Genomic DNA, 57,671 nt, shown 5'->3' with positions numbered 1-57,671 from the left:
ACGCACCAGGGCGATCAATCTCAGTTTATTGCCACCAATGTCGAAGACATGGAAGCGCCCGACCTTATCAACCGCCGGAAACAAGGCCCTCATATCGGCGAAACCCTCGGGCCTGGCGCCTTTGGCCTGGCGATACCAGACATCCAGGGCCCGAGCCGCTTGCGGCCATCGCTCCTTGGCCTCCCTGATGCGCTTTACGATGATGATGTGCATGCAATCTCCCTATCGCATATCGCTATGAAACCTAGCCCCGTCACAACCCCATAGCAAGGTGCTATAGGGCGGATCAGACGGGCGGTTTCAGCTATTTGAAAACCCGACTTGGAAGCCTAGATAGACAGCGGCACCCAGGCCCACGGAATATGTGAGGCGTTATGACCGCCGCAGGCTGCCGCGACACCGGGCACCATCCTGGAGATTGTTCATGCATTACCGGCAGCACCTCAGTTTCAACCAGTTGATCGACCTCTTGCGCCCCCAGCACAAGACCCTGGAGTTTTGCGTCTACATAGCGCCGGGCGATGCCGCCATCCGCTTGGACAGCCCTTGCGTGATCGAGTCGTTCCCGCTGATCGATGACGACGACCAGGAAATCTACCCGGATTACGTGCTCCAACAGGGCCTGGAGTTCTGCTTCAGCGACGCCTTGCTGGAAGACGTGATCATGAGCGCCCTGCTGCACAAGCCCACGGCGAGCAATGAAGAGTTGCTGGCCGCCATTGATTACTACGCCGAGCACGATTGCTTCATGAGTTTCGAGCGGCCCGCCAGCCACTGAACCGCGCCACGGACGAACCTGCCGCTACTTGATATTGGCGGCCGCTGCCATCATCTACTGCACCTCTACCGCACGCTTCGGAGCCCTGAGCATGACCGACCCACTGCTGATCCCCTGCCCCCATTGCAACGGCCTCAACCGCATTCCCGGAGAACGCCTGGGCGATCAGCCAAAGTGCGGGCGTTGCAAAGCCGAGGTCCTGCTGGGCAAGCCTTTCGAATTGAAACAGGGTGATTACGCCAGCCAGATCAAGGGCGACCTGCCATTGCTGGTGGACGTTTGGGCAGACTGGTGCGGGCCGTGCAAATCCTTTGCTCCCGTGTTCGAACAGGCGGCGGCGCAACTGGCCGGCAAGTGCCGCCTGGCCAAGCTCGACAGCGAGGCCAACCCGCAGCTCTCGGCCCAGTTGGGCATTCGCTCCATACCCAGCCTGATTCTGTTCAAGAACGGTCGGGAGGTCGCTCGCCAGAGCGGGGCCTTCCCGTTGCCGCAATTGCTGAGCTGGCTGCGCAGCCAGGGCATCTGAGGACGCCGCGTCAGGCGTTTTCCAGCAGGTTGTGCAGGTCGACGAACTGCTGGGTCAGCTTGTGCCGGGGGTCGAGATGGATCAGCGGCAGGTTGGCCTGGTGGGATTCACGCATGCGCACCGAACTGGCCAGGTACACCGGCAGCACCGGCAACCCTTCACTGATCAGCTCATCGAGCATCTGCTGCGGTAGGCTGGCCCGCGCCTGGAACTGATTGACCACGATGCCTTCGACTTGCAGGTCTTCGTTGTGGTCTTCCTTCAACTCTTCGATTTCTGCCAGCAGGCCATACAGGGCCTGGCGGGAGAAGCTGTCGCAGTCGAAAGGAATCAACACTCGATCGGCAGCAATCAACGCCGACACCGCATAAAAATTCAGCGCCGGCGGGGTGTCGAGGTAGATCCGGTCGTAATCCTCGGCCAACTCGTCCAGCAATTTGCGCAGCTTGTTGATCTTGTGTTTCGCCTCAAGCTTGGGCTGCAGGTCCGCCAGCTCTGCCGTCGCCGTGATCACATGCAAATTGTCGAAGGGGGTTTCGTAGATATCCACCTTATTCTTCTTCGAGAACGGCCCGGACGACAGGGTCTGCTTGAAGAAGTCGGCGATCCCCATGGGAATGTCCTCGCCGGTCAGGCCAGTGAGGTACTGGGTGGAGTTGGCCTGGGCATCGAGGTCCACCAACAAGGTGCGATAGCCCTCGCTGGCGCTGACCGCCGCCAGATTGCAGGCGATGCTGGATTTACCCACGCCACCTTTCTGATTGAACACCACACGCCGCATGACAAAACCTCCGTGTATCAAAGATGCCCGAGTGTAGTTGCCCTGCTCCTTCCTTCGCTACCTCGCAGGCAACGGACTTTGCCGCCAAGGCTCAAGCCATGGGGCATCGGCGACGCAATAGCGCTGGGAACACGCTGCAAAATCCAGCGCGAGGCAAAGTGCCTCTCCACCCTTCATCGGATTCGTCGTTTTTATTGATTGAAATGTAACCAGTATTTGCTACAAGTCAGCCGCACCCGGATAATGCGCGCCACTCAGGCCCAGCGCCTATATAGGGTCGGGCGCCAATCGGAGCGCCAAACCGCGTCAAGGAAGCCCGCAGGGGCGGGATGAAATCACGTGATCAACTTCAACATCGCTCAATGGCGCGCATGGGCCCCTGGGCTCGAAAGCGTGGACGATTGGCAAGCCTGGAGCCGGCAACCGACCGTGCTTGAGCGCAGCGATGCCGCCCCCGACGTGTCCTTCCTGCCGGCCATGCAGCGCCGCCGCCTCAGCCGCCTGGCGCGCATGGCCTTCAGCGTCGGCTGGCCCTTGGCCGAGGGCCGGGAACAGCTGCCGCTGGTGTTTGTCTCGCGCCACGGCGAAACCCCCAGGACCTTTGAAATCCTCTGCGACCTGGCCGCCGAGCAGCCGCTCTCGCCCACCCAATTCAGCCTCTCGGTGCACAACGCGGTGATCGGCCTGTGGTCGATCATGCGCGGTGAAACCAGCGAGATGAGCGCCCTGGCGGCGGCGGGCGACGGCCTCGAACATGGCCTGCTGGAAGCTGCCACCCTGCTCGGCGACGGCGCCCCGGCGGTGCTGCTGGTGATCACCGAAGAACAGCCGCCCCAGGCCTACGCCCGCTGGATCGACGATGTGCCCTTTCCCTATGCGCTCGGCCTGCTACTGACTCCTGGCAACGATTGGCAGCTGTCCCTGAGCGGCGCCGAAGGCCAGGCCCCCAAGGCCGAGTGGCCCCATGCCCTGAATCTGTTGCGTACCCTGCTGACCCAGCAGACCTCCTGCCAACATGCCTGGAAGAACCGTGTATGGACTTGGCAACGCCCGTCGTAAGGGCCAAAAATCGCGACGCCTACTATTGGCGCCTGCTCGCCACCGCGGCGAGCTTTGCCCTGTTCGGCCTGGGCGGCCTGTGCCTGCGCCTGGTGATCTTTCCGCTGCTCGGCTGCCTGCCGGGCAATGTCGAGGCCCATCGCCGCCGCGCGCGCAAAACCATCAGCCAGCTGTTCTGGCTGTTCATCCGTTTCATGGCCCGCACCGGCGTTCTCACCTACGACGTGCAAGGCGCGGAAAAACTCGGCCGCCCCGGGCAAATGATCATCGCCAATCACCCGTCGCTGATCGACGTGGTGTTTCTTATCGGCCTGGTGCGCAATGCCAACTGCGTGGTCAAGCAGAGCCTGTGGCAGAACCCCTTTACCCGCGGGCCGGTGCGCGAAGCCGGTTACGTCAGCAACGACGGCAGCATGGACATGCTCGATGCCGCCAGCCAGGCATTGAAGGACGGCCAGTCCCTGGTGATCTTTCCCGAGGGCACCCGCACCCAGCCGGGCCAGGCGCCGGCCTTTCATCGGGGCGGCGCGGCGATTGCCTTGCGCGGTGCGAGAATCATCACCCCGGTGGTGATCAAGGTCAGCCCCACCACCCTGACCAAGGCCGAGCCCTGGTATCGCATCCCGCGCTCGCGCGTGCACTTCAGTTTTCGCGTGGGGGCCGATATAGACCCACAGACCTTTGCTGCCCAAGGCCCTGCGCCTCAGGCCTCGCGCAAGCTCAACGATCATTTGCATCACTACTTTATTAAGGAGCTCGCCGAAGATGAGCGATCTGCACCCGGACTTAATTCTTGAAATCAAGCTGTTGATCATCGACGCCCTGGGCCTCGAAGACATCGGCGCCCAGGACATCGGCACCGACCAGACCCTGTTCGGCGATGGCCTGGGCCTGGATTCGGTGGACGCCCTGGAACTGGGCCTGGCGATTCAGAAAAAATACGGCATCAAGATCGATGCCGACGCCAAAGACACCCGTAACCACTTCAGTAACGTGGCGAGCCTTGCGGCATTCGTCACTGCAAAACAGGCAGCTTGAGACCGGACCATGCAAACTCGTGACGATATCTTCAACACCCTGCGCGATGCCTTGGTCGAACTCTTCGAGCTGGAACCTGCGCGCATCAGCCTCGACTCCAACCTGTACCAGGACCTGGAAATCGACAGCATCGACGCCGTCGACCTGATCGACCACATCAAGCGTCAGACCGGCAAGAAAATCGCCGCCGAAGAATTCAAATCGGTGCGCACGTGAATGACGTGGTCGAGGCGGTCTACCGTCTGGTCCAACCGGCCGCATGAGCCGGCTGATTGGCCTTGGCCTGCTGCTGGCAGGCTTGCTGTACCCCTTTGCGGTGTATTTCGGCATGGAGCACTTCGCTCCCTGGCAGTTCGGCCTGTTCCTGGGCGGCCTGTGGCTGGCTCGGGCGCTGACCGGCGAACGCCGCCCCGGCGACCTGTGGATGGCCGCCGTGGCGATCGCCTTTTGCCTGTTGCTGGCCTGGCTCGACAACCCGCTGTTGCTGCGCTGGTACCCGGTGCTGATCAGCGCCTTCATGCTGACGCTGTTCAGCCTGAGCCTGAAATACGGCCCGCCGGTGGCCGAACGCCTGGCCCGGCTGAGCGAGCCGGACCTGCCGGACAAGGCCATTCGCTATACCCGCCAGGTGACGATCGCCTGGAGTGTGTTTTTCCTCTGTAACGGTGTGCTCGCCGCGGCCCTGACCCTGTGGGCGCCGCTGAGTTGGTGGATGTTGTACAACGGCCTGATTGCCTACGGCTTGATGGGCTTGCTGTTTGCCATTGAATGGCTCTTACGACAAAGGGTACGAGGCCGCCCATGAACTGGATCAAACTTGAGCACCTGCTGCTCAAGACCCAAACGCAGCGCCCGGTGGCCGTACAACCGGCACTTGACCTGCAAACCTTTCAAACCCGGGCCCTGAGCCTGGCCGCCGGCCTGCAGGCCCAAGGCGTCAAACGCCTCGCCCTGCACCTGGAAGACGCCGCCGAACTGGCCATTGCCCTGCTCGGCGCCTGGCGCGCCGGGGTCAGTGTGCTGCTGCCCGCCGACCTGCAAGCCCAGACCCGCCAGCGCTGGTCGAGCGCGGTGGACCTGTGGCTCAGCGATCAGCCGGGCGATGCCCACCCGGACGACTTTCAACAACCGCCCCTGGACGCCGCCGCGCTCGACCCAGACCTGTGCCTGCTAAGCCTGTGCACTTCCGGCTCCAGTGGCGAGCCCAAGCGCATCGAAAAAACCCTGCGCCAACTGGCCAACGAGGTCCAGGCCCTGGAGCAGCTCTGGGGTGCGGACCTGGGCCCGGCCTGCATCATCGGCAGCGTGGCGGCCCAGCACATTTACGGTTTGCTGTTCCGGGTGCTGTGGCCGCTGTGCGCCGGGCGCCCATTTGTGCGCCGGCAACTGCCCTTCCCGGAGGACCTGCAACGGGCCAGTCGCGAGCACCCGGCCTTTGCCTGGGTCGCCAGCCCCGCGCTGCTCAAGCGCATGGGCGACAACCTCGACTGGCCGGCCCTGAGCCCGGTGCGCCGGGTGTTCTCCTCGGGCGGCGCGTTGCCCGCCGAGGCCGCACAGAGCCTGCACCAGCGCCTGCAACAATGGCCCACCGAGATCCTCGGCAGCTCGGAAACCGGCGGTATCGCCTGGCGCCAGGGCGACACCCTCTGGCAGCCGTTCGCTGACGTGCGCCTGAGCCTGGACGGCGACGGTGCCCTGCTGATCGCCTCGCCGTACCTGCCGCCGGGGCATGTCGAACACAGCGCCGACGCCGCGCGAATCCAGGCCGACGGACGCTTCGAACTGCTCGGGCGCCTGGACCGCATCGTCAAACTGGAAGAGAAACGCATCTCCCTGCCCATGCTGGAACAGGCCCTGGTCAGCCACGAATGGGTCGCCGAAGCGCGCCTGGGGGTGATCACCGAGAATCGCGCGTCACTTGGCGCCCTGCTGGTGCTCAGTGAACAAGGCCTCGGCGCCCTGTGCCAGCAAGGCCGTCGACGCCTGACCCAAACCTTGCGCCAGCACCTGGCCCAGCACTGCGAAGCCCTGGCCCTGCCACGGCGCTGGCGCCTGGTACGGCAACTGCCGCTGAACGCCCAGGGCAAACTGCCCCAGGCCGAGGTCGACGCCCTGCTGCTGGCACCACGCCCGCAAACCCCGGAAGTCCTGACCCAGGAACAGACTGACGGCGAGTGGCTCCTGCAACTGGCCATCCCCCCGGACCTGGCCTACTTCAGCGGGCACTTCCCAGAGGCACCAGTGCTGCCGGGAGTGGTGCAAGTGGATTGGGCCCTGGCCCTGGGCCAGCAACTGCTGCAGTTGCCCGGCCGGTTCGCCGGCATGGAAGTGCTGAAATTCCAACAATTGCTGCGCCCGGGCGACCAGGTTCAATTGCACCTGCGCTTCGATCAGGAACGCGGCAAGTTGTACTTTGCCTATCGCAACCAAAGCGCCGCCTGCTCCAGTGGCCGCATCGTGCTGGAGACGGCTTGTGGATAACTTTTCTCACCCGGCGCCACCGGCTCACCCGCCAGCCCGCCCCAGGAGCCTTGCCCATGCATAAGCCCTGCGCGGTGATCCCGGTCTACAACCATGAAGGCGCCGTACCGGCGGTGGTCGAGGCGCTGTTGGCCAGCCAACTGCCCTGCGTGCTGGTGGACGATGCCAGCAGCCCGGCCTGCGCTCGGGTGCTGGAACAGCTGGCGCAGCGCGACCAAGTGTTTCTGGTCAAGCTGGGCGTCAACCAGGGCAAGGGCGGCGCGGTCATGGCCGGCCTGCGCCACGCCTCGCGACTGGGCTTCAGCCATGCTCTGCAAGTGGACGCCGACGGCCAGCACGACCTGCGCGATGTGGATAACTTCGTGGCCAGTTCCAGGGCGCACCCCGAAGCGCTGATCTGCGGTTATCCACAGTACGACCGGAGCGTGCCCAAAGGCCGCTTGTACGCTCGCTACCTGACCCACGTGTGGGTCTGGATCAACAGCCTGTCGCTGCAGATCCCGGATTCCATGTGCGGCTTCCGGGTCTATCCGCTGCCGCCGACCCTGGCCCTGATCGACTCGGTCAAGCTAGGCAAGCGCATGGACTTCGACCCGGAAATTCTCGTGCGCCTGTCCTGGCGCAACCAGCCGATGCGCTGGCTACCGACCCACGTGCATTACCCCCAAGACGGCCTGTCGCACTTCCGCCTGTTCCACGACAACGCGCTGATCTCCAAGATGCACGCCAAGCTGTTCTTCGGCATGTTGCTGCGGGCGCCGAAGATTCTCTGGCGGCGGTGGCAGGCATGAGCCAGGAACAGGCACCACAGCACTGGGCCAAGCATGAGGAGCGCGGCAGCTTCTGGCTGATGAAGCTCACCGCCTTCGGCGTCCGGGTGCTGGGCCGCCGCGTGCTGAGCCCGGTGCTGCACGGCATCGTGCTGTACTTTTTCCTGTTCGGCCGCAGTGCCCGGCGCAGCGCCTGGCAGTATCAGGAACGGCTGGCGAGCTGGAGCGGCCGCGCCGAGTTGCGCCCCACTCACTGGCGAGTGTTTGGCCAGTTCATGGCGTTTGCCGACGCCCTGCTGGACAAGCTCGACGTATGGAACGGCAAGCTGCGCCTGGAGCAGATTGAAATCGTCGACCCGGCCCTGTTGCGCAACCAGTTGCGCGGCGAGCGCGGGCAAATGCTGGTGGGTGCGCACCTGGGCAACCTGGAGGTCTGCCGCGCCCTCGCCGAGCTGGGCGAACAAGTGACCATGAACGTGCTGGTGCACACCAAGCACGCCGAACGCTTCAACCGCCTGCTGGGCGAGGCTGGAGCCACCAACTTGCGGCTGATCCAGGTCAGCGAGCTGGACCCGGCAATCATGCTGCAGCTGAGCCAGCGCCTGGACCGTGGCGAGTGGCTGGCGATCGCCGGCGACCGCGTGCCGCTGCATGGCGGGCGTAACGTACGGGTGGACTTCCTTGGCCATCCGGCGGCCTTTCCCCAGGGTCCCTGGTTGCTCGCCGGGCTCTTGAAGTGCCCGGTCAACCTGCTGCTGTGCCTGAAAAACAACGGGCGCTACCGGGTGATCCTCGAACCCTTTACCCAGGCCGTGGTCTGGAAGCGCAGTGACCGCGAACAGGTGATTGCCCAGTGGACTGCGCGCTACGCCGAACGCCTGGCCCAGTACTGCCTGGAAGCACCGCAACAATGGTTCAACTTTTACCCATTCTGGAAGACCGATGACGACCCATCCGTTTGAGCCGGTAACCTTCGGCGAACGCCCGCTGCGCATTGAAGACGTCCGTGCCCTGGCCAACCGCCAGGCCCCGACACAACTGCAGGACGACCCCCAGTTCCGCCAGCGCATCGCCAAGGGCGCGCAGTTCCTCGACTCCCTGCTGGACAAGGAAGGGGTGATCTACGGCGTGACCACCGGTTACGGCGACTCCTGCGTGGTGGCAGTGCCCCTGCAGCACGTCGAGGCGCTGCCTCGTCATCTGTACACCTTCCACGGTTGCGGCCTGGGCAAGCTGCTGGACGCCCAAGCCACCCGTGCTGTGCTGGCGGCCCGTTTGCAGTCCTTGTGCCACGGTGTGTCCGGGGTCCGTGTGGAGCTGTTGGAGCGCCTGCAGGCCTTCCTCCACCACGACATCCTGCCGCTGATCCCGGAAGAGGGCTCGGTCGGCGCCAGCGGTGACCTGACGCCGCTGTCCTACGTGGCCGCAACCTTGTCCGGCGAGCGTGAAGTGATGTTCCGCGGTGAGCGCCGCCAGGCGGCCGACGTGCACCGTGAGCTGGGCTGGGAGCCGCTGGTATTGCGCCCGAAAGAAGCCCTGGCGCTGATGAACGGCACGGCAGTGATGACTGGCCTGGCGTGCCTGGCCTTTGCCCGCGCCGATTACCTGCTGCAACTGGCCACCCGCATCACCGCGCTGAACGTGGTAGCCCTGCAAGGCAACCCCGAGCACTTCGACGAGCGCCTGTTCGCCGCCAAGCCGCACCCGGGGCAGATGCAAGTGGCCGCCTGGCTGCGCCAGGACCTGGCGATCGACGCACCGACCGCGCCCCTGCACCGCCTGCAGGACCGCTATTCCCTGCGCTGCGCGCCCCATGTGCTGGGGGTGCTGGCGGACAGCCTGAACTGGCTGCGCTCGTTTATCGAGACCGAACTCAACAGCGCCAACGACAACCCGATCATCGACGCCGAAGCCGAGCGCGTGCTGCACGGCGGGCACTTCTACGGCGGGCATATCGCGTTCGCCATGGACAGCCTGAAGACCCTGGTGGCCAACGTCGCCGACCTGCTGGACCGGCAATTGGCCCTGCTGGTGGACGTGCGTTACAACCACGGCCTGCCGAGCAACCTGTCGGGCGCCAGCGCTGAACGCGCCATGCTCAACCACGGCTTCAAGGCGGTGCAGATCGGCACCAGCGCCTGGACCGCCGAGGCCCTGAAAAACACCATGCCGGCTAGCGTGTTCTCGCGCTCCACCGAGTGCCACAACCAGGACAAGGTGAGCATGGGCACCATCGCCGCCCGCGATGCGATCCGCGTGCTGGAGCTGACCGAACAGGTCGCCGCCGCCACCCTGCTGGCCGCCCATCAAGGTGTGTGGCTGCGAGCCCAGGCCGAGGATGCCCGACCCTTGCCACCGGCCCTGGCCGCCATGCATGTCGAGCTGGCCAAGGACTTCCCGCCGGTCATCGAAGACCGCGCCCTGGAAAGCGAACTGCGCCTGTGCCTGCAACGCATCGCCGAGCAACACTGGAGGCTGCATGCGTAGCAAAGGCTTTCTGCACGCCGACACCGAGATCCTGGTGCCGTTTTTCGACGTCGACACCATGCACGTCGTCTGGCACGGGCACTACGTCAAATACCTGGAAGTGGCGCGCTGCGCCCTGCTCGACAAGATCGGCCACAACTACACGGCCATGGTCGAGTCGGGCTACGCCTGGCCGGTGATCGACCTGCAACTGCGCTACGTGCGCGGCGCGGTGTTCGGCCAGACGCTGAACGTGCGCGCCAGCCTGGTGGAGTGGGAAAACCGGCTGAAGATCAACTACCTGATCACCGACCTGGCCAGCGGCGAACGCCTGACCCGCGCCAGCTCGGTGCAGGTGGCGGTGGACATGGCCAGCCGCGAGATGCAGCTGGCGTCACCCAAAATCTTCACCGACGCTGTCGAAAGGGCCCTGCCATGACCGACACGGTAGGAACCGGCTGGCCGGCAAAGAGTGTCAACGTTAACCCGGCCCGCCTGATACGCCGCCGCGTCCTCCGGTTTTTCGCGAGCACCCTCGCACCTGCCGTGTTCGCGCTGTGGGCGCTACCGAACCTGGCCCAGGCGTTCGACTTGCAGCAGCTCAGCGACCAGTTGGCCAAGCCTGACGTCATCCACGGCCACTTCATCCAGGAAAAACACCTGCGCGCCCTGCCGCAACCGCTAACCAGCAAGGGCACCTTTGTCCTGGCGAAAAACCACGGCCTGCTCTGGCTGCTGAAAACCCCGTTGCAGCAGGACTACCGCATCAACGGCCAAGGCATCGCCCGCCGCGATCCCAGCGGCTGGCAACTGCTGCCGAACAAAAGCGCCGGCGCCGAACAGAACCGCCTGTTCCTCGCCGTGCTGCAAGGCGACAGCAGCGGCCTGCAGCGCGACTTCGAACTGGCCCTGAAAGGCCAGGCCAACGACTGGCAACTGACCCTGACGCCCCGCTCGTTACTGCTCAAACAGATCTTCACCGAGATCCGCATCGACGGCGGCGAGCTGGTGCAACGCATCGAACTGCTGGAAACCCAGGGCGACAGCACCTTGCTGACCCTGCACGACAGCAGCAGCGCGCAACCTTTGAGCCCGGCGGAGCAACATGACTTTGCTCAATGAACGCTGGCTGCCACGGCTGTTCCTGATCCTGCTGGTGGCCGTGCTGGCCCTGGCCGGCTGGCAATGGCGCCACGGCGCCCCGTTGTCGGCCAACCTCATGGAATTGGTGCCCGGCACCGCGCCCGACGCTCTGGAGCTCAAGGCCGAACAGCGCATGCAGGAACCGCTGAACCGCGAAATGCTGGTGCTGGTGGGCCACGCCGAGCGCCAGCAAGCGATTGCAATGGCCCAGCAATTGAGCGCGAACTTTGTCGCCAGCGGCCTGTTCGAGAAGGTCCAGTGGAACCTCCAGGCCGACCTTCCGGCCTTGCGTCAGCAGTTGCTCCAGGGCCGCCTGGCGATGCTCTCGCCCGCTGATCGCCAGCAACTGACAGAACAGCCCGCGGCGTTTATCCAGCAGCGGGTACAGGCCCTGTTCGACCCGTTCAGCGGCTTCAGCCTGGTGCCCAGCCAGGACGATTGGCTGGGCTTGACCGGACGCATCCAGAACAGCCAGCCACAACGCGGCGCGGTGCAACTGGACATCGGCAGCGGCGCGCTGGTGGCCGATGCCGACGGCAAAAGCTGGGTGCTGCTGCGGGCTCGCACCACCGGCGACGCCTTCGACATGCACCTGCCATTGAAGGTCGCCGAGCTACTGCAACAGAGCCGTGCCCAGGCCGCCCAAGCCGATGTGCAACTGCTCGCCGCCAGCGGCCTGCTGTATGCCGCCAATGGCCAGCAACAAGCCACCCGGGAAATCACCTGGGTCGGCGGCGGCGCCACCGTGGGCATTCTGTTGCTGCTGTTGCTGGCGTTCCGACGCTGGCGAGTCTTGCTGGCGTTCGTTCCGGTGCTGGTGGGCATGCTGTTCGGTGCCGTGGCCTGTGTCGCCCTGTTCGGCCACATGCACGTAATGACCCTGGTGCTGGGGTCGAGCCTGATCGGCGTCGCCGTGGATTACCCCCTGCATTACTTGTCGAAAAGCTGGAGCCTGAAACCCTGGCACAGCTGGCCGGCCCTGCGCCTGACCCTGCCCGGGCTGAGCCTGAGCCTGGCCACCAGTTGCATCGGCTACCTGGCCCTGGCCTGGACACCCTTCCCGGCGCTGACCCAGATCGCCGTGTTCTCCGCGGCCGGGCTGCTGGGCGCCTACCTGTCGGCGGTGTGCCTGCTGCCGGCGCTGCTCAAGGGTGCCGACCTGCGCCCGGCCCAATGGCCGCTGCGCCTGGCGGCGGCTTTGCTCACGCTGCGCGAGACGTTGCTCAAGCGCCTGCCAAGCCCGGTGCTGCTGGTCCTGCTGCTGGCCTTTTGTGCCGGCGGCTTGTGGCAGCTCAGCACCAAGAACGACATCCGCCAATGGGTCGGTGCGCCGCCGCAATTGCAGAGCGAGGCCCAGGCCATTGCACGGATCACCGGCTACCAGCCCACCAGTCAGTTCTTCCTCGTGCGCGCCGCCGACCAACAGCAACTGCTGGAGCGCCAAGCCGCCCTGAGCGAACGCCTGCAAGCCCTGGTCAACCTGGGCAAGCTCCAGGGCTACCTGGCCCTGAACCAGTTGCTCAGCCTGCCGAGCGAGCAACAGCAAGTGCGCGATGCCCTTGGGCAACTGCCGCGCTTCTGGCAACCACTGCTGGACTTGGGCGTGCCGCCTACGGCCCTGCGAAGCGAGCTGACGCAGTTGCAAAACCTGCCGACCCAGGACATTGACGCGGCCCTCAGCGGCCCGTTGGCCGAGCCGTATCGCCCCTTGTGGCTGGGGTCCAGTGCCGAGGGCGTGGCCGCCATGGTCAGCCTGCAGGGCTTGAATGACGCCGCCCTGCTGCGGGTCCAGGCAGCGGACCTGCCCGGGGTGCAACTGGTGGATCGCCTGGGTGAGCTGAACCGGGTGTTTGCCGCCACGCAGATCAGCGCCGCCGAACTCAAGCTGGCGTCTTGCGTCTTGATCGTGCTGCTGTTGATCCTGCCCTTCGGCCTCGGCGGTGCCCTGCGCATCGTTGCCCTGCCACTGCTGGCGGCCCTGTGCAGCCTGGCCAGCCTGGGCTGGCTGGGCCAACCCCTGACCCTCTTCAGCCTGTTCGGCCTGTTGCTGGTGACGGCCATCAGCGTCGATTACGCGATCCTCATGCGCGAGCAGATCGGCGGTGCCGCGGTGAGCCTGCTGGGCACCTTGCTGGCGGCGCTGACCACGTGGCTGTCCTTCGGCTTGCTGGCAATCTCCAGCACCCCGGCGGTGAGCAACTTCGGCCTGTCGGTGAGCCTGGGGCTGGCCTTCAGCTTTATCCTCGCGCCTTGGGCCGGGCAGCAGAAACATGCCGCCGCCGTGGAGAGCAACCCATGCTGACCCTGCTGTTCTGGCTTATGGCCCTGGCCCTGTTCGCCCTGGCCACTCTGCTTGGGCGCCGCTTCGGGCTGATCCCCATCGTCAGCCAGTTGCTCCTGGCGACCTTTGGCCTGCCGCTGCTGATGCTGCTGTGGGTCGAGCCCCATTGGCAGCTGAGCGGCGCCCTGCTGGTGTCGCCGACCTGGCTGAAAAATCTCTACAGCCTGAGCTTCGCCCTGTTGCTGGGGCACATCCTCAGTGACGTGATCGACCTGCGCCTGGATCGCCAGAGCCTGAAAATTGCCCTGCCAAGCTTTTGCATTCCCTTCGCCTGTGGCCTGGCGGCGGCGTTCTGGCTGCTGCCACCCCAGCCCTGGATCAGCTCCCTGGCGGTGGGCCTGTTGTTCGCCATCACCGCGATCCCGGTGCTCTACCTGTACCTGCGCCACATCCAGTACCCGCCCGCCGCCACCCGGCGCCTGGTGCAGACCGCGATCCTCATCGACCTGACCTGCTGGAGCCTGTTCGCCCTGGCCCAGGGCAGCCTGCACCTGAGCAGCCTGCTGCTGCCCCTGGCCGGTGCCTGCCTGCCACTGCTGCTGCGTTGCCTGGGCTTGCGCCAGCCGCTGCTACACAGCCTGGGGTTCTTCGGCCTGCTGGTGGTGGCCGAGCACTACAAGCTCAATGCGCTGATTTTCGGCATCGGCTACCTGCTGTGCATGGCCGCCCTCAAGCGGCCCCTGGTGCTGCCGTTAAAGGCAGCCTGGATGAACGCCTTGCAGACCTTTGTCGCGATCCCGCTGATCCTCACGTTCGGTATCGTGCAGATCGATGTGCACAGCGCCGTCAGCAGCCTGGGTGCGGTGCAATGGGCGGCGCTGCTGCTGTTGCCCATCGCCAGCAAACTGCTGGGCAACTGGCTGGGCCTGGGTTGGGCCGGCGCCTCGTTCGCCGGCGCCAGCCGCTGGCGCGAAAGCCTGCTGCTGAATATCCGCGGGTTGAGCGAGATCGTGTTTCTCAACCTGCTGCTGCAACAACAGCTGATCAGCCCGGCGCTGTACTTCGCGCTGATGCTCATGGGCCTGATCGCCACCCTGATGCCGGCCCTGGCCGGCCTGCATCGCCCCCCTTTGAACCTGAACATCGCCGACCCGGCAAGGAGCCCCAGTGCCAACAGTTGAAATGCAACGTCGCCAAGTCGTGGTGATCGGCGCCGGCCCTTCAGGCGCTATCGCAGCCGCGCTGCTCAAGCGCAAAGGCCACGATGTGCTGATCATCGAGCGCCAGCATTTCCCACGCTTCTCCATCGGTGAAAGCCTGCTGTCCCACTGCCTGGATTTCGTCGAAGAAGCGGGCATGCTCGACGCAGTGAATGCCGCCGGTTTTCAAGTCAAGAATGGCGCCGCCTTTGCCTGGGGCGAGCAGTACAGCGCCTTCGATTTCGGCGACACCTTCAGCCACGGCAAACCCACCACCTTCCAGGTGCAGCGCGCCGACTTCGACCAGTTGCTGGCCGAGCAAGCAGCACTGCAAGGGGTTGAAGTACGCTACGGCGAGGAGATCGTCAGCGTCGATTTCAGCGGCCCGCAACCGCAGTTGCTGGCCCGTCGCGAAGACGGCAGCGAGTACCGCGTGAGCGCGGACTTCGTCCTCGACGCCAGCGGTTATGGCCGGGTCCTGCCACGCTTGCTGGAGCTGGAAGCGCCTTCCAACTTCCCGGTGCGCCAGGCGGTGTTCACCCACGTCGAGGATCACATCGACCACCCGCGCTTCGAGCGCGAAAAAATCCTCATCACCACCCACCCGATCCATCGTGATGTCTGGTTCTGGACCATCCCTTTCAGCAACGGCCGCTGCTCGGTGGGCGTGGTCGCGGCCAAGGAGCACTTCGACGGTCGTGGCGCCGACCTGGATGCCCTGCTGCAGGGTTTTATCGCCGAAACCCCGAGCCTGGCCAAAGTCCTGGAGAACGCCGTCTGGGATACCCCGGCGCGGACCATCGGCGGCTACTCGGCCAACGTCAGCACTTTGCACGGCCCAGGCTTTGCCTTGCTGGGCAACGCGGCGGAGTTCCTCGACCCGGTGTTCTCCTCCGGGGTGACCATCGCCATGCGCTCGGCCAGCATGGCCGCCGGGGTCCTGCATCGGCAGTTGCAGGGTGAAACCGTGGACTGGAACAGCGAGTTCGCCGTGCCCCTGAAACGCGGCGTCGACACCTTCCGCTGCTACGTCGAAGGCTGGTACGCCGGCACCTTCCAGGATGTGATCTTTCACCCGGGCAGTTCGCCGGAAATCCGCCGCATGATCAGTTCGATCCTAGCCGGCTACGCCTGGGACGAGCGCAACCCGTTCGTCAGCGAAGCTCGCCGCCGTCTGCGCATGCTCTCGGAAATCTGCGCACGGGAGCCGGTATGAACAGTTCCTCATCGCCTTACCTGAGCAGCAGTTACGTCGAGGAAACCCGCTTCGGCTTCTGGTTCCTGCGCAGCCACACCTGGCAGCATCACGTGTTGCGGGTGGCAATCAATGACCTGCGCTCGCTATTCGACACACCGCTGCCCGAGAACCCGGTGCTGCTGGACGCCGGTTGCGGCCAGGGCAAGTCGTTCCAGTACCTGCGACAGGTGTTCGCCCCGCAGCGCCTGATCGGCCTGGATGCCGACCCTCACAGCCTGACTCTCAGCGGCGAGGAAGCCGCCCGGCACAACCTGCCGGTGGAACTGATCGGCAGCGACTGCGCAACCCTGCAAGTGGCGGACGCCAGCGTCGACCTGCTGTTCTGCCACCAGACGTTCCACCACCTGGTGGAGCAGGAAAAAGCCCTGGCCGAGTTCTACCGCGTGCTCAAGCCCGGGGGCTATCTGCTGTTCGCCGAATCCACCGAAGCCTACATCGACACCTGGGTGATTCGCTGGCTGTTCCGCCACCCGATGCACGTGCAGAAAAGCGCCGCCCAGTACCTGGACATGATTCGCCAACAAGGTTTTGAATTCGGCCCGCAGAACGTGTCTTATCCGTACTTGTGGTGGAGCCGCGCCAAGGATTTCGGCCTGCTGGAGCGTCTGCGCCTGCGCCAACCGCCGCCCGTGGGCCAGCGTGAAGAGACCCTGGTCAACGTGGTCGCACGCAAACCCCTGCCGAGTATTTCCGAGGAAGGTACCGCGCCATGATTCGCGTCTTGCTGGCCGCTTGTGTCCTGCTGCTGAGCGCTTGCGTCAGTCAGGCACCGCTGCCCGCCAGCACCCCGTCCCTGGCCTTGCCCCTGCAGTTGCTTATCCAGCGCCAGCAGGCCGAACAGCGTCAAGACTGGCTGCTGGTGGTCCAAGCCGAGGGCCCGGGCCTGCGTTGGTCGCTGATGGACCCGCTGGGCATCCCCCTGGCGCGCCAGAAACTGCTCGACGGACAGTGGCAGGCCGATGGCTTGCTGCCGCCCAACCCGGAAGCCCGCGAGCTGTTCGCCGCCCTGTTGTTTGCCCTCACGCCTGAGGCTCAGGTGCCCGGCAACTACCCCCAGGCGCACCAGCAAGGCAGCCAGCGTGACCTCGGCCAACGCTGGCGGGTCCACTATCAACAACCTTTGGATTTCCAGTTGAACCTGCCCCAAGGCTTGCGTTACCACATCACCGCGCTCAGCGCTGGAAGCACCCCATGACGGCTTACCTGAATGCCCTCGGGGTGATCTGTGCCCTGGGTCGAAACCCGCAGGAAGTAGCCCGTAGCCTGTTTGCCGGCGACTGCTCCGGCCTGCGCGAAGAAGCCGGCTGGGTGCCCGAACGGCGACTGCCGGTGGCCGCCGTGCGCGGCCCCCTGGCCAGCCTGCCGTCCCACCTTTCACCGCAGAACAGCCGCAACAACCAGCTGTTGCTGGAGGCCGCGCTGCAGATTCGCGGCGACATCGAGCAAGCGATCCAGCGCCATGGCCGTGGGCGCGTCGGCATCGTCCTGGGCACCAGCACGTCGGGGATCGATGAAGCCAGCCGAGGCATCGCCCACTACCTGCGTGACCAGCACTTCCCGGCGGGCTACGACTACCAGCAGCAGGAGCTGAGCGCGCCGGCGAACTTCCTCGCCGACTGGCTGCAACTGAGCGGCCCGGCCTATGTAATTTCCACCGCCTGCACCTCCAGCGCCCGCGCCCTGTTGAGCGCCCGGCGCCTGCTGGACCTGGGCCTGTGTGACGCGGTGCTGTGCGGCGGCGTGGACAGCCTGTGCAAGCTGACCCTCAATGGTTTCTCGGCCCTGGAAGCGGTGTCCGAACAACGCTGCAACCCGTTCTCGGCCAACCGCAATGGCATCAACATTGGCGAGGCAGCGGTGCTGTTCCTGATGACCCGCGAGTGCCACGAGCAACCGGCCATCGCCCTGCTTGGCGGCGGCGCAAGCTCCGACGCCCACCATATTTCTGCCCCGGAACCCAGTGGCCGCGGCGCCCTGCAAGCGATGCGCAAAGCCCTGGCCAACGCTGGCCTGCAACCGGCGCAGATCGACTACCTGAACCTGCACGGCACCGCCACGCAGCACAACGACGCCATGGAGAGCCTGGCGGTGGCTGAGCTGTTCCCGGACGGCGTGGCCTGTTCGTCGACCAAGCCCATGAGCGGCCATACCCTGGGCGCTGCTGGGGCCCTGGAAGCAGCCTTCTGCTGGCTGAGCCTGGGCCACGAAAACCCCGGGCGGCGCCTGCCGCCCCACGTCTGGGATGGGCAAGCAGATACCCAGTTGCCAGCCTTGCGCTGGGTAACCCCGGCCGACCAGCTGGCCCCCGGCACACCGCGCCGCCTGATGAGCAACTCGTTTGCCTTCGGCGGCAACAACGTCAGCCTGATTATCGGAGACGCGCCATGATTGACTGGCCTCTCGCCGAACTGCTGCCCCACGCCGGCGACATGATCCTGATCGACCAGGTCTTGTCGTTTGACGAAGAGCAGATCCACACCCGTCTGCAGGTACGCCCCGGCGGCCTGTTCAACCGCGCCGACGGCAGCCTGCCGGCCTGGGTCGGCGTCGAGTTGATGGCCCAGAGCGTGGCCGCCTACGCCGGTTGCCGGGCCCGCCAGTTGGGCGAACCCGTGGCCCTGGGCTTCCTCCTGGGCACACGCAAGTTCGACTGCAATGTGGAGCATTTCCCGGCGGGCAGCGAATTGCTGATCCACGCCCAGCGCTCCCTGGAAGACGAAAACGGCATGGGCGTCTTCGAATGCCACATCACCGGCCCCGGCATTCAGGTGTCGGCCCGCTTGAACGTCTTCCGTCCGCCCCAGGCGGCCCAATACCTTGAGCAATCACCCGCTTCTTCTACAGGAACCCCGTCATGACTGAATCCGTACTGGTCACCGGCTCCAGCCGCGGCATCGGTCGCGCCATCGCCCTGCGCCTGGCCCAGGCCGGCTATGACCTGGTGCTGCATTGCCGCAGTGGCCGCAGCGACGCCGAAGCAGTCAAGGTCGAAGTCGAGGCCTTGGGCCGCACGGCGCGCATCCTGCAATTCGACGTGGCTGAACGGGCTGCCTGCAAGGCCATTCTCGAAGCCGATGTGGAAACCCACGGCGCCTACTACGGCGTGGTACTCAATGCCGGCCTGACCCGCGATGGCGCCTTTCCCGCGCTGAGCGAAAACGATTGGGATGAAGTGCTGCGCACCAACCTCGACGGTTTCTACAACGTGCTGCACCCGGTGATGATGCCCATGATTCGCCGTCGCGCGGCCGGGCGAATCATCTGCATCACCTCGGTCTCGGGGCTGATCGGCAACCGTGGCCAGGTCAACTACAGCGCGTCCAAGGCCGGCCTGATCGGCGCCGCCAAGGCCCTGGCCATCGAGCTGGGCAAGCGCAAGATCACCGTCAACTGCGTGGCTCCAGGGTTGATCGACACAGCGATGCTCGACGAGAACGTACCGGTGGAAGAACTGATGAAAATGATCCCGGCGCAGCGCATGGGCACCCCGGAAGAAGTCGCCGGCGCGGTGAACTTCCTGATGTCCGCCGAAGCCGCCTACATCACCCGCCAGGTGCTGGCAGTGAACGGAGGCCTGTGCTGATGAAGCGTGTCGTAGTCACCGGCATGGCCGGCATGACGTCCCTGGGCGGCGATTGGGACGCCATCTCGGCGAACTTTCGCGCCAACCGCAGCGGCATTCGGCGCATGGACGAGTGGGACCGCTTCACTGAATTGAACACGCGCCTGGCCGGGCCTATCGACGACTTCGTCGTGCCGGGCCACTGGACGCGCAAGCAACTGCGCAGCATGGGCCGCGTGTCGCGCCTGGCCGTGTGGGCGGCGGAGCAGGCATTGCAGGACGCGGGCCTGCTGGGTGACGAATCGATCAAGGACGGGCGCATGGGCGTTGCCTGTGGTTCATCCACCGGCAGCACCGACGAGATCAAGGCATTCGGCAATATGCTGCTGAACTCGGTGGCCGAGGGGCTCAACGCCAACTCCTACGTGCGCATGATGCCCCACACCACGGCGGCGAATATCAGCATCTTCTTTGGCCTGACCGGGCGCCTGATCCCCACGTCCAGCGCCTGCACCAGCGGGAGCCAGGGCATTGGTTATGCGTATGAGGCGATCAAGTTCGGCCGCCTGCCGTTGATGCTCGCCGGGGGCGCCGAAGAGCTGTGCCCCACCGAAGCCATGGTGTTCGACGCGCTGTACGCCACCAGCCTGAAAAACGATGCGCCACAGACCAGCCCGCGCCCCTACGACAGCGGCCGCGATGGCCTGGTGATCGGTGAAGGCGGCGGCATGCTGGTGCTGGAAGAGCTGGAACACGCCCTGGCCCGGGGTGCACATATCCACGCGGAGCTGGTCGGTTTCGGCAGCAACGCCGACGGCCAGCACACCACGCGCCCGGAACAGAAAACCATGCGCCGAGCGATGGAGCTGGCCCTCGAAGACGCCGGCCTCGCGCCCTCGGCCATCGGCTACGTGAACGGCCACGGCACCGCCACCGAACAGGGCGACATCGCCGAAACCCTGGCCACCAGCAGCCTGTTCGGCAGCCAGATGCCCATCAGTTCGCAGAAGAGTTTCCTTGGCCACACCCTGGGTGCCTGCGGGGCCCTGGAGTCCTGGTTCAGCATCGAGATGCTCAACCGTGACCTGTACGTGCACACGTTCAACCTCGATCAGGTCGACCCGCGCTGCGGCGAACTGGACTACCTGCGCAACGAGTTTCGGCGGATGAGCAACGAGTACGTGATGAACAACAACTTTGCCTTTGGCGGTGTCAACACCTCGCTGATCTTCCGCCGCTGGTCCTGATACGCACGAACCCACTGGAGAAAATGGAATGTCTTCCCTGCTGCGCGCAACCCTGATGGTCCTGGCCCTGTTGAGCACTGTGGCCTGCACCAGCAAACCGCTGTACACCCCGAACCGGGTCATCCCGGCGAGCATTCACGCCGACCAGGAACAGGTGAAACAGTCGATCCTGAAAAACCTGGTGGCGCGCAAGTGGACGGTGCAGCGCATCAGCCCGAACCTGATCCAGGCCGAGATCACCGTGCGCGAGACATTCCACGTCGAGATCGACATCGACTACAGCGCCACGGACTACAAGATCGTCTACCGCGACAGCCGCGGGATGGACTACAAGGACGGCAAGATCCACAAAAACTACATTCGCTGGGTGCGCCTGCTGGACAAGGGCATCCTGCGGGATCTGCGTGACAAGCAGAACGAGCGGACCGCCCAGCAGCTGTCCGATGCGGCCCAAGCCAGCCCCGCGCCCAACTGATCGCTCGCCGTTGCCCCGGGCTGGTCACGGCCCGGGGCAGCGGCGATAGATACGTGCTTCGCCCCCTCTACCACGTCAAGGACATCACCATGCAATTCAAGACTCTGGCAGCTGCCGCCACCCTCCTGCTCTGCACCCTGCCCGGCGTCAGCCAGGCCCGTGATACGGCGCTGTACCTGCCATTCGACAAGGTTGTCGCTGAAGCCATCAGCACCGGCAAGATCGATGGCAGCGTGAAGTTCTACCTGGCCGGCAACAAGCCCGCCGGCAAAGTCAGCGTGATCAGCCCTGGCGCCGTGACCAACAAAAAGACCAACGCCTTCAACAAGTCCGACCAAGTGGCTTGCGAATGGGCCCTGCAGTCGGCGTTGATCACCCTGCACCAGGCGGCGAAAAAAGTCGGCGCCAATGCCGTGACCGACATCGCCAGCTTCTACAAGAGCAACGAGCGTAAAGACGCCAATACCTACGAATGCCACGCCGGCGCGGTCATCGCCGGTGTTGCCCTGCGCGGCGACCTGTCCAAGGTGCAGTAAGACGGTTTGAGTCCACGGCTTGCCGCAACGACCCGGTGCTGATCGCCGGGCCGATTGCCGGCAAGACGCCGCCGGGCGAAGGTGCCCTAGGCGCTGATTTCAGTCTTGCGCGTGAGCAACTCGACAAACGCCTTGGCCATGGGCGAGATCTGATCCGTGCGCTGCACCAGCCACACCGCCGACATGGCCGCGGGGTCCAGCAACTTGCGATAGACCACGCCGTCGATGCGCATGCGCTGGTAGGACGCCGGCAACACTGACACCCCCAACCCGGCTGCTACCAGGCCGATGATGGTCATGGCTTCACCCGCTTCCTGGGCAAAATGCGGGGTAAACCCAGCCGCCCGAGCCAGGCTCAACAACTGCGCGTACAGGCCGCTGCCGTAGCTGCGCGGGAAGAAGACAAAGGGCTCGTGGGCCAACGCCGAGAGCTGCAAACCGTCTTCGCTGCCGACCACCAGCGGGTGCTTGGAACTGAGCACCGCCACCAGTGGCTCGCGGAGCAACTCCACCACACTCAAGGAATCGGGCAACGGCAAGGGCCGCATGATGCCGACCTGGATCGACTGGTCCACCAGGGCGTCCGCCACCTGGGTGCTGCTCATTTCCTGCAGGTTCAGGTGCACCGCCGGAAAGCGCTGGCGGAAGGAAAAGATCGCCTGGGGAATGGTGGAATTGAACGGCGCCGACGAAGTGAAGCCAATCTTCAGCTCGCCCAACTCGCCCAATTGCGCCCGCCGCGCCACGTCCGCCGCCTTGTCGACCTGAGCCAGGACCAAACGCGCCTCCTCCAGGAACAGCCGCCCGGCCTCGCTGAGCTCGACCCGACGATTGGTACGCTCGAACAGGCGCGCCCCCACCTCTTGCTCCAAGGCCTGGATCTGCTGGCTCAAAGGCGGCTGGGAGATGCCCAGCGCCTGGGCCGCACGGCCGAAATGCAACTCTTCGGCGACGGCGATGAAGTAGCGCAGGTGACGCAATTCCATAAGAACCTCAATCAGTCGTAAAACCTATCAAACAGGTCGAACAATATATTGGAAAGAATCATTAGCCAGCTATATGCTTTTTTCCATTGCCTGACCGGCTGCGTCTCCCCGAGGTCCCCCGTGAAAACCGCTGTCGCCCCCCTGCCCCACGAAATTCCCCACACGCCCCTGGACGAGCCGGCCGCGCCACTCAAGGAAAGCTACATCGAGAAAGGCACGCCGATGTTCATGCGCACGGTGCTGGCGCTGTTCTCCGGCGGTTTTGCCACCTTCGCCCTGCTCTACTGCGTGCAGCCGATGATGCCGCTGCTGTCCAAGGACTTCGCGATCAACGCAGCGCAAAGCAGCCTGATTCTTTCAGTGGCCACCGGCATGTTGGCCATCGGCCTGCTGATTACCGGGCCCATCTCCGATCGCATCGGCCGCAAGCCCGTGATGGTTGCCGCGCTGTTCGCCGCAGCGCTGTGCACCCTGGCCAGCGCCATGATGCCGAGCTGGCACGGGGTGCTGTTGATGCGCGCGCTGGTGGGCCTGTCACTGAGCGGCCTCGCGGCCGTGGCCATGACCTACCTGAGCGAGGAAATCCACCCGCAGCACATCGGCCTGGCCATGGGTTTGTACATTGGCGGCAACGCCATCGGCGGCATGTGCGGACGCCTGATCACCGGGGTCTTGATCGACTTCGTCAGCTGGCACACCGCGATGCTGGTGATCGGCGGGCTGGCGCTGATCGCCGCGGCCGTGTTCTGGAAAATCCTCCCCGAATCTCGCAACTTCCGCGCCCGTTCGCTGCACCCGCGCAGCCTGCTGGAAGGCTTCACCCTGCACTTTCGCGATGCCGGGTTGCCGCTGCTGTTCCTTGAAGCCTTTGTGCTGATGGGCGCCTTCGTGACCTTGTTCAACTACATCGGCTATCGCCTGCTGGCCGAGCCGTATCACATGGACCAAGCCTTCGTCGGCCTGCTGTCGGTGGTGTATCTGTCGGGCATCTACAGCTCGGCGAAAATCGGTGCCCTGGCGGACCAACTCGGACGCCGCAAAGTGCTCTGGGCAACCATTGCCCTGATGCTCGCCGGCCTGGCCGTGACTCTGGTCACGCCGTTGCCACTGGTGATCATCGGCATGCTGATCTTCACCTTCGGCTTCTTCGGCGCCCATTCGGTGGCCAGCAGCTGGATCGGCCGCCGCGCCATCCAAGCGAAGGGCCAGGCGTCGTCGCTGTACCTGTTCAGCTACTACGCCGGCTCCAGCATCGCCGGCACCGCGGGCGGGGTGTTCTGGCACATGGCGGGCTGGAATGGCATCGGCCTGTTTATCGGCGCCCTGCTGCTGGTGGCGCTGCTGGTCGCGTTGAAACTGGCCAAGTTGCCGCCTTTGTAAGACCCGGCCTGTACAGGGGCTGGCGTGCCAGCAACGGCGTCCGCCAGGTAGATACACGTCTCAAAGGCCCATTCGCCGGCAAGCCGGCGCCGACAAAAGTGACCGCCAATGAAAACGCCCGGCATGAGCCGGGCGTTTTTTATTGGGTAGCGCTTATACGTGGTATTGCGCCGACAACTCGTGAACCGCCTCCAGGAAGGCGCCGGCATGCTCCGGTTTCACTTCCGGGGTAATGCCGTGGCCCAAGTTGAATACGTGGCCGCTGCCTTGGCCGTAGCTGGCGAGGATGCGTGCCACTTCGGTACGGATGGCTTGCGGGTTCGCGTAGAGCACGGTGGGGTCCATGTTGCCTTGCAGGGAGACTTTGCTACCGACGCGGCGACGGGCCTCTCCGAGGTCGCAGGTCCAGTCCAGGCCCAGGGCGTCGGCACCGGCATCGGCGATGTTTTCCAGCCACAGGCCGCCGCCTTTGGTGAACAGGATCACCGGCACTTTGCGCCCGTCGTGCTCGCGGATCAGGCCGTTGACGATCTTGCGCATGTAGGCCAGGGAGAACTCCTGGTAGGCCGCCGCCGAGAGGCTGCCGCCCCAGCTGTCGAAGATCTGCACCGCCTGCGCGCCGGCCATGATCTGGCCATTGAGGTAGCTGGTGACCGATTGCGCCAACTTGTCCAGCAGCAGGTGCATGGCTTGCGGGTTGTCGTAGAGCATGGCCTTGGATTTACGGAAATCCTTCGACGAGCCGCCTTCGACCATGTAGGTGGCCAGGGTCCAGGGGCTGCCGGCGAAACCGATCAGGGGCACACGACCATTGAGTTCGCGACGAATGGTGCTGACCGCGTCCATCACATAACCCAGGTCCTTGTGCGGATCGGGGATCGGCAGGGCTTCGATGTCGGCCAGGGTGCTGACCACTTTCTTGAAGCGCGGACCTTCGCCGGTTTCAAAGTACAGGCCTTGGCCCATGGCGTCGGGAATGGTCAGGATGTCGGAGAAGAGGATCGCCGCATCCAGCTGTGGATAGCGGTCCAGAGGCTGCAGAGTGACTTCACAGGCGAACTCCGGGTTCATGCACAGGCTCATGAAGTCACCGGCGTTGGCACGGCTGGCGCGGTACTCGGGCAGGTAACGCCCGGCCTGACGCATCATCCACACCGGGGTGACGTCTACGGGTTGCTTGAGCAGGGCACGAAGGAAACGGTCGTTCTTCAGGGCAGTCATGTCGGCATCCGGAAAAAAAGTGGGGGCATTTTCTCAGAGCGCGACACAAAAGGCACGGCAAGAGCCGTTTCTTTATGTCTATGGGGGCAATTTGTCACGGGGACGGGAACACATCCCTAGGAGCAGCTTGCTGGCGAAGCAGACGACGCGGTGCATCCAGTTGCACCGCGTGGTGGTTTTTCGCCGGCAAGCCGGCTCCTACAGGTTGGATCAGACGCCCAGGTAGTCGAGGATGCCTTCGGCGGCGTTGCGGCCTTCGAAGATCGCCGTCACCACCAAGTCGGAACCGCGCACCATGTCGCCACCGGCGAAGATTTTCGGGTTGCTGGTCTGGTGCTTGTACTGACCTTGTTCCGGGGCTACAACGCGGCCCTGGCTGTCGGTCTGGATTTCAAACTGCTCGAACCACGGTGCCGGGCTTGGGCGGAAGCCGAAGGCGATGACCACGGCGTCGGCCGGGATGATCTCTTCAGAACCGGGGATCGGCTCAGGGCTGCGACGACCACGGGCGTCCGGCTCGCCGAGACGGGTCTCGACCACCTTCACGCCTTCGACGCGGTCTTCACCAACAATGGCGATCGGCTGGCGGTTGTAGAGGAATTTCACGCCTTCTTCCTTGGCGTTCTTCACCTCTTTGCGCGAGCCGGGCATGTTCGCTTCGTCACGACGATAGGCGCAGGTCACCGACTTGGCGCCCTGACGGATCGAGGTGCGGTTGCAGTCCATCGCGGTGTCGCCACCGCCCAGTACCACGACCTTCTTGCCCTTCATGTCGACGAAGTCTTCCGGCGACTTTTCAAAGCCCAGGTTGCGGTTGACGTTGGCGATCAGGAAGTCCAGCGCGTCGTAGACGCCCGGCAGGTCCTCACCGGCAAAGCCGCCCTTCATGTAGGTGTAGGTGCCCATGCCCATGAACACGGCATCGTATTCGGCGAGCAGTTGCTCCATGGTCACGTCTTTGCCGATTTCGGTGTTCAGGCGGAACTCGATGCCCATGCCGGTGAACACTTCACGACGGTTACTCAGTACGGTTTTTTCCAGCTTGAACTCGGGGATGCCGAAGGTCAGCAGGCCGCCGATTTCCGGGTTCTTGTCGAACACCACCGGAGTCACACCGCCACGCACCAGCACGTCGGCACAGCCCAGGCCGGCCGGGCCCGCGCCAATGATGGCCACGCGCTTGCCGGTCGGCTTGACCTTGGACATGTCCGGGCGCCAGCCCATGGCGAAGGCGGTGTCGGTGATGTACTTCTCCACCGAACCAATGGTCACCGCGCCGAAACCGTCGTTCAGGGTGCAGGCACCCTCGCACAGACGGTCCTGCGGGCAGACCCGGCCGCAGACTTCCGGCAGGGTGTTGGTCTGGTGCGACAGCTCGGCGGCGGCGAGGATGTTGCCCTCGGCCACCAATTTGAGCCAGTTGGGAATGAAGTTGTGCACTGGGCACTTCCATTCGCAATACGGGTTGCCGCAACCCAGGCAGCGGTGGGCCTGATCGGCCGAATGCTGGGGTTTGAAGGGTTCGTAGATTTCCACGAACTCTTTCTTGCGTTGACGCAACAGTTTCTTCTTCGGGTCTTTACGTCCGACCTCGATGAACTGGAAGTCGTTATTGAGACGTTCGGCCATGTTCAGGAACCTCTTTACGACAGCCTCAAGCGACAAGCTTCAAGCTGCAAGACAATCACATTAAGTCGGCACACCGCGCACGAGCTTCAAGCTTGTCGCTTGAGGCTCGTAGCCTGCAGCTGCGTTACTGCGGATTCGCACGAGTACTAGAGAGCAGGGACTTCAAGCTCGCCGCCTTGGGCTTGACGAGCCAGAAGCGCCGCAAGTAGTCGTCGAGGTTCTCGGCCAGGTTACGGCCCCACTCGCTGTTGGTTTCCTCGACATACTCGTCCAGCACGCGCTGCAGGTGGCTGCGATAGGCTTCCATCGCTTCGCCGCTGATCCGTTGGATTTCCACCAGTTCGTGGTTGACCCGGTCAACGAAGGTGTTGTCCTGGTCGAGCACGTAGGCGAAACCGCCGGTCATGCCTGAGCCGAAGTTGTAACCGGTCTTGCCCAGTACGGCGACGAAACCACCCGTCATGTACTCGCAGCAGTGATCGCCGGTGCCTTCCACCACGGTGTGGGCACCGGAGTTACGCACGGCGAAACGCTCACCTGCGGTGCCGGCGGCGAACAGCTTGCCGCCCGTGGCGCCGTAGAGGCAGGTGTTGCCGATAATGGCGCTGTCCTGAGTCTTGTAGACGCTGCCGGCAGGCGGAACGATCACCAGCTTGCCGCCGGTCATGCCCTTGCCCACGTAGTCGTTGGCGTCGCCTTCCAGGTACATGTTCAAGCCACCGGCGTTCCACACACCAAAGCTCTGACCGGCAGTGCCCTTGAAGCGGAACGTGATCGGCGCCTTGGCCATGCCTTGGTTGCCATGGCGCTTGGCGATTTCGCCGGAGATCCGCGCGCCGATGGAACGGTCGCAGTTGCAGATGTCCAGGGCAAAATCAGCGCCGCTCAGGTCGTTGATCGCCGGCAGGGCCATGCTGACCATTTTCTCGGCCAGCAAGCCTTTGTCGAACGGCGGGTTGCGGTCCACTTGGCAGAACTGAGGCTTGTCCGCCGGGATGTGGTCGCTGCCCAGCAACGGGGTCAGGTCCAGGTGGTTCTGCTTGGCGGTCTGGCCTTCGAGGATGTCCAACAGGTCGGTACGACCGATCAGCTCTTCGAGGGAGCGCACGCCCAGCTTGGCCAGCCACTCTCGGGTTTCTTCGGCGACGTAGGTGAAGAAGTTCACCACCATGTCGACGGTGCCGATGTAGTGGTCCTTGCGCAGCTTCTCGTTCTGCGTCGCAACGCCAGTGGCGCAGTTGTTCAGGTGGCAGATGCGCAGGTATTTGCAGCCCAGGGCGATCATCGGCGCGGTACCGAAGCCGAAGCTTTCGGCGCCGAGGATGGCCGCCTTGATCACGTCGAGGCCGGTTTTCAGGCCGCCGTCGGTCTGTACCCGAACCTTGCCGCGCAGGTCGTTGCCGCGCAGGGTCTGGTGGGTTTCAGCCAGGCCCAGTTCCCACGGCGCGCCAGCGTACTTGATCGAAGTCAGCGGCGAAGCGCCGGTGCCGCCGTCGTAGCCGGAGATGGTGATCAGGTCGGCATAGGCCTTGGCCACACCGGCGGCGATGGTGCCCACGCCGGCTTCTGCTACCAGTTTCACCGAGACCAGCGCCTGCGGATTGACCTGTTTCAGGTCAAAAATCAGCTGCGACAAGTCTTCGATGGAGTAGATGTCGTGGTGCGGCGGAGGCGAGATCAGGGTCACGCCCGGTACCGCATAACGCAGCTTGGCGATCAGGCCGTTTACCTTGCCGCCAGGCAGCTGGCCACCTTCACCGGGCTTGGCGCCCTGGGCCACTTTGATCTGCAGCACTTCGGCGTTGACCAGGTATTCCGGGGTCACACCAAAACGGCCAGTGGCCACTTGCTTGATCTTCGAGCTCTTGATGGTGCCGTAGCGCGCCGGGTCTTCACCGCCTTCACCGGAGTTGGAACGCGCACCCAGGCGGTTCATGGCTTCGGCCAGGGCTTCGTGGGCTTCCGGCGACAGTGCGCCCAGGGAAATACCCGCGGAGTCGAAACGCTTGAGGATCGATTCCAGCGGTTCGATTTCGCTGATTGCCAGCGGCGTGTCCAGGGTTTTCACCTGGAACAGGTCACGGATCATCGACACCGGACGGTTGTCCACCAGCGCGGTGTATTCCTTGAACTTGGCGTAGTCGCCCTGCTGTACGGCGGCTTGCAGGGTGTTGACCACGTCCGGGTTGTAAGCATGGTACTCGCCACCGTGGACGAACTTCAGCAGGCCGCCTTGCTGGATCGGCTTGCGCGCGCTCCAGGCTTCGGTGGCCAGGGCTTTCTGCTCGGCTTCGATGTCGACGAAACGCGCCCCCTTGATGCGGCTCGGCACGCCACGGAAGCTCAACTCACAGACTTCCTCGGACAGGCCGATGGCCTCGAACAGCTGCGCACCGCGGTAGGACGCGATGGTGGAGATGCCCATCTTCGACAGGATCTTCAGCAGGCCCTTGGTGATGCCTTTACGGTAGTTCTTGAACACCTCATAGAGGTCGCCCAGCACTTCACCGGTACGGATAAGGTCGCCCAGCACTTCGTAAGCCAGGAACGGATAGACCGCCGAAGCACCAAAACCGATCAGCACGGCAAAGTGATGGGGATCGCGAGCGGTGGCGGTCTCTACCAGGATGTTGGAGTCGCAACGCAGGCCCTTCTCGGTCAGGCGGTGGTGTACCGCGCCGGTGGCCAGGGATGCGTGGATCGGCAACTTGCCCGGAGCGATATGACGGTCGCTGAGGACGATCTGGGTGCGACCGGCACGGACGGCTTCTTCCGCCTGGTCGGCAACATTGCGGATCGCCGCTTCCAGGCCAAAGCTTTCGTCGTAGTTCAGGTCGATGACCTGACGCTCGAAGCCCGGGCGGTCGAGGTTCATCAGCGAACGCCACTTGGCCGGGGAGATCACTGGCGAACTGAGGATCACCCGCGAGGCGTGCTCAGGCGATTCCTGGAAGATGTTGCGCTCGGCACCGAGGCAGATTTCCAGGGACATGACGATGGCTTCGCGCAGCGGGTCGATCGGCGGGTTGGTGACCTGCGCGAACTGCTGACGGAAGTAGTCGTAGGGCGTGCGCACGCGCTGGGACAGCACGGCCATCGGCGTATCGTCGCCCATGGAACCCACGGCTTCGTAGCCTTGTTCGCCAAGCGGACGCAGCACCTGGTCACGCTCTTCGAAGGTGACCTGGTACATCTTCATGTACTGCTTGAGCTGGTCGACGTCGTAAAAGGCCGAACCGTGGTCGTTGTCTTCCATGGTCGCCTGGATGCGCAGGGCGTTCTTGCGCAGCCATTGCTTGTACGGATGACGGGACTTCAAGCGGTTGTCGATGGCGTCGGTGTCGAGGATCTGCCCGGTTTCGGTGTCCACGGCAAAGATCTGACCCGGGCCGACACGGCCCTTGGCGATGACGTCTTCAGGCTGGTAGTTCCAGACACCGATTTCCGACGCCAGGGTGATGAAACCGTTCTTGGTGGTGACCCAGCGCGCCGGGCGCAGGCCGTTACGGTCGAGCAGGCAGACGGCATAGCGGCCGTCGGTCATGACCACGCCCGCCGGGCCGTCCCACGGTTCCATGTGCATCGAGTTGTATTCGTAGAACGCACGCAGATCCGGGTCCATGGTTTCGACGTTCTGCCACGCTGGCGGAATGATCATCCGCACGCCACGGAACAGGTCGATGCCACCGGTGACCATCAGCTCCAGCATGTTGTCCATGCTGGAGGAGTCGGAACCCACCCGGTTGACCAGCGGGCCGAGTTCTTCCAGATCCATCAGATCGTTGGTGAACTTGGTGCGACGGGCCTGGGCCCAGTTGCGGTTGCCGGTGATGGTGTTGATCTCGCCGTTGTGGGCGAGGAAGCGGAATGGCTGGGCCAGCGGCCATTTCGGCAGGGTGTTGGTGGAGAAGCGCTGGTGGAACACGCAGATCGCGGTTTGCAGGCGCGGGTCACCGAGGTCCGGATAGAAGGCGGCCAGGTCGGCCGGCATCATCAGGCCTTTATAGATGATGGTCTTGTGGGAAAAGCTGCAGATGTAGTGGTCGGTGTCGGCGGCGTTGGCCACCGAAGAGCGACGACGGGAGCTGAACAGCTTGATGGCGAAATCCTGATCGCTCAGGGCGTCACCACCGATGAACACTTGCTCGATCTGCGGCAGGCGCTCCAGGGCAAGACGCCCGAGCACGCTGGTGTCGATCGGCACTTTGCGCCAGCCCACCAGTTGCAGGCCGGCAGCCAGGATCTCGCGGTTCATGTTCTCGCGAGCGGCTTCGGCCTTCACCGGATCCTGGTTGAAGAACACCATGCCCACAGCGTATTGCTTGGGCAGGTCGTGGCCGAAGTGTTCCTTGGCAATGGCGCGCAGAAACAGATCGGGCTTTTGCATCAGCAGACCGCAACCGTCACCGGTCTTGCCGTCTGCGTTGATCCCACCGCGGTGGGTCATGCAGGTCAGGGCCTCAATGGCCGTTTGCAACAGGGTATGACTGGGTTCGCCCTGCATATGGGCTATCAGGCCGAAACCGCAGTTATCCTTGAATTCATCTGGTTGGTACAGACCTGCTTTCATAGACACTTTCTCACCAGGCTGCCCCTTATCGAGGCAAATTTCTTTTCAATTCAACCGGTTACCTTCCACGCCGAACGTACGCCAGCTTTGCGGGGGCAAAAGGGAGGTCATTGTACACACGGACACAAACACCCACAAATTTAGCGACGAAATGTCGTAAATTTATGTCGCATATATGAACGTTTTAAAGCGATACGCTGTGCTAGTCAAAAAAGTTTTGATTTTGACTGCTACGACTCAAAAACTACTGTGACGCAGACACCACAAGGCACGCGGCCTGGAGGGCAGCATGCCTTTGCGGAAATTTTGAGGTTGCCGGGAGGGGCGGCCCGGGTAAGGCCGCCGGATCTTCAGCGAGTTGTTGCCAGTTCTTGTTGAACGCTAGCGACAGTGCGAGGCCAAGGTTTACCAGCCTGAACCTTCGCTGGCAAGGATTTGATGGCATTTACCGCTGCATCGCGGTTGGAGAAGTTACCGTAAGTGATCACATACAGCGGCTTGCCGTTGAGGACTTTCTTGAAGTAACGGTACTCGCCGCCCTGCTCCTTGACGAAATTCTGGGCTGTGGTTTCCGAGCTGGTGCCGAGGATCTGCACCACGTAGTTACCCGGTGCCTGGCCGGCGTACCAGCTGCCACCGGCGGCCTTGGCCACGGTGACCGGTTTCTCGGCAGGAGCAGGCTTGGCGGCCGCAGCCGGTTTCTCAACAGGCTTGGCGACAGGCGCCGGCTTGGCAGTGGCGACCTGAGTCGGTGCCGGCGTTGGACGTGCAGCCGGAGTCGGTGCCGGACCTGCTGCCACGCCCGCGGGTGGCGCAGTGCTGGTCACGGTCGGCGGTACAGCGCTGGAGCCTTCCACCGGTACGCCGTCGTCACCCTCAGTGATGCCACCCGCTTCTTCCGCCAGCGGCCCACGCATCACCGGTTGCGACTGCCCTACCAGCGGCAGCGGCATCGGTTGCGAAGAGCCGGCGAACTCGACTGCAGGGTTGCCACCGCTGTTTGGCGTCGGCGTCTGCCCCAGGGGCAACTGCGCCTGCTCGGTGGCGGGAGTACCGCTGGTCGGTGCTTTGCTGCGGCCCGGCATCAACCAGGCGGCGGCCACCGCGACCACCACAACAGCGGAGATGGCCAATACGTGTTTCTTCGGCATGTTGAACCCCATACTTGGACGCTTGACCGCGGAGCGGCTGGCAATCATGGCTTCGATCATTGCATCCCGAGCGACCTGATTGATGGTTCCAGGCCAGCCATCGGAGCTTTCGTGAATATCACTGATCTGATCCGCGGAGAAAAGTTCGATACCCTGGCCGGCACCTTCAAGACGCTGGGCCAGGTATTCGCGGGTTTCTTCTTCGCTGTAGGGCTGTAATTCGATGACGTGGAAGCGCTCTTCCTCGGCACTCAACTGGTCCAGGACGGCGATCAGCGACGACTCACCGAACAGGAACACATGGGGGCGCCCTTCCGGTGCGCCCGCCGCCAACGCCAGCAACGTCTCGAGGGCCGACTCGTCCAACTGCTCGGCATCATCCACCAGCAGATAGACTTCCTGGCCGGTCAGCGCCAACTGCACCACCTGGGCCAGAATCGCACCGATCTCGGCCTGGGCGACGTTCAGCGCCTGGGCCACTTGACGCAGCACACCCGCAGCGTCACCGGCACCACGGGCGGACACCACCACGCTCTGCACCGACTGCTTGTTGGTGCTGGCGACCAGCGCCTGGCGCAGCAGGGTCTTGCCGCTGCCTTGCGGGCCAGTGACCACCAGCAACAACTGGCTGTAACGCGCCAGGTGATGCAATTGACCCAGCACCGGCTTGCGTTGCGCAGGAAAGAATTTGAAACCCGGGACCCGTGGAGCGAAAGGGTCGTGGCTCAACTGGTAATGGCCGAGGAAAGCCTCGTCGGCGTGCAAACTAGTCATCGTGATCTTATTAACCTTTAAGCTGAGCCAGGGCGCGGTAGTCCGCTCCCAGCGTGGCCTGTAAAACCTCTTTCGGATAATCGTCGGTCACTACGGCTTCGCCCATGCGGCGCAACAGCACCAGACGCAAACGACCGTCGATCACTTTCTTGTCAATTGCCATGTGTTCGAGAAAATCTGCCTCAGTCATCTCCTCAGGCGGGATGACCGGCAGGCCCGCACGCTGGAACAGGCGAATACCGCGATCGCGCTCCTGGCTGGAGATCCAGCCTAGGCGCGCGGACATTTCCAGGGCCATGACGGTGCCGGCAGCCACCGCTTCACCATGCAGCCACACGCCATACCCCATGTGGGTTTCGATGGCGTGGCCAAAGGTGTGGCCCAGGTTCAAGGTGGCGCGCACCCCGGACTCACGCTCATCAGCCCCAACCACCGCCGCCTTGGCCGCGCAAGAGCGCTGGATGGCATAGGTCAGCGCAGGCTGGTCGAGTGCCCGCAAGCGGTCGACGTTTTCTTCCAGCCAAGTGAGAAACGGCTCATCACAGATCAGGCCGTACTTGATGACTTCCGCCAGGCCCGCGGAAAGCTCGCGAGCTGGCAAGGTATTGAGGCTGGCGGTGTCGATCAGCACCACATTGGGCTGATAGAAGGCACCGACCATGTTTTTGCCCAGGGGATGGTTGATCCCGGTCTTGCCGCCCACCGACGAGTCCACCTGGGACAACAGGGTGGTGGGGATCTGGATAAAGTCCACGCCGCGCTGATAGCAAGCAGCGGCAAAACCGGCCATGTCGCCGATCACACCGCCGCCCAGGGCGATGATGGTGGTACGACGGTCGTGCCGGGCAGTGAGCAGGCCATCGAAAATCAGTTGCAGGGTTTCCCAGTTCTTGAAGGCTTCGCCATCGGGCAACACCACCGAGATCACCGAGAATTGCCCAAGGCTGCGGGTCAGACGCTCAAGGTACAGCGGCGCGACGGTTTCATTGGAAATGATCGCCACTTGCCGCCCGGCGATATGTGGCACCAGCCACTCGGGCTGATCCAACAAACCTTCGCCAATATGAATCGGGTAGCTGCGCTCGCCGAGATCGACCTTAAGTGTCTGCATGTGTCCCCACAATGAAGATGGAAGCAGGCGCCCTGCCCCACATTAAACGACGGGCAGTGCCTGGTTTTCTGACGCTGCCTGATAGCCTTGCGCCACATCCCAGAGGGCTTGCGACGCGTCGGCGAGGATAGCGCATTTCGCCCGCGGCATTAACGGGGAGGAAGCTGCTGCAAGCGCTCCAGTATGTCCAGCACCACCATTCGCGGCGGCCGCTCATCGGTTTCCACCACCAGATCAGCGATTTCCCGATACAGCGGATCGCGAATGGCCAGCAGGTCACGCAGGGTCTTGGCCGGATCGGCGGTGCGCAACAGGGGACGATTGCGGTCCCGTGCCGTGCGCCCTACCTGCTGCTCGACGGAGGCATGCAGATAAACCACTCGACCGCCCTCGTGCAGGGCTCGGCGATTGGCATCACGCATCACTGCGCCGCCGCCCGTGGCCAGGACCACACCGTCGGATGCGCACAGCTCGGCGATCATCGCCTCTTCGCGATCACGAAAGCCGGGTTCGCCTTCCTTATCGAAGATCCACGGGATATTGGCGCCCGTGCGCAGTTCAATTTCCTTATCGGAATCTTTGAATGGCAGGCGCAGCTCTTTGGCCAGCAAGCGACCAATGGTGCTTTTGCCAGCCCCCATTGGCCCAACAAGAATCAAATTTCGCACAGAATCAACGACTCACAGCAATCGCCTGGTTGTTCATGATACGTGGAGTGAGAAATACCAGCAGCTCGGATTTTTTCTCCGACACCACGTCACGCCGGAAAAGGCGGCCAAGATACGGCACATCGCCAAGAAATGGCACTTTATCTACAACCTTACTTTGGGTATTTGAAAAAACCCCACCGATGACAATGGTCGAGCCATCGTTGACCAGGACCTTGGCATTGACCTCGTTCTTCTTGATAGGCGGCACCTCCTGGACCTTGTTCAGGTAATCCGGCTCATCCTTGGTCACCTTGACCTCCATGATCACCCGGTTGTCCGGGGTGATCTGCGGCGTGACCTCCAGGGACAGCGATGCCTCCCGGAAGGACACCGAGGTAGCCCCGCTGGAGCTGGCTTCCTGATAGGGAATTTCGGTGCCTTTGAGAATTCTCGCGGTCTCCTTGTCGGCCGTTACCACCTTGGGCTGGGAGACGATCTCGCCATTGCCGCTTTTTTCCATGGCGCTCAGCTCCAGGTCCAGCAGGACGTTGTCAGTGATATAGGCCACGCCGATACCCGAGGTACTGGCCACCACGCCCAAGTCGACGAACGGGGCGTTATCCAGACCGCCGCCCGGCGTGCCAACGCTCGAACCACCCGCACCGCCCTGGCTTCCGGACAAATTCCAGCCGTCCTTGCCTCGCCACGAACCACCCCAGCGCACCCCCAGGCTTTTGTCGAAGTCGACGTTGGCCTCGACAATCCGCGCCTCGATCATCACTTGGCGCACCGGGATGTCCAGTTGGGCAAGAATGCGGCGCAACTCATCGAGACGGTCCTGGGTCTGCAGGGCAATGATGTTGTTGGTCCGCTCATCGACGGCTATCGAACCCCGCTCATCGGGCGCTTCCCCTCCACGGGTCACGGACTGGAATAACTGGGCAATGTCTGAGGCGTTGGCGTAGTTGACCTGTAACAACTCACGACGCAAGGGCGCCAAGTCTTCAAGCTGCCGGTGCAATTGCAGCTCCTGACGCTCGCGGGCGATGATCTCGTCCACGGGCGCCACCAGCAATACGTTGCCGACCATGCGCTGATCGAGCCCCTTGCTCTTGAGCACCAGATCCAGGGCCTGATCCCAAGGCACATCGCGTAAACGCAACGTAATGCCGCCTTGCACCGTGTCGCTGGCCACCAGGTTGAGCCCGGTGAAGTCAGCGATCAGTTGCAGCACCGCCCGCACCTCAATGCCTTGAAAGTTCAGCGACAGCTTGTCCCCGCTGTACGCCTTGTGCTCCATCGTGCGCGATGCCCCAGCCACCACACTCACCTCTGGCACTTGGGGAGTAGCAGTTGCACTCGGCGACACCAGCATTGCTGTCCATAGCGCTGCGCCAAGAGCGAAAAGAAACCTGTTCATAAAGAAGTCCCACTAAACGTGCTCTTTCAAGGAAATGACCCGTGATCGCTCCAGCCAGGCACCCGCTCCATCGGGAACCCTCTCGATCACCTCCACCTGAACTTCACTGATTGCGACGACCTGCCCGTGATTGCGTCCCAAGTAGTCACCGACCATCAACCGATGCACCCCACCCGCACCGCGCAGCAGGGCAAACACCCCCGCCGCATTGGCAAGGGTGCCGACCATTTCGAACTGCTCAATATCGAAACCCTCGAGATAGGCCTTGCGGCGCGCCGGGTCGGACCCAAAGCGGTTCACGCCCTGATGAGCCACGACGGACGCCCTGGACTGAAAGGGGCTACGCAGCCCACCAGCGGCATAAACAAAAGAGGGGGACGTGCGGATTGACGGTGCGGCCTCGATCTCACCCGGCGCCTGCATGCGCATCCGCTGCATCTCAGCATCAAGATCACTGAAGTCATTGGCACCACAACCAAGCAAACCAGCGCACAGCCATCCGGCAATCAAGACGCGAGCGAACTTCATGACGACTCGCCTCGATCGCTGTAACGGTAAGTCCTGGCCTGGATGCTCATGCGCAAGCGCGAGCCGTTACCGGGCTCCAGCGGCTCTATCTCGAAGTCATGCAAGGTGATGATCCGCGGCAGACTGGCCACGCCACTGACGAAGGCGGCCAGATCATGATAAGCACCGCTGAGGGTGATCCGGATCGGCAGCTCCAGGTAAAACGGCCGAGGCACCTCGGGCTGCACCTTGAAGGCCTCGAACACCAGACCATTGCCCAAGCCGACACGAGTGATGTCTTCCAGCACGCCCGGTATTTCGCTGTCACTGGGCAATTGCCCCACCAACACCGCGAAGTCAGTCGCCATGACCTGCAACTGCTCTTGGTAGCGCTCAAGGTTGGCGCCCTGCAGCGCCTTGGCGGCGAACTGCTGCTTGAGCGCCACCTCCTCGGCCCGACGCTGATCGAGCTGCACCAAAGGAACCGCCAGGAACACTCCGTAACCAACCGCTAACACCAGCAGCGCCAGCAACAGCCCGACAGCGGCCTTGCCCATGGCCGGCAGCGCGCCGATGTTTTCTCTGTCCAGGCTAACCACTCCCAACCATGCCCACACGCTCATGGCGTCGCCCCCGTGAAAGGCGCCAAGACTTGGTGCACCGTCAGTTGAAACCCATAGGCCGACTCAGACGGGGAAGCCTCTGCGGCTTGAACCTCCGACAGGCTGGGGGCAGCGAACCAGGCGGAGGCCTGCAGATTACGCAGCAACGCCGACACCCGATGACTGGACTCGGCCACACCCCTGATGACCAGGGTTTGATCCACCAGGCTGACGCGCCTGAAATGCACCCCATCAGGCAGGGTGCGAACCAACTGATCGAAGATTCGGGCGCTGATCAGGCGGTTGTCCTTGAGCCCTTCGATCACCTGCATCCGCTCCAGCAACTGCTGACGCTGCGCCTTGACTTCATCGAGCCTGAGCAGCCGCTCATCGAGCCGGGTATGCTCCCGGGCCAGGTACTGGTTACGCGCCACTTGCCGCTCAATGGCGCTACCGATAAAACGCTCGGCAAGCAGGATGCTTCCGGCCGCCACCAACAGCAGCATGAGTAACGCCCTATAGAACTGCCGGCGGCGCTGCTCACGTCGCTCATCGCGCCAAGGCAGCAGGTTGATCAGAGCCATCAGTCAAAGCCTCTCAAGGCCAGCCCACAGGCGATCAACAACCCCGAAGCATCACGCTGTAACGCCTCGGCGTCGACCCGACCGCCCATGGACATCCCAACAAACGGGTCGGCAACCCTGACCTGCACGCCCAACTGCACCTCAACCAGAGGCGCCAAGCCCTGGAGCACCGCACTGTCACCCGCCAGCAGCAGGCAATCCAGCGGATGCGACTCAAGGGACTCGGCAAACAACTGCAACGCACGCGAGGCTTGTTGCAACAGCTCAGCCTCGTAGGGTTGCAACACGGCCTGGGAACAATCACCCGGAAAGCTTGCGAGAAGCGGGCCCTGAGGCACTACCTCCAGAGCGGACTGCGTCCGCTGAAACCCGCCAGTTACTTGCTCACGGCTATAGATGACGCGCCCATGGCGCAGCACGCTGAGGGTCGTGGTACTGGCGCAGATGTCCAGCACCCCCAGCGTCCGCAGCTCCGCTGCACCCGGCAGAGACTGGAGCAACAGATGACAGCTGCGCTCCAGCGCCAACGTCTCGATATCCACCAGACGAGCCGTCAGCCCAGCCAAACCCAACACCGCCTCACGGGCCTCGACATGCTCGATGCGGCAAGCCGCCAGCAGCACCTCGACCCGCTGAGGGTTGCCCGGAAAGGGGCCCTGGACCGCGAAGTCCAAGGCCACGTCTTCCAAGGGATAGGGAACGTATTGAGCCGCTTCGACCCTGACCTGGCTTTCCAGGGCGTCATCATCCAGGTCGGCGGGCATCTCAATCCGTTTGCTGATGACGGCAGACCCGGCCACCGCCGCTGCCGCGCGTCTCTGGGTGGAAGTACTTTTAAGCAGGGCCCGGGTCAGGGCGGCACCTACGACCTCAAGCTCGACAATGCGCTGTTCGATTACCGCGCCGGACGGCAACGCCTCCACTGCGTAGGCCTCGACCCGAAAGCCCTGGCCGCTGCGGCTCAGTTCAAGCAGCTTGACCGAGGCGGAACCAATATCGACTCCCAGCAGGGAACTCGACTTTTTACCGATGAGTCCAAGCACCACTATTTCCCCATGTCTATCCGTGACTTACGGGTAACTCAATGCCCATTGCACCTAGCGTTGCGCCTTGAGACCCGGGCAACTGACGCCTTCGGCGGAAAAATGCTTATAATGCCCAGCGTTTTTTTCCGCTTTTACCTGCTGCGTGGGTCGATCCCTGATTACCGTGAATCCCCTGACGCCTAATTCATTCCCTGCCCTGGAAATCCAAAAGCCTTGATTCGTCTGCTGAAGTTTTTCGGATGGTCCATCGTCGCTGTGTTCTGCGGGCTGCTCCTCGCTCTGAGCGGCGCGTATCTCTATCTTAGTCCTGGCCTTCCTTCGGTAGAGGCCCTTAGAAGTATCCAGTTGCAGATCCCCCTGCGGGTCTACAGCAGCGACAACAAGTTGATCGCAGAATTTGGTGAAATGCGCCGAAATCCCATACTTTTCGCGGACATTCCCCCCAACTTCATTAATGCGTTACTAAGTGCTGAAGACGATAACTTCGCCAACCATTACGGCGTCGATCCCAGCAGCCTGATGCGTGCCGCGACCCAATTGGTCAAGAGCGGGCACATTCAATCCGGCGGCAGTACCATCACCATGCAGGTTGCGAAGAACTTCTTCCTGACCAGCGAGCGCAGCTTCTCGCGCAAGGCCACCGAAATCCTCCTGGCGCTGCAGATTGAACGGCAGCTGACCAAGGACGAAATCCTCGAGCTCTACGTCAACAAGATCTACCTGGGTAACCGCGCCTACGGCATTGAGGCGGCGTCCCAGGTGTATTACGGCAAGTCGATTCGCGAGGCCAGCCTGGCCCAGATGGCAATGATTGCCGGCCTGCCCAAGGCCCCGTCGCGCTTCAACCCCCTGGCTAACCCTGCACGCAGCAAGGAGCGTCGCGACTGGATCCTCGGGCGCATGTACAAGCTCGGCAAGATCGACGAAGCGGCCTACACCACCGCAATCAATGAACCGCTCAACGCCAGCTATCACGTACCGACCCCGGAAGTGAACGCGCCGTACATCGCTGAAATGGCACGGGCAGAAATGGTCGGCCGTTATGGCAGCGATGCCTATACCGAAGGTTTCCGGGTCACCACCACGGTGCCGAGCGACCTCCAGGAAATGGCCAACACCGCCGTCCACGGCGGCTTGATGACCTATGACCAGCGCCACGGCTACCGCGGGCCGGAATCGCGCTTGCCGGGCAAGACCCAGGCCGCCTGGACCCAGGAGCTGACCAAGCAACGCAGCATCAGCGGCCTTGATCCGGCCATCGTCACCCAGGTGGACAAAAACGGCCTGCAGGTGCTGACCCGCACCGGCGAGGAACACGTGGCCTGGGACAGCATGAAATGGGCCCGGCCGTTCCTTAACACCAACAGCATGGGCGCCGCGCCACGACAGCCATCCGACGTCGCCCAGGTCGGCGATCTGATTCGCGTGCAACGCCAGGCAGACAACTCCCTGAAGTTCAGCCAGATCCCACAGGCCCAGGGCGCATTGGTGTCCCTGGACCCACAGAACGGTGCCATCCGCGCCCTGGTCGGCGCTTCGCCTTCGAGCAAAGCAACTACAACCGCGCCGTGCAGGCCAAGCGCCAGCCCGGTTCCAGCTTCAAGCCGTTTATCTACAGCGCCGCCCTGGACAACGGCTACACGCCAGCCAGCTTGGTGAACGATGCGCCGATCGTGTTCGTCGACGAATACCTGGACAAGGTCTGGCGTCCGAAGAACGACACCAACACCTTCCTCGGCCCAATCCGCATGCGGGAAGCGCTGTACAAGTCGCGTAACCTGGTGTCGATCCGCCTGCTGCAGAGCCTGGGGATCGATCGCACCATCGACTACATCAGCAAATTCGGTTTCAACAAGCAGGACCTGCCGCGCAACCTGTCCCTGGCACTGGGCACCGCAACGCTGACACCAATGGAAATTGCCACCGGCTGGAGCACCTTCGCCAACGGTGGCTACAAGATCACCCCGTACATCATCGACAAGATCGAAAGCCGTAACGGCGAGAACCTGTTCACTGCCAACCCGCCTAGCGTGCCCGGCGGCACCAGCGCCAGCAGCGGCATTGCCGCGCCGAGCGAGCAGGGCTTCACGGTCAACAGCCTGCCAGGTGAAACCGCAGCACAGCCGGCGGTACAGGCGCCAGCCGTCGCCGAACGGATCATCGACGGTCGCACCACCTACATCCTCAACAGCATGCTTCAGGACGTGATCAAGCTGGGGACCGGGCGCCGCGCCCTGGCCCTGGGCCGCACGGACCTCGCCGGCAAGACCGGGACCACCAACGAATCCAAGGATGCCTGGTTCTCCGGCTATAACGCGGACTACATGACCACCGTATGGACCGGTTTCGACCAACCGGAAAGCCTCGGTCGCCGTGAATTCGGCGGCACCGTAGCACTGCCGATCTGGATGAACTACATGGGTGCAGCCCTCAAGGGCAAGCCGCCCCACACCCAGGCCGAGCCGGAAGGCATCCTCAGCCTGCGCGTAGACCCGGTCAGCGGTCGAGCGGCAACGCCGGGCACGCCGAATGCGTACTTCGAACTGTTCAAGAGCGAAGACACGCCTCCGTCGGTCAATGAGCTGGGCAATGGCAGCGCGCCAGGCAGCCCGCTGCCGGCCGACGAAGCAGCCCCGATCGATTTGTTTTAGGGGCAAAGAGCAGCTTCAAGCGGTAAGCGGTAAAACGCCCTCACTTGCAGCTAGCAGCTTGCCACTTGAAACGCCCCCATAAAAAAACCCGGCTCAAAGGCCGGGTTTTTTATGGGCTGCTATTAACCGTTAAACACGTCATCCACATCTTTCAGTGGGTAGTTCTTCGGATATGGCAGGGTAGCCACGCCAGTCTCGATGGCGGCTTTGGCCACGGCATCGGAGATCAGGGTGATCAGGCGCTTGTCCATTGGCTTCGGGATGATGTACTCACGACCGAATTCCAGCTTGATGCCACCGTAGGCGTCGCACACTTCCTGAGGCACTGGCAGTTTGGCCAGTTCACGCAGGGCGTTGGCCGCGGCGATCTTCATTTCTTCGTTGATGCGCTTGGCGCGAACGTCCAGGGCACCACGGAAGATGAACGGGAAGCCCAGTACGTTGTTGACCTGGTTCGGGTAGTCGGAACGACCGGTCGCCATGATCACGTCATCACGAGTGGCGTGAGCCAGCTCTGGCGAGATTTCCGGATCAGGGTTCGAGCACGCGAACACGATCGGGTTTGGCGCCATGGACTTCAGGCCTTCAGCGCTCAGCAGGTTCGGGCCCGACAAGCCGACGAATACGTCAGCGCCTTGCAGGGCGTCAGCCAGGGTGCGCTTGTCAGTCGCGTGAGCGAAGACGGCTTTGTACTGGTTCAGGTCGTCACGATCGGAGTGGATCACGCCGGTACGGTCAACCATGAAGATGTTTTCGATCTGGGCACCCATGCTCACCAGCAACTTCATGCAGGAGATGGCCGCTGCACCCGCACCCAGGCAAACGATCTTGGCGTCAGCCAGGGTCTTGCCGGCGATTTCCAGGGCGTTGATCATGCCGGCCGCGGTCACGATAGCGGTGCCGTGCTGGTCATCGTGGAACACTGGAATGTCGCACTGCTCAATCAGAGCGCGTTCGATCTCAAAGCACTCAGGTGCCTTGATGTCTTCCAGGTTGATGCCACCGAAGGTGATGGAGATACGCTTGACGGTGTCGATGAAGGCCTGCGGGCTTTCGGAGTCGACTTCGATGTCGAACACGTCGATGCCGGCGAAGCGCTTGAACAGCACGCCCTTGCCTTCCATGACGGGCTTGGAAGCCAATGGACCCAGGTTACCCAGGCCGAGAATCGCGGTGCCATCGGAAATGACTGCAACCAGGTTGCCTTTGCCGGTGTATTTGTAGGCCAGTTCAGGGTCGCGGGCGATTTCGCGGACTGGTTCGGCTACGCCGGGGCTGTAGGCCAGCGACAGATCGCGTGCGGTAGCAGTGGCCTTGGTGAGCTCGACACTCAGCTTTCCTGGACGAGGATGGGCATGATATTCGAGAGCGGCAGTTTTCAAATCAGACATGTGGGCATTCCGCTTTTTACTGTTGGACAGACGGACCGCCGAGGATACGCGTGTCGCAAAGTCCCTACAAGACTGACCAGTCACCCCTGTCAAGGGCCCTGGCGTAAGACTTTGGGCCAAGAGGCACGGAACACAAGGGCTCAACTGTTCACAATCCAGCAAAAAAATGTCTACAATTTTTTGTTTATCGGATGATTCTGAGCATAGAAGACGACGATATCGACAGCATCCAGCGTGACGTGGCCGATTTTCCACCCGCGCCGGGCAAACGCTCCCGCACCCAGCCCCGCACTTCGATTCTGCGCCCCTGGAGCCCCTTGAGCGTGGCAACGTCGAACTGCTTCAGCGCATTGGGTGCAATACGCACGACAAGTGAGCCCGGCAACTCGAGCCAAACCCCGCCACGATTGCGCTGCACCTTGCGCACTCGACCACCTACCAGCGCAAAGCCCGACGCCTTGACGTGCTGCGTTGCCAGCACCGGCGAACGACGCCAGAGCCCCCGCGCGGCAGCTCGTGCGCGATGTTCAGCCTGTTGCTGGCAAGCCATCAGCTCGACGTTCGGTGCTATGGCAATCTGAAACGCCAGGCCTTCAGCCAGCAATTGCGCGGCGAAATTATTGCCGCCCGGCCCATAGACGTGGGCCAGGGTCCGCCCATAACGGTCCTGGCGCTCACGCCCCAACTGCAACCCCACACGCCCGCCACTGGCCTTGACCAGAGCCTGCAAGCGTTGGCGGGCAGCGACGGCAAAGGGCTCGGCCGGCACACCTCGCCTGCCCAGCTCAGGCGCATTCAGGCCGATCAAACGGACACTGCGGCCATCCTTGAGGCGCAAGGTGTCGCCATCCACCACCCGCTGCACCTGCACCGGACTCAGCGGTCCCGGCTTCGGGCAAAACGCCTCGGCCCTTGTAAGGCAAATCGCAGACACAAAAAAGGCGCCCACCAGGGACGCCTTTTTGATCAGCGAGGAAAGTCTGTATCGGCTTTCCAGAACGATCAGCCTTAGGCCTTTTTCGTTGCGCCGAAAGCACCGAAGCGCGACTTGAACTTGTCGACACGGCCGCCAACGTCCAGGGTCTTTTGCTTACCGGTGTAGAACGGGTGGCACTCGTTGCACACGTCCAGGCTCAGAGGCTTGGCCAGGGTGGAGCGAGTTTCGATGACGTTACCGCAGCTGCAAGTAGCGGTAATGGCTTCGTATACTGGATGGATATCGGCTTTCATGGTGTCTTCCTCAGGCTAGCGTGCCGCCACCCAACACTATTGTTGAATACCGCACGAATTAGGGCGCGAATTCTACCAGACCGTGTCAATCACGCAAGCTGTCCCTTACACCGACCGTCTGCTAGGCTCCGGGCCTTCTTTACCGCCTGTTCATTGAGATTTCCCCGCGTGCCCGACGCCATTCTGCGCCTCGCCCTGCCCTCGCCTCTGCGTCGCCTGTTCGACTACCGCGCTCCAGTTGGGGTCTTGCGCGCCCAGTTGCACCCAGGGATGCGCCTGCGCGTGCCTTTCGGCCGCCGCGAGATGATCGGCATTCTGGTGGAGGTTGCCGACCACAGCGAAGTCCCGGCGGAAAAGCTCAAGCCGGCCCTGGCCCTGCTAGATGCCACGCCGCCCCTGCCGCCCGCGCTGTTCAAGCTGTGCCTGTGGACGTCCCAGTATTACCAGCACAGCCTCGGCGACACCCTGAGCTGGGCATTGCCCGTGCTGCTGCGCCAGGGCGAGTTGGCCGAAGCCCGTCAGGAACGCTTCTGGTCGGTGACGCCGGGCGCCAAGCTCGACGACCCGCGTATCGCCCGCGCGCCTCGGCAACGGGAAGCCCTGGCGACCCTGGCCCAGCACCCCCACGGCGTGGCTCACCAGTTGCTGAGTAAGCTGATGCTGAGCAAAGACAGCCTCGACCTGCTGCTGGCCAAAGACCTGGTGCAAGTGGAAATTCGCCGCCACGCCCCAAGCGGGCGCCACGAGCATTGGCTGGCGCAACCGGAACTGCCCCTCAACAGCGAACAACGCGCAGCGTACGAGGCCATCCGCTCGGGCTTCGACAGCTACCACGCCTTCCTCCTGGCCGGGGTCACCGGCAGCGGCAAGACCGAGGTGTATCTGCAACTGATCCGCGAAACCCTCGAAGCCGGCAAGCAGGCCCTGGTGCTGATCCCCGAGATCAACCTCGGCCCGCAAACCCTGGCCCGCTTCGAGCAGCGCTTCAACGCACGCATCGCCCTGGTGCATTCGGCGGTCAATGATCGGGAGCGTCTCGACGCCTGGTTGGCAGCCCGGGACGGCGAGGCCGATATCATTATCGGCACCCGCTCGGCGCTGTTCACGCCGATGAAGAATCCCGGGCTGATCATCATCGATGAAGAACACGACGGCTCTTATAAACAGCAGGAAGGCCTGCGCTACCACGCACGCGACCTGGCTCTGGTGCGGGCGCGCCAGGAGAACATCCCCATCGTCCTCGGCTCGGCCACGCCGTCCCTGGAAAGCCTGCACAACGCTTACACCGGCCGTTACGGCCTGCTGCGCCTGAACGAACGGGCCGGCGGCGCCAAGCAGCCGCGATTCCTGCGCCTGGACGTCAAAAGCCGGCCCCTGGACAGCGGCATCTCCGGCCCGATGCAGCAAGCCATCGGCCAGACCCTGGCCGCCAGGCAACAGGTCCTGGTGTTTCTCAACCGCCGCGGCTTTGCCCCGACCCTGCTGTGCCATGACTGTGGCTGGATGTCCGAGTGCAACCGCTGCGACGCCCGCATGACCGTGCACCAGCGCTCCGGCGAACTGCGTTGCCACCACTGCGGCCACGTGGAGCGCGTGCCTCGGCACTGCCCGCAATGCGGCAAGGTCGACCTGCGCCCCGTGGGGGCCGGCACCGAACGCGCCGAAGAGCGCCTGGGCATCCTGTTTCCCGACTACCCGGTACTGCGGGTCGACCGCGACAGCACATCGCGCAAGGACGCGATGAACCAGCTGTTCGCTACCATCCAGAAAGGCCAGCCGTGCATCCTGGTCGGCACCCAGATGCTCGCCAAAGGTCATCACTTCCCCCGGGTCACCCTGGTGTCGATCCTGGATGCCGACGGTGGCCTGTTCTCCGGCGACTTCCGCGCCAGCGAGCGCATGGCCCAACTGATCGTCCAGGTGGCCGGCCGCGCCGGGCGCGCGGAAGAGCCGGGCAAAGTGATCATCCAGACCCACCTGGCCGACCACCCGCTGCTGGTGCAACTCACCGAACAGGGTTATTTCGCCTTTGCCGAGCAAGCCCTGAGCGAGCGACGCGCTGCTGGCCTGCCGCCCTTTGCCCATTTGGCACTGCTGCGGGCCGAAGCCCACAAGCCGGGCCAGGCCGAGGCCTTTCTCGATGAAGCCTGCAGTGAAGCCGAGCGGTTATTGACCGAGCAAAACCTGGGCGGCATCGAATTGCTGGGGCCGGTGCCCGCACCGATGGAGCGTCGCGCCGGGCGCTATCGCGCTCAATTGTTGCTGCAAGCCAATGCCCGGGCGCCCCTGCACAGGCTGCTGAGCAACTGGCTGCTGGTGCTGGAACAGATGCCCAGCGGGCGCCAGGTGCGCTGGTCGCTGGATGTGGACCCAGTGGATTTGTATTGATTGCCTGGGTGCTTCCCGGGCCAGCCCACGAAGATGATCGAATAGCCACCGCATATCCATAAGCGGCCCGCCAAGGTTGGCAAGCCCGTTCCGGCAACGGATAATGCCCAGTTTTTCCACCTGCGCATCGAAGCGCCGCCGCGCCTGCGGTCGAAAGAGAAGACCATGAAAGACACCATTCGCCAGCTCATCCAGCAAGCCATCACCCAACTCGTCGCCGAAGGTGTGTTGCCAGAAGGCCTGACGCCGGCGATCCAGGTAGAAAACACCCGCGACAAGACCCACGGCGACTTCGCCAGCAACATCGCCATGATGCTGGCCAAGCCTGCCGGCATGAAACCACGGGACCTGGCCGAAAAAATCATCGCCGCCCTGCCCGCTGACGACAACGTGACCAAGGCAGAAATCGCCGGCCCGGGTTTTATCAATTTCTTCCAGAACACCCAGGCCCTGGCCAGCCGCCTGGACGCCGCCCTGGCCGACGCCCATATCGGCGTGCGCAAGTCCGGCCCGGCCCAACGCACCGTGGTCGACCTGTCGGCCCCCAACCTGGCCAAGGAAATGCACGTTGGCCACCTGCGCTCGACCATCATCGGTGACGGCGTGGCGCGGGTCCTGGAGTTTCTCGGCGACACCGTGATCCGCCAGAACCACGTGGGCGACTGGGGCACGCAGTTCGGCATGCTGATGGCCTACCTGCAGGAAAACCCCATCACCAGCGAAGAACTCTCGGACCTGGAGAACTTTTACCGTGCCGCCAAGCAACGCTTCGACGAATCCGAAGAGTTCGCCGATCGCGCCCGCGGCCTGGTGGTCAAGCTGCAAGCCGGCGACCCGGATTGCCTGGCGCTGTGGACCAAGTTCAAGGACATCTCGCTGTCCCACTGCCAGAAAATCTACGAGCTGCTGAACGTCAAGCTGACCATGGCCGACGTGATGGGCGAAAGCGCCTACAACGACGACCTGATCAATGTGGTCAACGACCTCAAGGCCAAGGGCATGCTGGTGGAAAGCAACGGCGCCCAATGCGTATTCCTCGACGAGTTCAAGAACGCTGAAGGCGAGCCGCTGCCGGTGATCATCGTCAAGGCGGACGGTGGCTATCTGTACGCCACCACCGACCTCGCTGCCGTGCGCTACCGCAGCAACGTGCTCAAGGCCGATCGCGCCCTGTACTTCGTCGACCAGCGCCAGGCCCTGCACTTCCAGCAAGTGTTCGCCGTGGCTCGCCAGGCCGGCTTCGTGACCCATCCGATGGAAATGGAGCACATGGGCTTCGGCACCATGAATGGCGCCGACGGCCGTCCGTTCAAGACCCGCGACGGCGGCACCGTGAAGCTGATCGACCTGCTGACCGAAGCCCGCGAACGCGCCTATACCCTGGTCAAGGACAAGAACCCGGACGTGGCCGAAACCGAACTGCGCGCCATCGCCCACGCGGTAGGGATCGGCGCGGTCAAGTACGCCGACCTGTCCAAGCACCGCACCAGCGACTACAGCTTCAACTTCGACCTGATGCTGAACTTCGACGGCAACACTGCGCCGTACCTGCTCTACGCCTACACCCGGGTGGCCAGTGTGTTCCGCAAACTGGGCAAGGACTTCAGCGAAGTCGAAGGGCAGATCGTGCTCGAAGCGGCCCACGAACAGGAACTGGCCACCAAGCTGGCGCAGTTCGGCGAAGTGCTCAACAGCGTGGCCGACAAGGGCACACCGCACATCCTCTGCACCTACCTGTACGACGTGGCCGGGCTGTTCTCCAGCTTCTACGAAAACTGCCCGATCATCAGTGCCGACACTCCGGCCCAGATGCAGAGCCGCTTGCGCCTGGCGGCCCTGACCGGTCGCACCCTCAAGCAAGGCCTGGAACTCTTGGGCCTGGAAACTCTGGAGCGCATGTAAGTTGGCTGCCAAGAAAAAACCTGCACCCAAGCGTGGCGCCAGCCGGTACCAAGCCCCAGCCAAACAACCGATTCCGGGTTGGCTGTGGCTCGCCATCGGCCTGACCGTCGGCGCCTTTATCGTGTTCCTGATGAAGCTGGAGCCGGGCAAAGGCAGCGACAGCGTCAAGCGCGAGAAGATCGAGCAGCAGAAAGCCAGCAAGATCGCCGAGGCCAACAAGACCCCGCCAAGCCCGCAGCAACCAGTGAAGCCCAAGTACGACTTCTACACCTTGCTGCCGGAATCGGAGGTCATCGTGCCGCCAGAAGCCGTGCCGGAAAAAACCCTGCCGACGCCCCAGGTGCCTGACGTTCCCACCACGCCCGTGACCCCAGCCGAAGCGGCGAAGATCGACACGGCCCGAGCCCAGGCAGCCCTGGCTGGCATCACGCCGCCGCCAGCGCCCCCCGTGGCCAAGGCGGCACCGGTGACCAAGTTCTTCCTCCAGGCCGGCTCGTTCCGCAAGGAAGCCGATGCCGACAAGGTAAGAGCGCAGATCATTCTGCTGGGGCAATCGGTGTCGGTGGAATCCGGCACGGTGAAGGACGAAACCTGGTACCGGGTATTGGTCGGTCCGTTCAGCAACCGCGAACAACTGACCGTGGCCCAGAAGCAACTGTCAGGCGCCGGCTTCAGCAATCTGTTGTTACAACAGCGTCAAAGCCGCTGAGCCCAAGGCCGCGCGGTTGATCGCGGGCCAGCGCTCCTACACAACGCCTTGTAGGAGCGGCTGGCCCGCGACGTCCTTGCCCCACCCCTCCTGAAAATACCGCTGGTCCCTGAAAACGCCCCCCGGTTGAAAAACCTCTCGCCACCCCCATATGAGTTTCCATCAGGGCATTTTCGCCCCGCTGCGTGGAGACACCCCCTTGACCACCATCGTTTCAGTTCGTCGCCACGGCAAAGTCGTCATGGGCGGCGACGGCCAGGTTTCTCTCGGCAACACCGTGATGAAAGGCAACGCGAAAAAAGTTCGCCGCCTGTACCACGGCCAAGTGATCGCCGGCTTTGCCGGGGCCACTGCCGACGCTTTCACCCTCTTCGAACGCTTTGAAGGCCAACTGGAAAAACACCAGGGCCACTTGGTTCGCGCCGCCGTCGAACTGGCCAAAGAATGGCGTACCGACCGCTCCCTGAGCCGCCTCGAAGCCATGCTTGCCGTGGCCAACAAAGACGCCTCCCTGATCATCACTGGCAACGGTGACGTGGTTGAGCCCGAAGACGGCCTGATCGCCATGGGTTCCGGTGGCGCTTACGCCCAGGCCGCCGCCAGCGCCCTGCTGAAAAAAACCGACTTGTCGGCCCGGGAAATCGTCGAGACCGCCCTGGGCATCGCCGGCGACATCTGTGTATTCACCAACCACACCCAAACCATTGAGGAGCAGGATCTCGCGGAATAAGCCTGTTTCGGCGCCAGGGTTTATTTCCCCTGCGCCACGGCATTCATTCTTGCTTGAGGACCGCCAACTACTATGTCCATGACTCCCCGCGAAATCGTCCACGAACTCAACCGCCACATCATCGGCCAGGACGATGCCAAGCGCGCCGTCGCTATCGCCCTGCGCAACCGCTGGCGCCGCATGCAGCTGCCAGCTGAGCTGCGTGTTGAAGTCACCCCCAAGAACATCCTGATGATCGGCCCTACCGGCGTCGGCAAGACTGAAATTGCCCGCCGCCTGGCCAAGTTGGCCAACGCTCCGTTCATCAAGGTCGAAGCGACCAAGTTCACCGAAGTCGGCTATGTCGGCCGTGACGTGGAATCGATCATCCGTGATCTGGCCGACGCGGCCATGAAGCTGCTGCGCGAACAGGAAATGGTCAAGGTTCGCCACCGCGCCGAAGACGCCGCCGAAGAGCGCATCCTCGATGCCCTACTGCCACCAGCACGCATGGGCTTCAACAACGACGAAGCCCCTTCCCAGGATTCCAACACCCGCCAACTGTTCCGCAAGCGCCTGCGTGAAGGCCAGTTGGACGACAAAGAGATCGAAATCGAAGTCGCGGAAGTCAGCGGCGTCGACATCTCCGCGCCACCGGGCATGGAAGAAATGACCAACCAGCTGCAAAGCCTGTTTGCCAACATGGGCAAGGGCAAGCGCAAGAGCCGCAAACTCAAGGTCAAGGAAGCGCTGAAACTGGTGCGCGACGAAGAGGCCAGCCGCCTGGTCAACGACGAAGAACTCAAGGCCAAGGCCCTGGAGGCCGTTGAGCAGCACGGCATCGTGTTCATCGACGAAATCGACAAAGTGGCCAAGCGCGGTAACGCCGGTGGTGTCGATGTGTCCCGCGAAGGCGTGCAGCGCGACCTGCTGCCGCTGATCGAAGGCTGCACCGTCAACACCAAGCTGGGCATGGTCAAGACCGACCACATCCTGTTCATCGCCTCCGGTGCTTTCCATCTGAGCAAACCGAGCGACCTGGTGCCCGAGCTGCAAGGCCGCCTGCCGATCCGCGTCGAACTCAAGGCACTCTCGCCGGAAGACTTCGAGCGCATCCTCAGCGAGCCCCACGCGTCCCTGACCGAGCAGTACCGCGAGCTGCTGAAAACCGAAGGCCTGGCCATCGAGTTCATGCCGGACGGTATCAAGCGCCTGGCGCAGATCGCCTGGCAGGTCAACGAGAAGACCGAGAACATCGGTGCCCGTCGCCTGCACACCCTGCTTGAGCGCCTGTTGGAAGAGGTGTCGTTCAGCGCTGGCGACCTGGCCAGCGCCCACAGCGAAGAGCCGATCCGCATCGACGCCGACTACGTCAACAGCCACCTCGGCGAACTGGCAGAGAACGAAGACCTGTCGCGGTACATTTTGTAAGCGGCACATTTGAAGCGCCAAGCTGCAAGCAGGAGCCGCTCCTCTTGCAGCTTGAAGCTTGCAGCTCCCCACCTGTAATCTGCTGCGATGACCAGACTCCCTACTGCCATCAACCTGCACAAAGCCTCGAAAACCCTGACGCTGACTTATGCGCCGGACGAGGTCTATCACCTGCCTGCCGAATTCCTGCGGGTGCATTCTCCTTCCGCCGAGGTCCAGGGCCACGGCAAACCCATCCTGCAATTTGGCAAGATCGGCGTCGGCCTGAGCAAGGTGGAACCGGCCGGTCAGTACGCACTGAAATTGACCTTCGATGATGGCCACGACAGCGGCCTCTTCACCTGGGACTATTTGTACCAGCTGGCCTTACGCCAGGACGCGCTCTGGCAGGACTATCTCGACGAACTCAAAGCCGCCGGAAAATCCCGCGACCCCAACGAGTCCGTGGTCAAACTGATGCTCTAGCTCAAGGCTCGGACCCTTTAGAGCGCATTTTCTAATTCCATCTGCTTGAATGCTCCGCTGCACAGCCAACGATTGGCCTGCTTGCGAAAAAAATTAAACTCGGGTAACCAATGGAGCTGGCAAGTTCCCTGCAATGCTTTCTGAACTAAAAGCAGCGATGCGGAATTAACGGTTACCCGAGCAGTAGTACCTGGCATTGCGCTGTGTCACTACACAGCAGGTCCGGTACTCGTCTCAGGACAATGGAGCGTCGTAGATGAGTAACAAGAATAACGATGACCTGAAAAATCAAGCCTCGGAAAACACCCTGGGGCTCAATCCGGTCATTGGCTTGCGTCGAAAGGATCTGCTGACTTCTGCTCGAATGGTGCTGACCCAGGCCATCAAACAACCCATCCATAGCGTCAAGCACGTGGCTCACTTCGGCGTCGAGCTGAAGAACGTGATCTTCGGCAAATCGACCCTCCAGCCAGAAAGCGACGACCGCCGTTTCAACGACCCGGCCTGGAGCCAGAACCCGCTCTACAAACGCTACCTGCAAACCTACCTGGCGTGGCGCAAGGAGCTCCACGACTGGATCGACGACAGCAGCCTGTCTGCCCAGGACATCAGCCGCGGCCACTTCGTGATCAACCTGATGACCGAAGCCATGGCCCCGACCAACAGCGCAGCCAACCCCGCTGCGGTCAAACGCTTCTTCGAAACCGGTGGCAAGAGCCTGCTGGACGGCCTCTCCCATATGGCCAAGGACTTGGTGCACAACGGCGGCATGCCCAGCCAAGTCAACATGGATGCGTTCGAAGTCGGCAAGAACCTCGGCACCAGCGAGGGCGCCGTGGTGTTCCGCAATGACGTACTGGAGCTGATCCAGTACCGCCCCATCACCGAACAGGTGTACGAGCGCCCCCTGCTGGTGGTACCGCCACAGATCAACAAATTCTACGTTTTCGACCTCAGCCCGGATAAAAGCCTGGCGCGCTTCTGCCTGCGCAACAACGTGCAGACCTTTATCGTCAGTTGGCGCAACCCGACCAAGGCTCAGCGCGAGTGGGGCCTGTCCACCTACATCGAAGCCCTCAAGGAAGCGGTCGACGTGGTCACCGCGATCACCGGCAGCAAAGACGTGAACATGCTCGGCGCCTGCTCCGGCGGCATCACCTGCACCGCGCTGCTGGGCCACTACGCGGCGCTGGGAGAGAAGAAGGTCAACGCCCTGACCCTGCTGGTCAGCGTGCTGGACACCACCCTGGATACCCAGGTCGCGCTGTTCGTCGACGAGCAGACCCTGGAAGCGGCCAAGCGCCATTCCTATCAGGCTGGCGTCCTGGAAGGCCGCGACATGGCCAAGGTGTTCGCCTGGATGCGCCCCAACGATTTGATCTGGAACTACTGGGTCAACAACTACCTGCTGGGCAACGAGCCGCCCGTGTTCGACATCCTGTTCTGGAACAACGACACCACCCGGCTGCCGGCGGCGTTCCACGGCGACCTGATCGAAATGTTCAAGAACAACCCACTGACCCGACCCAATGCACTGGAAGTGTGCGGCACGCCAATCGACCTCAAGCAGGTCACGGCCGACATCTTTTCCCTGGCCGGCACCAACGACCACATCACGCCGTGGAAGTCCTGCTACAAATCGGCTCAGCTGTTTGGTGGCAACGTGGAGTTCGTGCTGTCCAGCAGCGGCCATATCCAGAGCATCCTCAACCCGCCGGGCAATCCGAAATCCCGCTACATGACCAGCGAGGACATGCCGGCCAAGGCCGAAGATTGGCAAGAGAACTCCAGCAAGCACACCGACTCCTGGTGGCTGCACTGGCAGGCCTGGCAAGCGCAGCGTTCGGGGGATCTCAAACCTTCGCCAACCAGCCTGGGGAACAAGAAGCATGCGGCCGCCGAAGCGGCGCCAGGCACCTACGTACACGAACGCTGAGTCGTCGACCCAGCGCTCAACCAAGCGGCACAGGGCTGTGCCGCCAGCCCTTTTAGCGGAACGAGGCTTGGCCTCGAGTCATCCGGACGAAGCCCCCAGGGCTTTGCCGGCGGTTTAATTCACAGGGCTACGGCATGCCTCAACCTTTCATATTCCGCACCGTCGACCTGGATGGCCAAACCATCCGCACCGCAGTCCGGCCCGGTAAACCCCATTTGACGCCGCTGCTGATTTTCAACGGCATCGGCGCCAACCTGGAGTTGGTGTTCCCCTTTGTCCAGGCACTGGACCCCGACCTGGAGGTGATCGCCTTCGACGTCCCGGGGGTCGGCGGCTCATCCACTCCAAGCCGGCCGTATCGCTTCCCCGGCCTGGCCAAATTGACCGCGCGCATGCTCGACTACCTCGACTACGGTCAGGTCAATGTAGTGGGCGTGTCCTGGGGTGGCGCGCTGGCGCAGCAGTTTGCCTACGACTACCCTGAGCGCTGCAAGAAACTGGTGCTGGCCGCCACGGCTGCCGGCGCGTTTATGGTGCCGGGCAAACCCAAGGTGCTGATGTTGATGGCCAGCCCTCGGCGTTACATACAGCCCTCCCATGTGATCCGTATTGCGCCACTGATCTACGGCGCTCCTTTCGTCGCGATCCAAGCCTGGCCGCTGAACACGCGGCCAAGGTGCGTTCAGCCGGGAAGCTGGGCTACTACTGGCAACTGTTCGCCGGGATGGGCTGGACCAGTATCCACTGGCTGCACAAGATCCATCAGCCGACTCTGGTGCTGGCGGGCGACGATGACCCGCTGATTCCCCTGATCAATATGCGCTTGCTGGCCTGGCGAATTCCCAACGCCCAGCTACACATAATCGACGACGGCCATTTGTTCCTGATCACCCGGGCCGAGGCCGTCGCCCCCATCATCATGAAATTTCTTGAAGAAGAACGGCAGCGGGCAGTCATGCATCCGCATCCGGCACCGTTCGGCAAACACTGAGACAAAGGCGCCATCGACAGGACCGTCGCGCGCAAGAAGGGCCAGGACCGACTATGTTGTCTGTCTTGGATTGGCTGCTGGTGACTGGTTTGACGAAGGAGTGTGGACTCATGCGAGACAAACCTGCGGCGGGCTCGTTGCCCACCCCCGCTGCGTACATCAATGCGCAAAGCGCGATCACCGGTCTGCGCGGCCGGGATCTGTTCTCGACGCTGCGCAGCGTGGCCGCCCACAGCCTGCGCAACCCGCTGCACAGCGCACGTCACGCGCTGGCATTGGGTGGCCAGTTGGGTCGTGTGCTGCTGGGCGAGACCCTGCACAAGCACAACCCCGACGACAATCGCTTCGCCGACCCCACCTGGACCCTGAACCCGTTCTACCGACGTAGCCTGCAGGCCTACCTGAGCTGGCAAAAGCAAATCCGCAGTTGGATCGACGACAGCAGCATGAACAGCGATGACAAGGCCCGGGCGCATTTTGCCTTCGCCTTGCTCAACGATGCCGTGGCACCGTCCAACACCCTGCTCAACCCCCTGGCGATCAAGGAGCTCTTCAACTCCGGCGGCAACAGCGTGATTCGCGGGATGAGCCACTTGCTCGATGACCTGCTGCACAACAACGGCTTGCCGAGCCAGGTCACCAAGCACGCCTTTGAAGTGGGCCGTAACCTTGCCACCACCCCGGGTTCGGTGGTGTTTCGCAACGAGTTGCTGGAGCTGATCCAGTACAAGCCCATGAGTGAAAAGCAGTACGCCAAGCCCCTGCTGATCGTGCCGCCACAAATCAACAAGTACTACATCTTCGACCTCAGCCCGCCCAAGAGCTTCATCCAGTACGCCCTGAAGAACGGCCTGCAGGTGTTCATCATCAGTTGGCGCAACCCGGACATCAGGCACCGCGAATGGGGCCTGTCGAGCTACGTCGAGGCGGCTGAAGAAGCCATGAACGTCTGCCGGGCGATTACCGGCAGCCGTGAAGTGAATCTGGTCGGCGCCTGTGCCGGCGGCCTGACCATTGCCGCGCTGCAAGGCCATCTACAGGCCAAGCGCCAGTTGCGTCGAGTCGCCAGCGCCACCTACCTGGTCAGCCTGCTGGACAGCCAGATGGACAGCCCGGCCACCCTGTTCGCCGATGAGCAGACCCTGGAAGCCGCCAAACGCCGCTCCTACCAGCAGGGCGTGCTGGACGGTCGGGACATGGCCAAGGTCTTCGCCTGGATGCGGCCCAACGACCTGATCTGGAGCTACTGGGTCAACAACTACCTGCTGGGCAAAGAGCCACCGGCGTTCGACATCCTCTACTGGAACAACGACAACACCCGCCTGCCCGCCGCCCTGCACGGCGACCTGCTGGACTTCTTCAAGCACAACCCGTTGAGCCATCCCGGGGGCCTGGAAGTCTGCGGCACCCCGATCGACCTGCAGAAGGTCAATGTCGACAGCTTCCACGTCGCCGGGATCAACGATCACATCACGCCGTGGGACGCGGTCTACCGCTCGACCCTGTTGCTGGGCGGGGATCGACGCTTCGTGCTGTCCAACAGCGGGCATATCCAGAGCATTCTCAACCCGCCGGGCAACCCCAAGGCCAATTACGTGGACAACCCCAAACTCAGTAGCGACCCACGGGCCTGGTATTACGACGCCAAGCACATCGAGGGCAGTTGGTGGAGCCAGTGGCTGGGCTGGATTCAGGAGCACTCCGGCGCCCAGCGCGAAACCCTCACCACCCTGGGCAACCAGAATTATCCACCGATGGAAGCGCGCCCGGCACCTACGTGCGCGTGCGCTGACGCCCTCTCTGGCCCCACGGTTCCAAGGGAGCCGTGGCCGCAATGGACGACAAGAAGACCGGATGAAAACCCGCGACCGAATTCTCGAATGTGCCCTGCAGTTGTTCAACCACAAGGGCGAGCCCAACGTTTCCACCATGGAAATTGCCAACGAGATGGGCATCAGCCCCGGCAACCTGTACTACCACTTCCACGGCAAGGAGCCGTTGATCCTCGGGTTGTTCGAGCGCTTTCAGAATGAGCTGGCGCCGCTGCTGGATCCCCCCGCCGATGTGCTCCTGGCCGCGGAAGATTACTGGCTGTTCCTGCACCTGATCGTCGAGCGCCTGGCCCACTACCGCTTTCTGTTCCAGGACCTGTCCAACCTGGCCGGGCGCCTGCCGAAACTGGCCAAGGGCATCCGCAACCTACTCAATGCCCTGAAGCGCACCCTGGCGTCGTTGCTGGCCCGTCTCAAGGCCTCGGGGCAATTGGTCAGTGATACCCAGGCGCTGGGGCAACTGGTGGAGCAGATCACCATGACCCTGCTGTTCTCCCTGGACTACCAGCGGATTCTCGACCGGGAAGGCGAAGTGCGCCTGGTGGTCTACCAGATCATGATGCTGGTGGCCCCACACCTGTTGCCCGCCGCCAAACAGGCCACGGAACAGATGGCCCTGCGCTACCTGGAAGAACACGAATAATCAGCAACCGGCACCAACAAAAAACGCCCGACCTTTGCAGGCCGGGGCGTTTTCATGAGCCCTGAAGCAATCAGGACTGACTGGTTGGCGTCGTTGGAGCCGGCGCGGCAGTCGGGGTCACAGCAGGGGCTGGAGCGGCAGCGGAGTTCGCTGGGCTGGTCG

The 57,671-nt window shown here is 63.0% G+C and carries 50 protein-coding genes and 5 pseudogenes (2 of these 55 cut by a window edge); 37 read left to right on the top strand and 18 right to left on the bottom strand.

The window, feature by feature from the left end; translation table 11 throughout:
* Positions 1–213: the 5' portion of a type II toxin-antitoxin system HigB family toxin gene (locus M1B35_RS21215; protein ID WP_268262967.1), read on the bottom strand. It extends 84 nt beyond the left edge of the window; only the first 213 of its 297 coding nucleotides appear in the window; it begins with the start codon at positions 211–213; its stop codon lies beyond the left edge, outside the window.
* A gap of 211 nt (positions 214–424) precedes the next feature.
* Here M1B35_RS21215 and M1B35_RS21210 point away from each other — a divergent pair, with 211 nt between their 5' ends.
* Positions 425–778, top strand: coding sequence for a DUF7716 domain-containing protein (locus M1B35_RS21210; protein ID WP_268262966.1), 354 nt, complete (start codon positions 425–427; stop codon positions 776–778).
* Between the two features lie 91 nt (positions 779–869).
* Complete coding sequence (gene trxC / locus M1B35_RS21205) at positions 870–1,304, top strand: thioredoxin TrxC (protein ID WP_123329907.1); 435 nt, start codon at positions 870–872, stop codon at positions 1,302–1,304.
* A 10-nt stretch (positions 1,305–1,314) separates the two neighbouring features.
* On the opposite strand, the gene M1B35_RS21200 is transcribed toward trxC, so the two are convergent.
* Positions 1,315–2,085: a ParA family protein gene (locus M1B35_RS21200; protein ID WP_123329415.1), complete on the bottom strand. Its 771-nt coding sequence runs from the start codon at positions 2,083–2,085 to the stop codon at positions 1,315–1,317.
* 339 nt (positions 2,086–2,424) lie between these two features.
* On the opposite strand from M1B35_RS21200, the gene M1B35_RS21195 reads away from it, so the two are divergent.
* From M1B35_RS21195 to M1B35_RS21090, 22 genes and pseudogenes are all read left to right on the top strand, one after another.
* Positions 2,425–3,144, top strand: a complete 720-nt coding sequence (locus M1B35_RS21195) for a beta-ketoacyl synthase chain length factor (RefSeq protein WP_123329413.1) — start codon at positions 2,425–2,427, stop codon at positions 3,142–3,144.
* Entirely contained in the window at positions 3,120–3,941 is an 822-nt protein-coding gene (locus M1B35_RS21190; RefSeq protein WP_123329411.1) for a lysophospholipid acyltransferase family protein, read from the top strand. The genes M1B35_RS21195 and M1B35_RS21190 overlap by 25 nt, the downstream gene beginning before the upstream one ends.
* Positions 3,910–4,182, top strand: a complete 273-nt coding sequence (locus M1B35_RS21185) for a phosphopantetheine-binding protein (RefSeq protein WP_268262965.1) — start codon at positions 3,910–3,912, stop codon at positions 4,180–4,182. Before M1B35_RS21190 ends, M1B35_RS21185 begins: the two co-directional genes overlap by 32 nt.
* Before the next feature lie 9 nt (positions 4,183–4,191).
* Positions 4,192–4,445 (top strand): annotated as a pseudogene (locus M1B35_RS21180) (acyl carrier protein).
* Positions 4,442–4,987, top strand: a complete 546-nt coding sequence (locus M1B35_RS21175) for a COG4648 family protein (protein ID WP_268262964.1) — start codon at positions 4,442–4,444, stop codon at positions 4,985–4,987. The pseudogene M1B35_RS21180 and the gene M1B35_RS21175 overlap by 4 nt, the downstream one beginning before the upstream one ends.
* Positions 4,984–6,663, top strand: a complete 1,680-nt coding sequence (locus M1B35_RS21170) for an acyl-CoA synthetase family protein (protein ID WP_268262963.1) — start codon at positions 4,984–4,986, stop codon at positions 6,661–6,663. Before M1B35_RS21175 ends, M1B35_RS21170 begins: the two co-directional genes overlap by 4 nt.
* 56 nt (positions 6,664–6,719) lie before the next feature.
* The gene (locus M1B35_RS21165; RefSeq protein ID WP_268262962.1) at positions 6,720–7,454 is read left to right on the top strand and encodes a glycosyltransferase family 2 protein; all 735 of its coding nucleotides are present in this window, start codon (positions 6,720–6,722) and stop codon (positions 7,452–7,454) included.
* Entirely contained in the window at positions 7,451–8,395 is a 945-nt protein-coding gene (locus M1B35_RS21160; RefSeq protein ID WP_268262961.1) for an LpxL/LpxP family acyltransferase, read from the top strand. The genes M1B35_RS21165 and M1B35_RS21160 overlap by 4 nt, the downstream gene beginning before the upstream one ends.
* Positions 8,376–9,920: an HAL/PAL/TAL family ammonia-lyase gene (locus tag M1B35_RS21155; protein WP_268262960.1), complete on the top strand. Its 1,545-nt coding sequence runs from the start codon at positions 8,376–8,378 to the stop codon at positions 9,918–9,920. The genes M1B35_RS21160 and M1B35_RS21155 overlap by 20 nt, the downstream gene beginning before the upstream one ends.
* Positions 9,913–10,338: an acyl-CoA thioesterase gene (locus M1B35_RS21150; protein ID WP_268262959.1), complete on the top strand. Its 426-nt coding sequence runs from the start codon at positions 9,913–9,915 to the stop codon at positions 10,336–10,338. Before M1B35_RS21155 ends, M1B35_RS21150 begins: the two co-directional genes overlap by 8 nt.
* Complete coding sequence (locus M1B35_RS21145) at positions 10,335–11,021, top strand: outer membrane lipoprotein carrier protein LolA (protein ID WP_268262958.1); 687 nt, start codon at positions 10,335–10,337, stop codon at positions 11,019–11,021. The genes M1B35_RS21150 and M1B35_RS21145 overlap by 4 nt, the downstream gene beginning before the upstream one ends.
* Positions 11,005–13,344, top strand: coding sequence for an MMPL family transporter (locus M1B35_RS21140; RefSeq protein ID WP_268262957.1), 2,340 nt, complete (start codon positions 11,005–11,007; stop codon positions 13,342–13,344). The genes M1B35_RS21145 and M1B35_RS21140 overlap by 17 nt, the downstream gene beginning before the upstream one ends.
* Positions 13,338–14,504, top strand: a complete 1,167-nt coding sequence (locus M1B35_RS21135) for a cation:proton antiporter (RefSeq protein ID WP_268262956.1) — start codon at positions 13,338–13,340, stop codon at positions 14,502–14,504. The genes M1B35_RS21140 and M1B35_RS21135 overlap by 7 nt, the downstream gene beginning before the upstream one ends.
* Positions 14,491–15,738 (top strand): NAD(P)/FAD-dependent oxidoreductase, encoded by a 1,248-nt coding sequence (locus M1B35_RS21130; protein WP_268262955.1) that lies wholly within the window; start codon positions 14,491–14,493, stop codon positions 15,736–15,738. Before M1B35_RS21135 ends, M1B35_RS21130 begins: the two co-directional genes overlap by 14 nt.
* Positions 15,735–16,493, top strand: a complete 759-nt coding sequence (locus tag M1B35_RS21125; protein WP_268262954.1) for a class I SAM-dependent methyltransferase — start codon at positions 15,735–15,737, stop codon at positions 16,491–16,493. The genes M1B35_RS21130 and M1B35_RS21125 overlap by 4 nt, the downstream gene beginning before the upstream one ends.
* Complete coding sequence (locus M1B35_RS21120; RefSeq protein WP_123329384.1) at positions 16,490–16,975, top strand: hypothetical protein; 486 nt, start codon at positions 16,490–16,492, stop codon at positions 16,973–16,975. Before M1B35_RS21125 ends, M1B35_RS21120 begins: the two co-directional genes overlap by 4 nt.
* Complete coding sequence (locus M1B35_RS21115) at positions 16,972–18,168, top strand: beta-ketoacyl-[acyl-carrier-protein] synthase family protein (protein ID WP_123329382.1); 1,197 nt, start codon at positions 16,972–16,974, stop codon at positions 18,166–18,168. Before M1B35_RS21120 ends, M1B35_RS21115 begins: the two co-directional genes overlap by 4 nt.
* Positions 18,165–18,638, top strand: coding sequence for a hotdog family protein (locus tag M1B35_RS21110; RefSeq protein WP_268262953.1), 474 nt, complete (start codon positions 18,165–18,167; stop codon positions 18,636–18,638). The genes M1B35_RS21115 and M1B35_RS21110 overlap by 4 nt, the downstream gene beginning before the upstream one ends.
* A complete protein-coding gene (gene fabG, locus M1B35_RS21105) occupies positions 18,635–19,363 on the top strand; it encodes a 3-oxoacyl-ACP reductase FabG (RefSeq protein ID WP_123329378.1) in 729 nt (242 codons plus the stop codon). The genes M1B35_RS21110 and fabG overlap by 4 nt, the downstream gene beginning before the upstream one ends.
* The gene (locus tag M1B35_RS21100) at positions 19,363–20,589 is read left to right on the top strand and encodes a beta-ketoacyl-ACP synthase (RefSeq protein ID WP_123329376.1); all 1,227 of its coding nucleotides are present in this window, start codon (positions 19,363–19,365) and stop codon (positions 20,587–20,589) included. Before fabG ends, M1B35_RS21100 begins: the two co-directional genes overlap by 1 nt.
* Before the next feature lie 28 nt (positions 20,590–20,617).
* Positions 20,618–21,064 (top strand): hypothetical protein, encoded by a 447-nt coding sequence (locus M1B35_RS21095; protein WP_123329374.1) that lies wholly within the window; start codon positions 20,618–20,620, stop codon positions 21,062–21,064.
* Positions 21,065–21,153: 89 nt separating this feature from the next.
* Positions 21,154–21,600 (top strand): excinuclease, encoded by a 447-nt coding sequence (locus tag M1B35_RS21090; RefSeq protein ID WP_268262952.1) that lies wholly within the window; start codon positions 21,154–21,156, stop codon positions 21,598–21,600.
* An 86-nt stretch (positions 21,601–21,686) separates the two neighbouring features.
* On the opposite strand, the gene M1B35_RS21085 is transcribed toward M1B35_RS21090, so the two are convergent.
* Positions 21,687–22,586, bottom strand: coding sequence for a LysR family transcriptional regulator (locus M1B35_RS21085; RefSeq protein ID WP_123329370.1), 900 nt, complete (start codon positions 22,584–22,586; stop codon positions 21,687–21,689).
* 120 nt (positions 22,587–22,706) lie between these two features.
* Between M1B35_RS21085 and M1B35_RS21080 the strand changes: the two genes are divergently transcribed.
* Positions 22,707–23,966, top strand: coding sequence for an MFS transporter (locus M1B35_RS21080; RefSeq protein ID WP_268262951.1), 1,260 nt, complete (start codon positions 22,707–22,709; stop codon positions 23,964–23,966).
* Positions 23,967–24,119: 153 nt separating this feature from the next.
* On the opposite strand, the gene hemE is transcribed toward M1B35_RS21080, so the two are convergent.
* The 11 genes and pseudogenes from hemE to pilM form a co-directional block, all read right to left on the bottom strand.
* Positions 24,120–25,187 carry a uroporphyrinogen decarboxylase gene (gene hemE, locus M1B35_RS21075; protein ID WP_268262950.1) on the bottom strand — a complete coding sequence of 356 codons (1,068 nt, stop codon included), beginning with the start codon at positions 25,185–25,187 and terminating at the stop codon, positions 24,120–24,122.
* 210 nt (positions 25,188–25,397) lie between these two features.
* Positions 25,398–26,816, bottom strand: a complete 1,419-nt coding sequence (locus M1B35_RS21070; protein WP_123329364.1) for an FAD-dependent oxidoreductase — start codon at positions 26,814–26,816, stop codon at positions 25,398–25,400.
* A 124-nt stretch (positions 26,817–26,940) separates the two neighbouring features.
* On the bottom strand, positions 26,941–31,386 hold the full coding sequence (gltB, locus tag M1B35_RS21065) for a glutamate synthase large subunit (protein WP_123329362.1): 4,446 nt from the start codon (positions 31,384–31,386) through the stop codon (positions 26,941–26,943).
* A 350-nt stretch (positions 31,387–31,736) separates the two neighbouring features.
* Positions 31,737–33,311, bottom strand: coding sequence for an SPOR domain-containing protein (locus tag M1B35_RS21060; protein ID WP_123329360.1), 1,575 nt, complete (start codon positions 33,309–33,311; stop codon positions 31,737–31,739).
* Between the two features lie 10 nt (positions 33,312–33,321).
* Positions 33,322–34,422 carry a 3-dehydroquinate synthase gene (gene aroB / locus M1B35_RS21055; RefSeq protein WP_123329358.1) on the bottom strand — a complete coding sequence of 367 codons (1,101 nt, stop codon included), beginning with the start codon at positions 34,420–34,422 and terminating at the stop codon, positions 33,322–33,324.
* 149 nt (positions 34,423–34,571) lie between these two features.
* Positions 34,572–35,090, bottom strand: a complete 519-nt coding sequence (aroK, locus tag M1B35_RS21050; RefSeq protein WP_123329356.1) for a shikimate kinase AroK — start codon at positions 35,088–35,090, stop codon at positions 34,572–34,574.
* Between the two features lie 4 nt (positions 35,091–35,094).
* Positions 35,095–36,360 (bottom strand): annotated as a pseudogene (locus M1B35_RS21045) (type IV pilus secretin PilQ); the annotation flags it as partial.
* A 144-nt stretch (positions 36,361–36,504) separates the two neighbouring features.
* Positions 36,505–37,020, bottom strand: coding sequence for a pilus assembly protein PilP (locus M1B35_RS21040; RefSeq protein WP_268262949.1), 516 nt, complete (start codon positions 37,018–37,020; stop codon positions 36,505–36,507).
* Entirely contained in the window at positions 37,017–37,622 is a 606-nt protein-coding gene (locus M1B35_RS21035; RefSeq protein ID WP_268262948.1) for a type IV pilus inner membrane component PilO, read from the bottom strand. Before M1B35_RS21035 ends, M1B35_RS21040 begins: the two co-directional genes overlap by 4 nt.
* A complete protein-coding gene (locus M1B35_RS21030) occupies positions 37,619–38,185 on the bottom strand; it encodes a PilN domain-containing protein (RefSeq protein WP_268262947.1) in 567 nt (188 codons plus the stop codon). Before M1B35_RS21030 ends, M1B35_RS21035 begins: the two co-directional genes overlap by 4 nt.
* On the bottom strand, positions 38,185–39,228 hold the full coding sequence (gene pilM / locus M1B35_RS21025; RefSeq protein WP_268262946.1) for a type IV pilus assembly protein PilM: 1,044 nt from the start codon (positions 39,226–39,228) through the stop codon (positions 38,185–38,187). Before pilM ends, M1B35_RS21030 begins: the two co-directional genes overlap by 1 nt.
* Before the next feature lie 219 nt (positions 39,229–39,447).
* Here pilM and M1B35_RS21020 point away from each other — a divergent pair.
* A pseudogene (locus tag M1B35_RS21020) lies at positions 39,448–41,882 on the top strand (penicillin-binding protein 1A).
* A gap of 122 nt (positions 41,883–42,004) precedes the next feature.
* Here the strand turns inward: M1B35_RS21020 and M1B35_RS21015 are convergent.
* The 3 genes from M1B35_RS21015 to rpmE form a co-directional block, all read right to left on the bottom strand.
* Complete coding sequence (locus M1B35_RS21015) at positions 42,005–43,273, bottom strand: malic enzyme-like NAD(P)-binding protein (protein ID WP_123329343.1); 1,269 nt, start codon at positions 43,271–43,273, stop codon at positions 42,005–42,007.
* A 184-nt stretch (positions 43,274–43,457) separates the two neighbouring features.
* A complete protein-coding gene (locus M1B35_RS21010) occupies positions 43,458–44,240 on the bottom strand; it encodes a thermonuclease family protein (protein WP_123329340.1) in 783 nt (260 codons plus the stop codon).
* A 41-nt stretch (positions 44,241–44,281) separates the two neighbouring features.
* On the bottom strand, positions 44,282–44,503 hold the full coding sequence (gene rpmE / locus M1B35_RS21005) for a 50S ribosomal protein L31 (RefSeq protein WP_011058815.1): 222 nt from the start codon (positions 44,501–44,503) through the stop codon (positions 44,282–44,284).
* 168 nt (positions 44,504–44,671) lie between these two features.
* Between rpmE and M1B35_RS21000 the strand changes: the two genes are divergently transcribed.
* From M1B35_RS21000 to M1B35_RS20955, 11 genes and pseudogenes are all read left to right on the top strand, one after another.
* Positions 44,672–46,891, top strand: coding sequence for a primosomal protein N' (locus M1B35_RS21000; protein ID WP_268262945.1), 2,220 nt, complete (start codon positions 44,672–44,674; stop codon positions 46,889–46,891).
* 165 nt (positions 46,892–47,056) lie between these two features.
* The gene (gene argS, locus M1B35_RS20995; protein ID WP_268262944.1) at positions 47,057–48,793 is read left to right on the top strand and encodes an arginine--tRNA ligase; all 1,737 of its coding nucleotides are present in this window, start codon (positions 47,057–47,059) and stop codon (positions 48,791–48,793) included.
* A 1-nt stretch (position 48,794) separates the two neighbouring features.
* Positions 48,795–49,502: an SPOR domain-containing protein gene (locus M1B35_RS20990; RefSeq protein WP_268262943.1), complete on the top strand. Its 708-nt coding sequence runs from the start codon at positions 48,795–48,797 to the stop codon at positions 49,500–49,502.
* Between the two features lie 199 nt (positions 49,503–49,701).
* Positions 49,702–50,232, top strand: coding sequence for an ATP-dependent protease subunit HslV (hslV, locus tag M1B35_RS20985; RefSeq protein WP_003186641.1), 531 nt, complete (start codon positions 49,702–49,704; stop codon positions 50,230–50,232).
* Positions 50,233–50,304: 72 nt separating this feature from the next.
* Positions 50,305–51,642, top strand: a complete 1,338-nt coding sequence (gene hslU / locus M1B35_RS20980) for an ATP-dependent protease ATPase subunit HslU (protein ID WP_123329332.1) — start codon at positions 50,305–50,307, stop codon at positions 51,640–51,642.
* 87 nt (positions 51,643–51,729) lie between these two features.
* Entirely contained in the window at positions 51,730–52,107 is a 378-nt protein-coding gene (locus tag M1B35_RS20975; RefSeq protein ID WP_123329330.1) for a gamma-butyrobetaine hydroxylase family protein, read from the top strand.
* Between the two features lie 256 nt (positions 52,108–52,363).
* On the top strand, positions 52,364–54,043 hold the full coding sequence (gene phaC, locus M1B35_RS20970; protein WP_123329328.1) for a class II poly(R)-hydroxyalkanoic acid synthase: 1,680 nt from the start codon (positions 52,364–52,366) through the stop codon (positions 54,041–54,043).
* A gap of 134 nt (positions 54,044–54,177) precedes the next feature.
* Positions 54,178–54,684: pseudogene (gene phaZ, locus M1B35_RS32060) on the top strand (poly(3-hydroxyalkanoate) depolymerase); the annotation flags it as partial.
* A gap of 35 nt (positions 54,685–54,719) precedes the next feature.
* Positions 54,720–55,034, top strand: a complete 315-nt coding sequence (locus tag M1B35_RS32055) for an alpha/beta fold hydrolase (protein WP_341870157.1) — start codon at positions 54,720–54,722, stop codon at positions 55,032–55,034.
* Between the two features lie 110 nt (positions 55,035–55,144).
* Positions 55,145–56,826: pseudogene (gene phaC / locus M1B35_RS20960) on the top strand (class II poly(R)-hydroxyalkanoic acid synthase).
* Between the two features lie 62 nt (positions 56,827–56,888).
* Complete coding sequence (locus tag M1B35_RS20955; protein ID WP_123329322.1) at positions 56,889–57,509, top strand: TetR/AcrR family transcriptional regulator; 621 nt, start codon at positions 56,889–56,891, stop codon at positions 57,507–57,509.
* A gap of 70 nt (positions 57,510–57,579) precedes the next feature.
* Here M1B35_RS20955 and M1B35_RS20950 read toward each other — a convergent pair whose 3' ends face one another.
* Positions 57,580–57,671 carry the final stretch of a phasin family protein gene (locus tag M1B35_RS20950; RefSeq protein ID WP_268262942.1) on the bottom strand. It continues 775 nt past the right edge of the window, so only the last 92 of its 867 coding nucleotides appear in the window; its start codon lies beyond the right edge, outside the window; it ends in the stop codon at positions 57,580–57,582.

This window comes from Pseudomonas morbosilactucae, from assembly GCF_023241665.1.
In the GTDB taxonomy this organism is placed as follows: Bacteria; Pseudomonadota; Gammaproteobacteria; order Pseudomonadales; family Pseudomonadaceae; genus Aquipseudomonas; species Aquipseudomonas morbosilactucae.
This window is presented reverse-complemented; position numbering and strand designations above follow the sequence as displayed.

Excerpts from the sequence above, each read along its gene's own strand:
- M1B35_RS21210 (WP_268262966.1), top strand. The coding sequence starts at position 425 with ATGCATTACCGGCAGCACCTCAGTTTCAACCAGTTGATCGACCTCTTG.
- trxC (WP_123329907.1), top strand. The coding sequence starts at position 870 with ATGACCGACCCACTGCTGATCCCCTGCCCCCATTGCAACGGCCTCAAC.
- M1B35_RS21200 (WP_123329415.1), bottom strand. The coding sequence starts at position 2,085 with ATGCGGCGTGTGGTGTTCAATCAGAAAGGTGGCGTGGGTAAATCCAGC.
- M1B35_RS21190 (WP_123329411.1), top strand. The coding sequence starts at position 3,120 with ATGGACTTGGCAACGCCCGTCGTAAGGGCCAAAAATCGCGACGCCTAC.
- M1B35_RS21185 (WP_268262965.1), top strand. The coding sequence starts at position 3,910 with ATGAGCGATCTGCACCCGGACTTAATTCTTGAAATCAAGCTGTTGATC.
- M1B35_RS21175 (WP_268262964.1), top strand. The coding sequence starts at position 4,442 with ATGAGCCGGCTGATTGGCCTTGGCCTGCTGCTGGCAGGCTTGCTGTAC.
- M1B35_RS21170 (WP_268262963.1), top strand. The coding sequence starts at position 4,984 with ATGAACTGGATCAAACTTGAGCACCTGCTGCTCAAGACCCAAACGCAG.
- M1B35_RS21165 (WP_268262962.1), top strand. The coding sequence starts at position 6,720 with ATGCATAAGCCCTGCGCGGTGATCCCGGTCTACAACCATGAAGGCGCC.
- M1B35_RS21160 (WP_268262961.1), top strand. The coding sequence starts at position 7,451 with ATGAGCCAGGAACAGGCACCACAGCACTGGGCCAAGCATGAGGAGCGC.
- M1B35_RS21155 (WP_268262960.1), top strand. The coding sequence starts at position 8,376 with ATGACGACCCATCCGTTTGAGCCGGTAACCTTCGGCGAACGCCCGCTG.
- M1B35_RS21150 (WP_268262959.1), top strand. The coding sequence starts at position 9,913 with ATGCGTAGCAAAGGCTTTCTGCACGCCGACACCGAGATCCTGGTGCCG.
- M1B35_RS21145 (WP_268262958.1), top strand. The coding sequence starts at position 10,335 with ATGACCGACACGGTAGGAACCGGCTGGCCGGCAAAGAGTGTCAACGTT.
- M1B35_RS21140 (WP_268262957.1), top strand. The coding sequence starts at position 11,005 with ATGACTTTGCTCAATGAACGCTGGCTGCCACGGCTGTTCCTGATCCTG.
- M1B35_RS21135 (WP_268262956.1), top strand. The coding sequence starts at position 13,338 with ATGCTGACCCTGCTGTTCTGGCTTATGGCCCTGGCCCTGTTCGCCCTG.
- M1B35_RS21125 (WP_268262954.1), top strand. The coding sequence starts at position 15,735 with ATGAACAGTTCCTCATCGCCTTACCTGAGCAGCAGTTACGTCGAGGAA.
- M1B35_RS21120 (WP_123329384.1), top strand. The coding sequence starts at position 16,490 with ATGATTCGCGTCTTGCTGGCCGCTTGTGTCCTGCTGCTGAGCGCTTGC.
- M1B35_RS21115 (WP_123329382.1), top strand. The coding sequence starts at position 16,972 with ATGACGGCTTACCTGAATGCCCTCGGGGTGATCTGTGCCCTGGGTCGA.
- M1B35_RS21110 (WP_268262953.1), top strand. The coding sequence starts at position 18,165 with ATGATTGACTGGCCTCTCGCCGAACTGCTGCCCCACGCCGGCGACATG.
- fabG (WP_123329378.1), top strand. The coding sequence starts at position 18,635 with ATGACTGAATCCGTACTGGTCACCGGCTCCAGCCGCGGCATCGGTCGC.
- M1B35_RS21100 (WP_123329376.1), top strand. The coding sequence starts at position 19,363 with ATGAAGCGTGTCGTAGTCACCGGCATGGCCGGCATGACGTCCCTGGGC.
- M1B35_RS21095 (WP_123329374.1), top strand. The coding sequence starts at position 20,618 with ATGTCTTCCCTGCTGCGCGCAACCCTGATGGTCCTGGCCCTGTTGAGC.
- M1B35_RS21090 (WP_268262952.1), top strand. The coding sequence starts at position 21,154 with ATGCAATTCAAGACTCTGGCAGCTGCCGCCACCCTCCTGCTCTGCACC.
- M1B35_RS21085 (WP_123329370.1), bottom strand. The coding sequence starts at position 22,586 with ATGGAATTGCGTCACCTGCGCTACTTCATCGCCGTCGCCGAAGAGTTG.
- hemE (WP_268262950.1), bottom strand. The coding sequence starts at position 25,187 with ATGACTGCCCTGAAGAACGACCGTTTCCTTCGTGCCCTGCTCAAGCAA.
- M1B35_RS21070 (WP_123329364.1), bottom strand. The coding sequence starts at position 26,816 with ATGGCCGAACGTCTCAATAACGACTTCCAGTTCATCGAGGTCGGACGT.
- gltB (WP_123329362.1), bottom strand. The coding sequence starts at position 31,386 with ATGAAAGCAGGTCTGTACCAACCAGATGAATTCAAGGATAACTGCGGT.
- M1B35_RS21060 (WP_123329360.1), bottom strand. The coding sequence starts at position 33,311 with ATGACTAGTTTGCACGCCGACGAGGCTTTCCTCGGCCATTACCAGTTG.
- aroB (WP_123329358.1), bottom strand. The coding sequence starts at position 34,422 with ATGCAGACACTTAAGGTCGATCTCGGCGAGCGCAGCTACCCGATTCAT.
- M1B35_RS21040 (WP_268262949.1), bottom strand. The coding sequence starts at position 37,020 with ATGAAGTTCGCTCGCGTCTTGATTGCCGGATGGCTGTGCGCTGGTTTG.
- M1B35_RS21035 (WP_268262948.1), bottom strand. The coding sequence starts at position 37,622 with ATGAGCGTGTGGGCATGGTTGGGAGTGGTTAGCCTGGACAGAGAAAAC.
- M1B35_RS21030 (WP_268262947.1), bottom strand. The coding sequence starts at position 38,185 with ATGGCTCTGATCAACCTGCTGCCTTGGCGCGATGAGCGACGTGAGCAG.
- M1B35_RS21015 (WP_123329343.1), bottom strand. The coding sequence starts at position 43,273 with ATGTCTGATTTGAAAACTGCCGCTCTCGAATATCATGCCCATCCTCGT.
- rpmE (WP_011058815.1), bottom strand. The coding sequence starts at position 44,503 with ATGAAAGCCGATATCCATCCAGTATACGAAGCCATTACCGCTACTTGC.
- argS (WP_268262944.1), top strand. The coding sequence starts at position 47,057 with ATGAAAGACACCATTCGCCAGCTCATCCAGCAAGCCATCACCCAACTC.
- hslU (WP_123329332.1), top strand. The coding sequence starts at position 50,305 with ATGTCCATGACTCCCCGCGAAATCGTCCACGAACTCAACCGCCACATC.
- M1B35_RS20975 (WP_123329330.1), top strand. The coding sequence starts at position 51,730 with ATGACCAGACTCCCTACTGCCATCAACCTGCACAAAGCCTCGAAAACC.
- phaC (WP_123329328.1), top strand. The coding sequence starts at position 52,364 with ATGAGTAACAAGAATAACGATGACCTGAAAAATCAAGCCTCGGAAAAC.
- M1B35_RS20955 (WP_123329322.1), top strand. The coding sequence starts at position 56,889 with ATGAAAACCCGCGACCGAATTCTCGAATGTGCCCTGCAGTTGTTCAAC.